The organism is Paenibacillus agaridevorans, assembly GCF_018604145.1.
GTDB classification, from domain to species: Bacteria; Bacillota; Bacilli; order Paenibacillales; family Paenibacillaceae; genus Pristimantibacillus; species Pristimantibacillus agaridevorans.
In genome coordinates, this window is record NZ_CP075889.1 from 726,714 (window position 1) to 784,384 (window position 57,671).

Below are 57,671 nucleotides of genomic sequence, written 5' to 3' on the forward strand. Positions count from 1 at the left end.
AAGCTCATTACCAGCTTCAAGATCGCATTCAGCATTCGCGTAGATACGGGAGCAACGGACGAAGCTTACGTCATCGACGATCTGGCCATCTACGAAGCGGGGGGCGGCGTCCCTGGCGACGACGAAGCGCCAAGCGCGCCATCCGGTCTGACCGCTACGGACGTCACCGATACGAGCGTTAAGCTGTCCTGGACGGCGGCGACGGACAATACGGGCGTAACCAAATACGACATTTATCGCAACGGCGCGTTGTTGGCATCCGTAAGCGGTTCTACACTGACGCATACGGTTGCCGGACTGTCGCCCAACACGACTTACCGGTTCACCGTGAAAGCCGGCGACGGCGGAGGCAACGTCTCTCCTGCGAGCAACGAAGCGACGGCGACGACGGAGCCGTCTCCGGGCGCACTGCCGGAGCCGTTTGGCAACGGCGACATCGGCGACGCGAGACTGGCGGGCGACGCCGTATACGACGAAGAGACGGATACCTTCACGGTTCGAGGCTCCGGAGCGGATATTTGGGGCAATGCGGATGCATTCCATTATGTCTACCGGCCGTGGAAGGGGGATGGCCAGATCGTGGCGCGCATCTCCGGCATGTCGAATACGGTGGCGTGGACCAAAGCGGGCGTCATGATCCGCGGCGGCATCGCAGCCGGTTCGCCGAACGCGTTGATGATGCTGACCGGATCGTACGGCACGAGCTACCAGAGCCGACTCCAAACGGGCGGCGCGACGACGCAGCAAGCCGGAGCGGCCGGCGTGATGGCGCCTTATTGGCTTAAGCTGACGCGGGAAGGCTCCATGATCAGCTCCTATCATTCCATCGACGGAGAGAACTGGACGTTGGTCAAGCGGGAGGGGATCGCCCTTGGCGAAACGGCCTACTTCGGGCTTGCGGTTACGAGCCACGACAACAACAAGCTGAGCAGCGTTGTGTTCGACAACGTCAGCGTAGAGCCGGTGCCGGCGGAAGAAAGCTCTTACGCGCCGCAGCCGGGGACGCTCGAGACCCGCCGCGAATGGTTGTGGAACAAAACAAAATCGATGTCGGAAGTCGGCGGGCAGCTCAATATTTCGCAGATTGTAGCCCAACTGCTGGACGGACAGAACGAAACCGTCAATCTGCAGAAGCTGAACACGATGTTCCAGTCGTACGACTGGGAGCAATACAAGACGGTCGCCAAGATGTATGCCTATCTGCTCGTGGGCGACAAATTCGACAGCGCCTTGACGGAGCATGTGCGGGATTATTTCGCAAGCTACGCCTATGCGAAGCTGCCTCAGACGGAGAACCTGCGGATGAGCAATTATGCAGCCGGTTATCTGGTCGGCCAATATTTCCCCGATCTTGAGGATTTAAACGGCGTATCGGGCGCGGCGCTCAAGAGCTCGAACCGCGCCAACGTCGAGGAGATGCTGGATGCGGGCGTCCGCTTCGGCTGGGCGGAATACGAAAGCCCTGAGTATACGTTTATGACGTACCTCTGCCTCAACGCCCTGTACCAGTTCGCGGATGAGCCGGATTTCAAGCAGAAGGTGAAGATGGCGATGGACGTCATGTGGTTCGAATGGGCGAACGACTGGATCGATGGTATTTTTATCTCGACCTCGAACCGCGCGAAAGGCGACGCCGTCTCGGCCAACGATCCGTCCTGGAGAGGGGCCGACCATACGGCGCTGTCGTGGATGTATTTCGGCTCGCACCGCGCCCAGCAGAAGATCGGCGAATCGGATGCAGGCGTTCCCGCTTCCTACCGTCCGTTCCTGGAATATTTGGGCATGGCCGTTTACGAGGGAATGGAATACGAGCCGCCGGCGATGGCCGTCGAGCTTGGACAACTGAAGAATAAGGACTACATGTCGCGCAAAACGAATATGCAAAATTCCAGCGGCCGACTGCTCAATACCTATCGTCAGGCTTATGTGAAGCCGACCTGGGGCTTATCGACGGAGGTCACTTACAATCGCCAAGACAACTGGATCGAAGAAATCCCGGTCGCGCTGCGCTGGCAATCCGACGCGCCTAATCCGCTCTTCCGCGTCAACGCGGACCAGCCGGACGCGGCGATTGGCAACTATAATCAGCCGGAGAACCATCGCATCATGCAGGACGCCAAAGCGGCGCTCGGCGTGTACAAGTCGCTTAAGGAGCCCGGAGCCGCCGATAGCTATTTGACCGCCATGTTCCCCGACACGGGCTCCATTCTTGAATGGGAAGAGCAGGACGGCTGGGTATTTAACCGGACGGAGCAGATGTATTTCGCCTTCAAGATGATCAAGCCGTATACCTGGCATTACCAGACGCCGACGGATCCTGCCGACAAGGTGAAGCCGATGACGCCTCACCCGACGAAGCAACTGCATTATAACTACAACATTCTGCGCAGCAAGGCGGATACGAACGGCTGGGTGCTGGATAGTGCGGAGATTGGCGACTACGACGATCTTGACGCCTTCATAAACGCGATTCTCACCGAGACGGAGCTAAACGCCGACGGGATTAATGCGGCCAGTCCGCGTCTTGTGTACACCAATCTGAGCGGCAACGAGATGGACATTACGTTCGACAGAGCTTCCGGCTCTTACGCAGACACTCATCGAATCAACGGCGAGCCGATCGATTACGACAGCTTCAAGCTGTTCGACACGCCGTGGCTGCAGCAGGAGAGAGGGGCGGAGCTGTTCGCGGCGACCTACGGAGAAGAGTCGCTGACCTACAATTTCGGCAACTGGACGGTGACGAGCCGCAATCCGAACGAGACGGTAGCCGTGACCGGCGTCGCGGTCAGCGAGAACGAGCTGACGCTGGGTGCGGGCAAGTCGTTCCGGCTGCATGCCGAGTTCGAGCCGGCCGACGCGACAAACCGGAACGTCGTCTGGAGCTCGAGCCGTCCGTCCGTCGCCGCAGTGAGCGGTAACGGCACGGTGACGGGCGTCGCGCCGGGAACCGCCGTTATTACGGTAACGACAGAGGACGGCTCCTTTACGGCGGAGACGGACGTGACGGTTGTGATCGAGCCGTTGTTCGAGGACGGCTTCGAGAACGGCATCGCGGCATGGGATCTGTTTGGAAGCGCGGACTGGCGCATCGAGGGCAGCGGAGCCGAAGCGAAGCTGACCGGCTCGACGCTGCAGACGGGACCTCAGCGGGCCATCGTAAAATCGTCGCTGTTCCCTTACGCCTCGACGGATTACAGCATGAGCTTTACGGGAGCGGGCAACCGGTTCCGGGCGATGTTCCGCTATTCGTCCGGAACGAGCTATTATTTCCTGGAATTCAAGGACGGCATCGCGGCAGAGTTGTGGAAATATCCCGGTACGTCCACGCCGGAGCAAGTCGGATCGATCGTCCAGATCGGGGATGTTATACCGGGTTTTGCGCTCACGGATTCCCATGATTACGTCATTGAAGCCGAAGGCGGCGAGTTCCGCGTGTTCATCGACGGTACGCGGGTGGCGACCTTCGAAGACGACTCGCTGGCGGAAGGTGGCGTCGGCTTCTCGGTGAAGAGCGTCGGATCCGAAGCGAAGCTGGCCGTCGATCGGATCAGGGTGATGCCGCTGATCGAAGAGTCTGTTCCCGGAGGTGGCGACGACGATGACAATCCGCCTGCGGGGGGCGGCAACGAAGGTCCTCCTGCCGGAAACGGCACCGGCAACGAAAGCGGCACCGGCAACGGAAGCGCAACGGAAACCGACAACACGCTCATCGTGGAAGCCGACAATCTGCAGGGAAATGCGGACGGCACCATCGTCATCGAGGCTCCTGCAGGCGTAACGGAAGTCCGGCTTCCGGCAGGAACGAGCGAGCTGCTGGGCGACAACGCCATCGAAATACGTTCGGAGGAGCTGTCGATCGTGATTCCATCCTCCGTGATCCGCGAGTTGACGGCCCTGCTGCCGGAAGCGGAACGGGCAAAAGGAACCGTTAAGCTCACGCTTGCGCCGTTGCCTTTCGCCGAAGCGCAGAAGGTCCGCGCCGCTGGAGAACGTGCGACCGGAGCGGTTATCCGGCTCGGCAGCGCCATCTATGAGCTTAGTCTGTCCATCGCCGGAACGGCTTCCGCTTCGTTGACTCAATTCCCGGATCCGGTCACGATCCGTTTAAAGGCTGATTCGGCGATTCGCAGCGAGCTTGCCGGCGTCTATTATTTGCCAGAAGAAGGGCAGCCGGAATATGTCGGAGGCGACTATGCAAACGGCTGGTGGACGGCGGAAGTGCGTCGCTTCAGCAGATATGCCGTGTTAGAATTAGCGAAATCGTTCGAAGATCTGCCGGCCGCGCATTGGGCGTACAACGTAGTTCGCGGGTTATATGCCAAGGGAATCGTCCAAGGCACCGGAGCTTCGACATTTGCGCCGGAGCGGACCGTAACGCGCGCCGAATTCGCGGCGATGCTGGTAAACGCGCTGGGGCTGACGGAACGGGGCGATCTGCTGTTCGCCGACGTGCCTGCGAACGCCTGGTTCGCGGAGCCCGTGGCAATCGCATACCAAGCGGGCATCGTTGCCGGGAAAGGCGCCGCGATCTTTGATCCGAACGGTCTTGTGACCCGCGAGGAGATGGCGGTTATGGCGATGAGGGCGGTCCGCCTGCGCGGAGAAACCGCATCTGTCGGTGCGGCTGCCGCCTATAACGACGAATCGGAACTGTCTCCATGGGCTGTCGCTTATGTAAAGGAGGCGTCCGAGCTTGGACTGTTGCTAGGCAGAGGCGAGGGCCGGTTCGCGCCTAAAAACGGAACGACCCGAGCCGAAGCGGCGCAGGTGCTGCACAGGCTGCTTGCGTTGACTTAGGAGCCGATCGGACAAGCCTCCTTAGCCGTTTGCCGCGGTGCTGGAGGCTTGTGTCTGCCGGGAAAAAGAAATCGGACTTTTCCCCCGTTTTTTCGTCCTTCGCTCCGGTTTTCCAAGGCGCCGATTGCCGCTAAGCTTAATCATGTAAGCATTTTCTTCGGGGGATGCGGTCAGAGAGAGGATGGGAGGAAAGCCGGATGGGAGAGGCGGCTGTCAAGGTTGCCGGTCGGAGAGAAACGCCGCCTGAGCGGCGGACAACAGGGTTAAGGAGGTTATGGAAATACAAGCTGCTGTACGTGCTGCTGATTCCCGCGTTCGTCTGGGTATTTTTGTTCGATTATTTGCCGCTGTACGGAATCAGCATCGCGTTCGTCGATTACAACGCGATTCAGGGATTATCAGCAAGCCCGTGGGCCGGGCTGAACTACTTCCGGATGCTGTTCGAATCGGAGATGTTCATGAACGCCTTCGTGAACACGCTGATCATCAGCTTATACAAAATGATAAGCGGTTTTATATGCCCCATCCTGTTAGCGCTTGCACTTAACGAAATCCGTTCGGCGTGGTTCAAAAAAACGTTGCAGACGGCGGTCTATTTGCCGAGATTCGTATCGTGGGTCGTGTACGGGGGCATCATTACGCTGCTCTTGTCGCCGGAGACCGGCATCATTAACAAGGTGATCGAATTTTTCGGCGGCGATCCGGTCTACTTGCTCGTCGACCCCGCCTACTTTCGGACGATTCTGGTCGTTACGGATGCGATGAAGGAGATGGGCTGGGCGGCGATCATCTATATCGCGGCAATTGCCGGCTTGAACCCGGAAGTGTACGAAGCCGCCATTATGGACGGCGCGACGCGGTTCAAACGAATCGTACACATTACGCTGCCGGGCATTGCGAGCACGATCGTCGTTATTTTTATCCTGCGGGTCGGTTACGTCATGAGCGCGGGACTGGATCAGGTCATCAATCTGTACAACCCGATGGTTTTCGAGGTCGGGGATATTCTGGATACGTACATTTACCGGGTCGGCATCGAGCAGTTCAGCCTCAGCCTTGCGGCCGCGGCCGATGTCATCAAAGGCGCGATCGGACTTGTGCTGGTGCTGATCGCCAATCATATCGCCAAACGAATCAACGACTCCGGTATTTTTTGAGGAAAGGGAAGAGAACGCATGAAGCTTACGCGAGGCGAGACGACCTTCGTCGTCTCCAACTATGTCGTCCTGACGCTTGTTACGATCATCATCGTCCTTCCGTTCTGGTACGTGATCTCCGTATCCCTGACGCCATACTCCATTTTCAGCGAACGGAATGGCATGATTCTGATGCCGACGTCGATCAGCTTCGATTATTACGAATATTTGCTGAAAAAAGGATCGATGATCTACGCCTCCTATGGAAACACGATCCGCAATACGGCGGGAGGCGTCGCGCTGGCGTTGTTCCTGACCGTAACAGCGGCTTACGCGCTGGCGGATAAACGGCTGCCGGGACGCAAAATCATCATTTTGTATTTCGTATTCACGATGTTGTTCCGGGGCGGCATGATCCCGACCTACATTACAATCAAAGGGCTCGGGCTGCTCAATACCGATTACGTCCTGATTCTCGTCATGGCGTTCAGCGCCTTCAACATGATTATTATGAAATCGTTTTTCGAAGGCATTCCGGAAAGTCTGAAGGAATCGGCGGCCATAGACGGGGCATCGGAATTTAGAATATTGTGGCAAATTGTGTTGCCTCTTTCGCTGCCGGTCATCGCCACGGTTGGACTGCTTTACCTGGTCGTTTATTGGAACGATTTCTTTAACGCCATGCTGTACGTCACCGATTGGGACAAAGCGCCGGTCCAGCTCGTCCTTCGCTCGATTATCGCGAGCTCCAGCCTGCCTCCGGAGCTGCTTGAGCAGGCGGGAACCGCGCCGCCGCCCACAATCGGGATACAGATGGCCGCCATCGTCATTGTCGCATTGCCCATGTTGATTATTTATCCGTTCGTTCAGCGTTATTTTGAGCAAGGCATGCTGATCGGCTCGGTCAAAGGGTAAAGCGCCGTCAACCCGGTTTATCCCCTGCGGGGTAAATATAGCTTTATAAGGTAGGACATTTGAGGAGGTCTATTAACCATGTCGAAGAAAAAGAAAGTTTGGCCAGGCGGAGTACTGACCGCCGTATTGGCAGGCACCGTGCTGGTGGCGGGCTGCAGCACGCCCGACAACACTCCGGAGGCGTCCCCGTCGTCGGCCCCGACCGAAGGAACGGTCGCCACGGCATCGCCGGCTCCCGCCGAGCCGTACGAGCTGAAGTGGCTGAAGGCGCAGGACATCTCGAAGCCTTACGACCCGGCCAAGGACGTTGTCAAACAAGCCGTTGAAGAGAAACTCAATATCCGCATCGTGCCGGAGATGGTCGATGTCCAGCAGTACAAAACGAAGCTGAATCTAAAGATGTCGAGCGGAGACTTTCCGGATGTGGTCCGGATCGATTTCGTCGACGACTTCCAGAAGTATGCGCAGCAAGGCGCGTTCGTCGACCTGACGGATCTGATCAACGAGCAGAACACGCCTAACATTATGAGAGAAGTTCCGGCCGAAGTGTTGGAGCAAGCGAAGGTAGGCGGCAAAATATACGGCATCCCGTACCAAGGAGGGCCGGGCGCGGGTTATCGCTGGAATCTGGTCATGCGCAAAGATTATCTGGAATCGATCGGAGCGCAAACGCCGACGACGCTGGATGAATATTACAACGCGCTGAAACAAATCAAGGCGGAGAATCCGAAGGTTATTCCGCTAGGCGGTTACACGGCCCAGATCGGCGAGCCGAAATTCGCCAACAACTCGTTTGACCATATTTTCGGCGCGTTTGGCGTTACTCCTGGTTTCTTTACACAAGAGAACGGCAAGTTCGGCAACTACGACATCGATCCGCGAATGAAGGATGCGCTGTTGTTCCTGCAGCAGATGTACAAGGAAGGGCTTATCGACAAAGAGTTCGCGACGATCAAGGAAGAGCAGCTGCGCACAAAGCTGTATAACGGCCAAATGTTCTCGTGGATGGGCTGGTGGTCGACGGCCAACGGCTACGACACGATGGTGGAGACGGGCGAACGGATCAAAAAAGGCGAGCTTGCGGCCGACGGCAGCCTGCCCGACCAGAATGACCAGCCGTATAAATATTTGACGCTGACCGCTTCGCTCACCGGAGCGGACGGCAAGGCGGTAGCTCCTGCGGGAGCGCCTTTCTCCCAAATGCACGCGATTAGCGTCAAAACAAAAGACCCGAAACAAGTATTAGCCATTATCGAGGAGTCGCTGTCTCCGGAAAATCAAATGTTGACCGTCTGGGGCATCGAAGGCAAAGACTACAAATTCGAGAACGACAAGATGAAAGCCATAACGGATCTTGTCGATCCGCAAACCCAGCAGGATCCGGACGGCAACTACCGCGGCATTCAGAGCTATCTGTTCGCGCCGGGTCTTAACGGCTGGCCGCGTTATCTGGAGTCGCTGCCGCTCCGCGCGTCGGAAGCGCTGGACGTGGCGATCAACAACCCTTATCAAATTTCGGACGCCTCCAACTACCTGGACTCTCCGACGAAGATTGCCAAGCTTGTCGAGTTGAACACGATGCGCGATTCTGTCTTTACCCAGATTATTATGGGCGCGGACATCGCCAAGTTCGACGAATTCGTAGAGAAGTGGAAATCGCAGGGCGGAACCAAAATTTTGGAAGAGCTTGAAGCTTCGTTCAAAACAAAAACGGGCCAATAAGCCGTCACCCCTCCCGCTTCGCCGCGCAATCGGCGGAGCGGGAGCGGGCGTCTTTGGCTCCGCAAAAAGAAGGAGGAAAGCAAGTGAAAACAACAAGTCGGGGCATCGCGATGCTGCTGATCGTTGCATTGTTGCTGCCGTTTCTGCCTGCACCTGCAGAAGCGGCGGAGCAGGAGCCCATCATCGAAGAAAGCTTCGCGGGCGGACTCGCCAATTGGGATTTGTTCGGGAGTACGGCCTGGCAGGTGCAGGGCAGCGGAGCAGACGCTTTGCTGACCGGGACGACGACGGCGACGTCGCCGCAGCGCGCCGTAGTAAAACAATCGGCTTTTCCTTACAGCACCAAAGATTACAGCGTCGAATTCAAGGCGCAAGCGGACCGGTACCGGTTGATGTTCCGCTATACGTCGGGAACCAGCTATTATTTTCTGGAATTCAAAAATGCGAGCATGGTTGAATTGTGGAAATACCCCAATTCTTCGGCCAGCGTCATCGTCGGCGCGCCGGTAGACATCGCTTCCGTCGCTCCCGGCTTCAACATGGCGGCCTGGCATGACTACAAGCTGGAAGTTGCCGGATCGGAGTTTAAGCTGTATATCGACGGCAGCCTGATCTCGGTATTCGCCGATTCCGACTTGTCCGCAGGCGGCGCGGGTTTCTCGCTGCGCGCATTGAACGCGAGCACGCCCGCGAATCTGAGCGTGGAGCATGTCGCGATCAAACCGCCTGCAGCGGCGCCATCTACCTTTACGATTTCGCATAACCCGCTCTCCGAGCTGCCTTATAATGCGGATCTCCCGTTGATGTTCGCGGTGGCGGACGGCAGCGCCGAAACGGCTGCATCGGTTCATTACCGTTATGGCGAAGACGGGACCGTTGTCGAAGCTCCGGCGCAGTCCATCGGTGGCGGCGCGTATTCGCTTGCGATACCGGGATCGGGTAAGGCGGCGGACATTCGTTACTTCATCACGGCCGAGGATGAGGGCCGGTCGGCCCGTTATCCGGAGTCCGGGGAGAATGTGGTGCCGATAGGGGAGATCGTGCCGTATCTGAACGACTTCGAGAACGATCTCGCGGGCAGCATCCCGACCGGCTGGACAACGGGCGGCAATACGAGAGTCATCGAGCTGCCGGACGGCAACCAGGTGCTGAACCTGAACGGATCGAGCAGCGCGAAGCTGAATCTGCCGATGTACCAGAACGCGGACAACTTCGTGATCAAGTTCCGCGCCAAATACGAGCGGACCAGTACGGCGGTGCAGAATACATGGCGCATCCGCTATCGCGCGCTGGACGACGCCAACAACAACGCGATGGAGTGGGCGACGCACAACTCCAAATATTTTATTATGCGCAAAACGACGGTCGGCGGCAACTACTACACCGCGAACTACGTGCAATCGTTGCTGGACGAATGGCATTCGTACGAATTGCATGTAAGCGGTATCACGCATCGGCTTGTCATCGACGGCCAAGAAGTGGCGCGCGGCGAGGATTCCGACGTTCTCGCGCCGACGAAAGGTTATTTCCAATGGAACGTCGTCGGCGGCATCAACCTGATGGTGGACGACTTCTCCATCGAGCCGATCTCGGCCCCATACGTCGTCGATCTGCAGCCGGCGGGCAACTTCGCGGGCATCTACGCGATCGGCGAAACGGCGGGGCTGTCCGCGGCGTTCGAAGCCGGGGCGGAAGCGCGCGAGATCGGGCTTGGCTACAAGGTGCGCCGGGCGGACGGCGATCAGGCGTTAGTCGCCGATGGGACGAAGACGTACAGTCTGGGCCGCTACGAGCAACTAAACGATACGATATGGTTCGACGCCGGACTCGGCGGCATCGGGACGTACGAAACGTCCGTCGAGCTGACGATTGACGGTCGGCCCGCGCCGGAGCTGACCAAGCGCATGCGACTGGCGGTTGTCGGCGAAGCGGCTCCCGTGCGGGAGCTTGATCTGGACAACGAAAGCAAATTCGGACTCAATACGCATTACAAGCTGAACTGGCGCGACGACATCATAGACGGAGCGCGCAAGCTGGGCGCCCGCCATCACCGCTCCGGCATTACGTGGGAGGAAGCGGACCGCAATGCCAAGGACGGCGAAGGTGATCCCGTCTACGACTACAGCGACGTCGACGTCAGAATGAACAAGCTTGCCGGACTGGGTTTCAACCAGATTACGGTGCTCGGCATCGACAAAAACCCGTATTACCAGGAAGGAACCGTCAATACGACCTCCGGACTCAAGTCGATGGGCGATTTTGTCTATGAGACGGTGGACCGCTACAAGGATATCGTTCGTCAATGGGAGATGCCGAACGAGCCGGAGCTGTTCGCCAAACCATATATTCCGGCGGAATTTGTACAAATCCAAAAAATCGCTTATTTAAATATGAAAAAAGCGGATCCGAACGCGATGCTGCTGGCGGGCGACCATACCTCCAGCGTGCTGAGCGTCCTGCCGGGCGAACTGGAGCTGGGCTCTTACGATTACGCGGACGCCTATTCCTACCATCCGTACGTCTATAATTCGATGCCGGACGGCAATCTCCAGCGGCTGATGAACGGCGTAAAGGATCTGGTCAACGCATACGGCGGCTGGAAGGACTATTATTTGACGGAAGGCGGCTGGCCGACGGCCAATGCCGGTTATCCCTCCGTCTCCGAAGCGGTGCAGCGCGATTACATCGTACGGGCGTTCCTGAATTACATGATTACGGATCAGATCAAAGCTTACGAATATTACAATTACAAAAACGACGGCACGGACGATCGTTACTACGATATTTTCTGGGGCATCACGGACAACGACGGCAGGCCGAAGCTGGCTTACGCAGCTGTCAACCAGCTCATGACGACGCTCGACCAGGCGCGTTACCTCGGCACTTGGGACAGCGGCAATCCGGATGTTGCCGTACACGTGTTTCTCAACGACGGGGAACCGATCGTAATGGCTTGGAAAAAAACGGATCACAAAGACAATCCGGCCGTGAAGCCGCCGGTCAGCACCATTGCGCTGCCTTTCGGAGCGGCGGGCTTGCAACTGCAAGACATTAACGGCAAGACGCTGTCGGCGACAGAAGCAGGCGGACAAACCCAGCTCGAAGTGTCGAGTTCGCCGCTCTACATCGAGGGCGCGCCGGATTCGTTCGTAAGACTTGCCGCCGGTCAGCTGCTCGCCGCCAAGAGGAACGAGGTCGCGGCCCGTCTGGAAGCGCTGCGGACAGCGGGCAATTCGGCGGCGCTGGATGCCGATCTGGCCGAACTCGCAGCCATTGCGGCTTCCATCGAAGACGCGGCGGGCGCTTCCGGCGAAGCGTCCGACTGGGAGGCGGTCATCGGGGACGTTTATGATCTGATGACGGTTGTCGCAGGCCGGATCAAGCAGGAAGAAGTGGCGTCCGCACCGGGATACGTCGCGCTTGAGGCGCTGTACAATATGGCGGAGAGCGCGTCTGTGCCGCTCGCTTATATGAGCGCGGGCAGCGGCGCAATCGCGACGGATTACGTTGAGGCCGCCGAATCCGCGAATGAGCTGTACGCGGAGAAAAAAGGCGAGTTCAGCGTCATGCCCGTCTCGACGTCGGCCGTGTACCGGTTGAACCGCTACGGCCGCATCGCGGATGCCGCCTACGAGCGGGGCAGCTATGCCGACAGCTATGCGTACAACGTACTGGCGCGCGAATTCGCGGGGGCGGCTGCAGCCATCGCCGACTCCGAGCCGCCTAAATTCATCGGCGTTATCGGCAATGTCGTGCCGACGCAAACAAACGGCGAAGCGGGATATCCGAATACGATCCGGGTGTCGCTCGTTAACGACACCTCCTCTCCGCAGGATGTAAAGCTCGGCTTAAAGGTGCCGGCAGGCTGGGAAGCGGTGCAATCCGATGCGCTGACAGAAACGGTGTCTATCTCCGCCCTGGGATCGGAAGAACGTTCCTTTAAGATCCAGGTGCCGGAGCGCGCGCTCAAGGGAAGATACGAAATCGAGGTCGAGATGGAACACGACGGCTTTGTGTTCGATACGAAGAAGATCCAGCTGACCGTCGAGGACGGCATCGACGCCCGGATCGTTCCCGCGAGGGAGACGATCGAGGAGCTGGACATTTTGACGGTCGAGCTGACCGGCACATCCTCGTACGAGAAGACGGGCGCCGTGACGGTGAAGGGCCCGGACGGCGAGCCCCTTGTTCCGGTCGAATCCGGCGGGTTTTCCGGGCTTCGCAAGGGAGACACGCTGCGGCTCGACTTCCGTTGGACGTATCACGAACCTAAGCCTTACAACGTCTACGAGGTCGATCTGTCGGTCGAGGATACCGTTAACGGCAAAACGATTTTCCGCGACGCGGCCATGCCGCTGGATTTCAACCTGGTCAATGCCGTGGGGGATATCGTCATCGACGGAAAGCTCGACGAATGGGCGGACGCCTTCCCGATTCATCTGCGGCGAAAGTCGCAAAACGCGAATGAATTCCACGATCCGGCCAATCTCGAAGCGACGGCATACGCCAAATGGAGCAATCAAGGGTTGTATGTTGCCGTAGCCGTGATGGATAATATTCACAAACAATCGGAGAATGCGGCGAACCTGTGGAAAAACGATTCCTTGCAAATTACGCTCGATCCGCTCGGCAACCGGCAGTCGCCGTATGGCTCCGACGATGTGGAATGGGGCTTCGCGCTGACGGATACCGGCGGGCTGCTCGTCAATGTGTTCAGCTCGAGCTTGCCTAACCCGAACGGAGATATCAGCGGCCAGACGCCGTTCGCGGCCGTTCGTGACGAAGCGGCGAAGAAAACTTATTACGAGCTGCTCATTCCGACCGAATACGTCAAGGATCTGCGACCGGCGTCCGGCGGCTCGCTGGGTTTCAACGTCGCGGTTAACGACGCGGACTTCCAGAACGGACGCGACAACTTTATTCAATGGACGAAGGGAACGGCGGATTCCAAAAACACGTCGTATTACGATTCGTTCGTATACGTGAATTACGAGCAGCCGCTTCCGGAAGAGGAGGAGGAAGAACCGCAAGGTCCTTCGAATCCCGGTCCGCAGCCGAGCGTCCCTCTAACCGCTCCTCCGGCTGGCGAGCTTGTTGTCACAGCCGAACAGTTGGGCAGCGGTGACGGCGGCAGAAGCGTGGTCGAATGGCCGAGCGAAGCCGACACGATCATTATTCCTGCAAACGCCGGCGAGCTGCTGGCAGGGAATACGCTTGTGCTGGCAGGTGAGAGCTTGTCGCTCGAGCTGCCTGCGGACTTGCTGGCGGCCTTGACCAAGGAGCTGACGCCGGAGCAGTTGAAAGACGCCCGGATCACGCTTCGGATCGATGAGTTGGCGCCTTCCGCGGCAGCCGGTCTGGTTGGCAAAAGCAAAAAATTGACCGAAGCCGACATCAAACAATGGGGCGGCGCGTTCGAGCTGTCGCTGTCGCTGACGGCCAAGGATGGCGACGCCCGGGAACTGACGGCGTACGAGCCGCCGATTGCCGTAAGGATGAAGCCGGACTTGCTGCCGGATGCGAAACGTTCGGGCATCTATCGCATAGACGCCGACGGCAAGCTAAATTATGCCGGCGGAGAGCAAGGATCGTTTGGCTTCGCCGCCGAACTGCATCGCGCCGGCACCTACGCGCTGCTGACCGTCGACAAGACGTTTGCCGATCTCGGCATCGGTCACTGGGCTTACGAGACGGTCGGGGAGCTGTATGCGAAACAAATCATTCAGGGAACAGGCGTGTCGACATTCGCTCCCAGCCGATCCGTCACGCGAGCCGAGTTCGCGGAGCTGCTGGTGAAGGCGCTGCGTCTGACAAAGGCGGGCGATACGCCGTTTGCGGACGTGTCTTCGGACCGTTGGTACGCGCAATCGATCGCCATCGCTTACCAGGCGGGGCTCGTTAGCGGCAAAAGCATGTCCGAATTTGATCCGGACGGCGTCATTACAAGGCAAGAGATGGCGGCCATGCTGCTTAAGGGAGCAAGACTGCTTGGCGCAAAGGCTCCGACGGGGCAGGCAGTATCCTTCCGCGACGAAGCGGATATCGCCGAATGGGCGCGCCTTCTCGTGGGCGAAGCTGCGCAGCTCGGGCTAATGCGCGGCCGCGGAGACGGCATGTTCGCGCCGAAGGGCGTTGCCAGCCGCGCGGAAGCTGCGCAAGCGATCTATAATTTATTGTTCTGATAAACGAAGGGCGGGAATGGGCGTGCGACTATGGAAGCGAAGGAAAGGTTCGGGACTGCTGTCCCGGCTGAACTTGCCGATATTTGTGCTGATCGTGGCTATTATCGCTTTTTTCGCAACGGCGGCAAGTTACATCCTGATCCGCGTCCAGAACGCCCATACCCGCGAAATCGCGGAGCAATCGATGAAATTTGTGTATCGCAATCTCTGGTATCAATTCGATACGATGAACAACGTATCGGCTTTCCTGATCAGCAACCAGTCGATCGACAATTTGCTTGAAGGAGCGTATCAACAGCCGTTCGAGGCGGTGGACGACTACTTCGCGCTGCAGAGCAATCTGGAAAATTTATCGCTGCTGTCGCTGCTCAACGATTTTGGCTCGCCCGCGGTAACCCGGCAGTCTTATGTGGTATCGCTGGCGCTGGAGCCGGAGAGCGGCCTGTACGGCATGGCGACGGAACATTTCGAGCCGATAACGGGCATTTTCAAGTCCGAGGATTTGCATGGCGAAGAATGGTTCCGGGTTCTTGGCGAAGGCCGGCAAATGACGGTATGGTGGGGACAGCGGACGGGCAGGCCCGATACCGCGATGATCTACTCCGCCAGGCGGAAGTCGAGCATCAAGGACGGGCGAAGCATCGGCACGATCATGATCGGCGCCAATATCGGCAGCGTCCGGAGCGTGTTCGAGAACGCGCCGCTTGCGAACGGTTTCCATCTGCTGCTGGACGAACGGGGGCGGGTCATCTTTAGCGAACGATATTCGTTTCTCGAGGAGGTGGGGGAGCTGCCTTATGTGAAAGCTGCTGCCTCCGCTCCGCAAGGGACGATCGTCGCCCGTCTCGACGGCGAGCAGCATCGGATTATGTTCGACACGCTTGCGAACGGGTGGAAGCTGCTGACGGTGGTGCCGGAGAGCCACTTTGGCCAATATACGTTCGCGATATCGGCCATTGGGGCAGCTACCGCGGTCGCGGCTTTGCTCGTCGCGGCGTTCTGGCTGCGCCGGATCGTCGTACGCGTTACCGTGCCGATTACAAGGCTCGTCGCCGCCATCCAGCGGCCGGAGGTCGCGGAGTTCAAGGAACCGCTGCCGCATCCGAACAGCGGCATCTACGAGGTTGATGAGCTAAATCAGAAGTTTGCCTCCATGCTCGTCACCTTGCACGGCCTCATCGAAAATTCGTTTAGGGAAGAGATGGAACGGCAGGCGCTGCAGCTTGAGCTGCTGCATGCCCAGATCAATCCGCATTTCCTGTACAATACGCTGGACCTCATCAATTGCAGGGCGATTATGGCAGGCGACAGAGAGACAAGCAACATCGTCCGGTCGCTTGCGAACGTCTTCCGGTACGGCCTGAACCGCGGGCAGACCTGGATTTCGCTTGAGAAGGAACTTGCGCAGGTAGAAGCGTATCTTCATATTCAGCAAATGATGCGCGAGAGGCTGCACGTCGATATCGAGGCGCCGGAAGCGCTTCTGTCCGCGCGCATCGTCCATTTGGTGCTGCAGCCGCTGGCGGAGAACGCCATCGTGCACGGCTTCGCCGATTACGATCAGCATACGGATTGCCGTATTGCCGTTGCCGCCTATCTCGAAGGAAGCAGGCTCGTGCTGCGCGTGTCGGACAACGGATGCGGCAGCGATTCCGATGCGATGAACGCGAGACTCGGAGAGCAGCCGGGCGGCTATTCGGCCGAGCGGGCGGGCGACGGGGGAGACGGCTACGGTACAATGAACGTGCATCGCAGAATCCAATTGCATTGCGGCAAGGCGTACGGTCTGCGTTACGTAAAGGTTGCCGAAGGCACCTGCGTCGAAGCGGTGCTGCCTTATTCGCCGGAGTGACGGGATAAAGAGAGGAGAGCGGAAGGATGTTCAAGCTGTTGATTGCGGAGGATGTCAAAATGGTGCGCGATACGCTGTGCCGCTCGATCGAATGGGAGAAGCTTGGCATCGAGCTGCTTGGAGCGGCGGAGAACGGCGAGGAAGCGCTGGCGTGGCTTGCGCGGGAGCCGGCCGATCTGCTGCTGACCGACATTGGCATGCCGAAAATGAACGGGCTGGAACTGATCGAGGCCGCTCAATCCCGATACCCGGACATTCGATGCCTGATTCTGTCCGGTCTGAGCGAATTCGAGCATGCGAGGCAAGCGCTCAAGCTGCAGGTAATGGATTACGTGCTAAAGCCGATCGATCCGTCCGAAATTGAGAGGGTATGCCTGCGGGCGATCGAGCAGCTGCGTCAGGAGAGGGCCCGTAAGGAAGAAGCTGAGTTCGCCATTCAAGCCGCCAAGGAGAAGCTGCCTACGCTGCTGGAAGAATTGCCGCCCGATGGATGGGCCGGCAATTTAAAGAAAAAGAAGCTGGTGGAGCGGGCGCTTCAATATGTGGGAGAACATTTTGGACACAGAGAGCTGTCTCTGGCGGACACGGCGGCGGCGGTGGGCTTAAGCGACAAATATTTAAATGCGATCGTTAAGGAAGTAACCGGCTTTACGATTAATCATTGGATGATTCGTCTGCGCATGGAGGAAGCGGCCCGGCTGCTCGAAGACCCGATGATCAAAATTTACGAGATATGCGACCGGATCGGTTATGCCGACCAGGATCACTTCCGCGAAAGCTTCAAAAAACAGTACGGCGTGACGCCGACGGAATTCCGCAACCGCCGTCTGTAAAGGATCCGCTAGTGATCGCAAGCGCCGGGACAGGTTCGTCGAAAAAAAAAGCGCAAGCTTGAGGGGCCAATTCGGCCCCTGAGCCTGCGCTTTCTTTGCTTCTATCGAAAGCGAGAATGATGAAAATGCGATTTAGTGCGCGGCGACTTCCGTGACCGCCTTGTAAATGATGTCGAACAGCTCTTCAAGATGTTCTTCCTCGATGCAGGAGAAGGCGACGCGAAGGTCGGTCTCCCCAAGCGCGATGGCGCCGATGCCGTATTCGTTAAGCAGATGCGAGCGAACGGCTTCGGCCGTAACGCCGGCAAGCTTAAGGCACATAAAGTAGCCGGAGTTGAACGGATAGTACTGGAGCGTATCGCCATAGCGGCCGCTGTCGAGCAACGACTTGACGCGGTTGGCGCGGCGTTTCATAATTTCGAACTTCTCGGATTTTTGCGTCTCGTATTCAGGCGATTGCAGCGCGCGGAGCACGAACGTCTGGGAAGGATGCGGGCCGCTGGAAATAGTCGCGCGAATGATTCCGAGTGTCTTCTGCTCCAGGGCGGCAAGCGCGGCCGCGGATTCCGAAGCGAACGTAATGAAACCGACCCGGAATCCCCACACAAATTCTTCTTTCGTTGCGCCGTCGACCTTGACGGCCAGCACGCGTTCATGCAGTCCGGCGAGCTTAGGGAACAGCGACTCTTGAAGCGAATCCTCGAAGAACAGGCCGAAATACGCATCGTCTGTAACGGCAACTACGTTGATGCCTGCTTCCGCGGCATCAAGGATTGCGGCCACGATCGCATCGCCTTCTTTTGGCCCGGGCGTATAACCGGTTGGGTTATTAGGGAAGTTAAGCAGCACGATGGCTTTGCCTTTATCCTTCTGCGCGAGAAGCGCCTCCCGGAGTCCTTCGCTGTTAAATTGCATATCCTCATTGTACAAAGGGTATTCCACGATTGCCGCTCCGCGGCGGACGCCGAACGTCAGCTCGTAATTTTCCCAATTTTTATTCGGGATGATGACGGCATCGTCGGGATCGGCAAATAAATCGGCTATGATGCTGAGGCCGTGCGTGAGCGCGTTCGTCACGACGGGATTGCCGAAGCTCTTCGATTCCAGCGACGGATTGTCCTTAATCATTTTGGCGCGCCAGGCGGTTCGCAGCTCGGGCTTGCCGGCAGGAGGCGCATATTCATATATATCTTTCGGATTGTAGGCGCTAAGCGTGTCTTGAATGAGCTTGAGATGCATGGGCTGTCCGCCTTCGGTTGCAATGCCGATCGTGGCGTTGAACTTGGTTGCCTTCGACTTGGCTTCGGCGGATTGGCTCAAAATGCCTTCTTTGGGAAAGTAGATGTTTTTGCCTAGATTGGACAACATCGCATAAACGTTCGGAATTTCTCTCTGCAAGGTCTCATTTAACTGCTGGGCCAGTGGGTTCATGGCTTGATTTCCATCCTTCCGAAAAAATATTTAAGTTATGTTACATTCTAATGTTCGTGATATTATACCATCTTTACGATTGCTAAACCATGAGATACTGCTTTTTTTTCGTTGCTTGCCGGCGAACTTGTTTTATAATGAAAATAATTGCTGTCCGCTTTAGGGAAGGAGAATCATTATGCTTGAAATTTCGCCGGATTCGATCAAGCTGCTGCCGGCCTTTGCAAAGATCGTATGCGAACCTGGCTGGCGCTGGGCGAGGCGCGAGAAGCCGATGGCCAACTTCGATCTGTTTTATGTGTGGAGCGGCGAAGGCGAAGTGGAGGTAAACGGAGTCCATTATCAGGTTGGCAAGGGAAGCTGCTTCCTGTTCCGTCCCGGCGACTATACGAGCGCCACGCATCATCCGCAGCGGCCGTTGGTGCTCACCTATATCCACTTTGCGGTGGAGGACGAAATCCGTCAAACTCCCAAACGGTATCGCATGCTGTATGATACGGTCGACTTCGAATATATGTTATCCCGTTATGTCCGCCTCTTTCTCGTAAGCACGTACGCCGCCGAGACGGAAGCGCGGCTGGTGCTGAAGTCGCTGCTGATCCAGCTGCTTCGCGCAGATACCCAGGTGCCAGTGGAGAAAAAGGCGAGCAATCAGCTGACGGAGGCCATTCACGAGATTGCCAACTACATCCGGCAAAATCCCGGCATCGCGCACCGCGTGGAGGATCTGTCGACAAGAGCCCAGCTGTCGCCGAGATACTTCTCCATGAAGTTCAAGGAGATGATCGGCATGTCGGTGCAGTCCTACATGATTCGTATGCGCATCGAGCGGGCAAAGCATCTGCTTATGCACGCCGGGATGAACGTAACCGAGGTGGCGGACGCGTTGGGTTATCGCGATATTTTTTTCTTCAGCCGGCAATTCAAACAATATACGGGCAAAAGTCCTTCGGAGATTCGATAAGTGTTTTGGATGTCTTCTGTTTAAGGCGGGGCTTCTCTTGTTTACTTCTAAATAAGAGGAGTGAGGCCAATGAAACAGGATTCAAAGCTGCTTAAATTTTTCGAAGATTTGTACTGCCGATTCCGTGATGATGATGTGCCTGCGATAGGCGCGCAGCTTACGTATTATTTTATTTTGTCATTTTTTCCGTTTCTTATTTTTGTGGTGAGCCTGATGAGTTTTGTCCAGTTGTCCGGCGACAGTGTCGTCGCTGAGCTGATTCGCCTGCTGCCGGAGCAGACGGGCGAAGCGGTTGAAAGCATTCTGCAGGAGGTAACGGGCAATAGCAGGGGGACTCTTCTATCGATCGGTATGATCGCGACGCTCTGGTCGGCCTCCAATGGCGTGAATGCGCTCATAAAAGGTGTTAATAAAGCCTATGATGTCGAAGAAAGCCGGCCGTTCTGGAAGTTGAGAGCGATTTCGCTTGCGGCGACGCTTGTGCTAGCCCTTGTCATAATGCTGGCGATTGTATTGCTTATTTTCGGAGAGGTAATCGGTGAATTTCTGTTTGATTGGTTCGCTTCCCCGATCGGCTTCGGACTCATCTGGGGCATATTGAAATACGTCGTTCCCATCTCGTTCATGGTTGTTATATTCTCGCTGATCTACTGGATTGTGCCCAACCGCGAAATTCGGTTCAAAGCTGCCGTTCCGGGGGCTCTATTCGCGACCTTTGGCTGGATTGCAACCTCGTTGCTGTTCCAATTCTACATTAACAATTTCGGCAACTATTCCAAAACGTATGGAAGCATCGGCGGCATTATCGTCCTGCTGGTCTGGCTGTACATCAGCTCCAACATTATCATTCTGGGCGGGGAGGTCAATGCTACGCTTGCTGGCGGGCGAACGCGGCCCGCTGCCGATATCGCGCGGCCCAATGGCAGCCGCAAGCAAGAAGCGCGCTCTACTGAACTGAAGTCGGGATGCTAGCAAGCTGTATGACCTTGGAGCAGCAAAAAAGCGATAGCATGGCAAGGGGATCGTCCTTGACTGCTCTCGCTTTTATTTTTTTTATCCACAAGTGTTTACTTTTCGGCCAGATCCCCTAATCGCTGCCCCATCCTGACTTTGGCGCCCACGCCAATCGCGCCGTCAGGAGAGTAGGTGCCGTCCTCCATCAGGAGTACAACGGTGGAGCCGAATTCGAAGTAAGCCAGCTCGTCGCCCTTGGCCAGACGATTACGCTGAGGTTCGACGTATCGAATGCTGCTTACGTTCATGGCGCCTACCTTTACGACGGCAACTTCTCCGCCGCCGTGCTTGATATATGTAACCAGCCTTTCGTTGCGGCTAAGCACGCGCGTCATGACCGTTAGTCCGAAATCGTTGACGGGATAAACCTTGCCTTTCAGGTGCTCGCGCTCCATGACGTCCCCTTCGATCGGGGTATGAATGCGATGGTAATCGGTAGGGCTCAAATATAGGACGTAATAATATCCGTTCATATAACTAGCCGCGCGAGGGGTGCGGCCCAGCAATTCTTCGATGGTGTAATCTTGTCCCTTGACGCTTAGCATGGTTCCTTGATTAATGGAGCCTGCTCCGGTAATTAAAGCATCAACCGGACTGACGAGGCTGCGATCGCCATGATGAATGGCGCGGGAGCCTGGCTTCAGCCGGCGGGTGAAAAACTCATTGAGCGTCCGGTATTGCCCGAGTTCCTTCTCGGCTTCGTGCACGGCTATGCCATACAGCTTGGCGAAGCGGGGGATAAAGACTCGGCTGGCGGACGATTGCGCGAACGTGCCCGTCATGCGGGAAATCCACTTGCGCGAATAGAGCTCGGTCATGGCCTTAAAGAGCCACTTGGTCATAACAGTCACGTCACGTCCTTTCCTTCTATGGCGGCAAGGCCCCGGGCCTTCCGTCCACCAAACAGTGTGACATAAACAGGCTATTTTATCAATAGCGGGAGACCTTCAGGGCAACTTCGAAAGCGACAGGTTTAACCTCGGAACGCCTTAAGCGTTCTTGCGGTTTGATCGGAGTATCCGGTATGATAGGCTGATAAATAGACAAAGGAGTGTGGAAAGCTTGACGGAAAATAATTCCGGCAACCCCGTTGCCGTCATCTTCGATATGGATGGAACGCTGTTCGAGACGGATACGCTGCTCGTCTCCGTACATCGCCGCGTGTTCCAAACGCTTCGGGAGGAAGGACTGTACGAGGGAGAAGCGCCGCCGGTGGAAGAGTTGCTCGCCTGCCTCGGCATGCTGCTTGAGGATATATGGCGAAGGCTGATGCCGGATTCAAGCGAGGAGGCGCGCGCCAGGGCCGACGTACTTCTGCTTCAGTACGAGCTTGAGGGGCTTGCGGCGGGTGAAGGCCGGCTGTACGCCGGTGTCAAAGAGACGCTGGAGGCGCTCAAAGCAGGCGGCAGCAGGCTGTTCGTCGCCAGCAACGGGTTGGAAGCGTACGTGAAGGAAATTGCCAAACATAAAGGAATCGCGCATTTGTTCGACGGCTTGTACAGCGCGGGCGAATACGGTACGGCAAGCAAAGTGGATTTGGTAGCGAAACTGCTCCGGGATCATGGGCTTGCTTCCTCGAGGGATGTCTGGATGGTAGGGGATCGCTCTTCCGACGTAGAAGCGGGAAGCAAGAACGGCTTAACCACCGTTGGATGCGCCTATGCCATCTACGGCAAGGCCGCCGAGCTATCGGGCGCCGACAAACGCATCGGCAGCTTCCCGGAACTGCTTGCCATCAAACCGTAATAATAGCCGGACCATGGAACAGCCCGCCACCCCCGATTATCGGGATTGGCGGGCTTCGTATGCTAAAGGCGACGGCGTTTTTTTTTCGCGGATTTGCCCGGCTTTTCCGGAAGCAACGGCAATTCGTCTACATGCGGGGGATCCGGGGTGACGGGAGAGGAATCCGCCGCATCGCCGGCTTCGCGAGCCGCAGCGGCGGAGGCCGTTTTGCGTTTCTTTTGCTTGAACCGCCAGAGGGCGTATTCCAGCGGCTTGACGATGGCTTGCCGATAGACTTCGGTCTCGCCTGCACGGAAGAACACCTCCCGCGCTGGCTTCGGGTTCACCTCGATCAGCCAGATACGCCCGTTCTTGTCGATGGCCAGATCGATCGCCAGCTCGCACAAGGCACCGCAAACCAGTTCCAGATAAGCGGCGATTCCGACACCGAATTCCGCGACCTCCCGCTTTACGGCCTCTCGCTTGGCAGCGTCCGTGATCCATTGCTCCAGCAGTCCATCCATCTTAACCGCGCGTCCCCCGCCATGGAGATTGGCCGTAATGCTGCCTGGCGCGCCTATGCGACCTGCGCAGCCGGTCACGGTCCACTTGCCTTCGCCGTCCTTCTGGACGAGCAGCCGGTAATCATGCACGCAGCCGTTGGCCAGTTTAAGCTGGAGGCCTTGCTGCGCGATGTACCGAACCTCCTTCAGATTCCACTTGGAGAGATAGCTCCCCAGCTTGTCGCCGCTCATGCGCCGGGGAGACACGATTCTACGATTTTGATCGCGGCCTTGCACGGTCAGCGAACCGTCTTTCAGCCTTTCGACCCTGAGAATGCCTCGTCCGCCGGTTCCGTTAATCGGCTTTAAGTAGAGCAGCGGATGCGACCGCAGCATTTCCCGGACATCGTTCACGGAGTTGATATAACGGGTCTTGGGCAAGTAGGCGCCGAAGCGGCTGTCCTTCGACAGCAGGTTATGAATTTGCCACTTGTTGCGGAGCGGCTTGTTCAAGTAGGTCAGGCCGTCGTAGCGCGATCGGAATTTCAACAGTTGGTCGTACCGATGCGAATGCTGAATGCGGCAGCGATCGAAGACGAGAGTCGGGAAGCCGGTCCAGCGCCTCGTCCACCGTCCCGTTCCGGGGTGATAAAATAAACCTCGAATTCGGTCGCCGGAGAGGCTTACGTCCTGAGGCGTGAAGACAAATACATGCAAGCCAAGTTTCCGTCCTTCCGTCGTCATCCGTTCGTAATAGCGCCGTTCTTCGAGCGAGCCCGCATCATTGAGGTAGAGTGTCAATATGCCCAGTACGGGCTGCGTCATGCAGCATTCCCCTTTCGAACCTGAGCGTCGATTTGCCTGTCGGTCCCTTGTGAATGGACACGGCTTTCATGCCGATCCGGAAGCAGAGCGCCATGCTGGGCACATTATCGGCGGCCACATGGCAGGCCAGCCTCCCCAGTCTGCCGATCATCGCCTTCATCAGCACGGTCCCCGCGCCAAGCCTTCTCGCCCTCGGATGGACAACGAGCAGGCAGCCGGCATCGCCGCCGTCCGCCGCGAAGCCGAGGCCGGTTAACCGGCCTTCATGCTTCGTTATGGCAATGACAGCCTGGCCGTGACCGCTGCCGTCCGTCTCCAGCCAATCGGGCTCCATATCTCTTAGCGCGCGAATAGAAGCGGCCGTAATCCGTTTCTCTCCATGGCGCAGAACGAAGCCAAGCAGCCTCCTCCTTTCCGCACGCCATATTTCCGGTGTCAGAAGCTGCAGTTCCATGCTAAGCGCCTCCCGCTTTGTTCGATTTTTTGCGAGCCAGATAAGCGCTGTATTGGAAGATACGCTCCAGCGACTTCTGGCGGATATGCGGCTCGTCGAATTTCATCGGCTTGGAATTCGCCTCGAAAAACCAGAGGTGGCCGTCGCCGTCCACTCCCAGATCCATGGACATCTCCCCGAGCCGCAGACCCGAAGCCCGCTCGATCTGACGTGCGATCAGAACCGTCGTGCGCTTTACCTTCTGTAAAAGCATATGAGCCCGCTCTGCATCGAATGAATAGGTCAGCAGCTTCTCCGGATCCTCGATTTGACCGCCGCGGGGGACATGGGTCGTAATACTGGAGACTCCTGCAAGCCGTGCGCCAATTCCTGTCATCTCCCATACGCCAAGCCGGTTTTTCTGCACGAGCGCGCGCAGATCGAAGCGGCGGTCCTTAAAGGAAGCGAGCGCAATGCCTTGCTGGGCGATGTAGGCCTCGCCGCCGCTTTGTTTCTGGATGCGGGTCCACAGCTTTCCTAAGGTGGAGCAGTTATAGGTGGTGCTTCGTTTGTTTTCCTGTATTTTGAGCCGGTACGGCAGCGGTTTCTCATGATGGACCCGGACGGTCATAATGCCTTTGCCTGCCTTGCCGCTCTCGGGCTTCAGATAGAGATAGCCGTGCTTGCGCAGCAGTCTGCCCAGTCCGCCGACTTGAACGAGGCGTCTGGTCGTCGGGATGAAGGGTCTTGTTCGGCTGGATTTGCGAAGCCATTCGAACAATTGCCATTTGTTAAAGAAGGAAGGGTTGAACAGCGTCACCCGCGAATGTCGGCGGCAGTCCAGAATTTTCTGCCGGACGGCAGGCTGCATCTCGTCCTCGCGCTGCGGAATCCGGTTGTAGATAATGTCGGGAAACGGGAGCAGCGCCTTCTGCCACTGCCCGATCTCCTTGTGAAATACGAATCCTCTCAGTTTATTGCGATGGAGCAGAAGCTCCTTGACCGTTAAAACATAAACAACAAATCCCATCGCTTGACCGGTACGAATGAGATCGGCAAAGTTGCTCCGGTTGCCCCGAAAGCCGCCGCCCGGCTCGTCGACGGTCAGGATCGCGAGCACCGGCACGGGCCTGCCCAGTACGGCGGCCTTGTGCTCATTCTCCTCTTGCGGCAGCATATTCATTGGCCTGTTCCCCCCTGGAAGCGGCTCAAGTATAGACAGTGGTCAACGATGTAGGAAACAGAGGCTTTCCCTTCGGAGCGCAGCGCGGGCAGTTTAAAGATGGAGCGTCCCGGCTTTGCGTTTGCCTCGAACATCCATACCTCTCCCGACTTGTCGATGCCGATATCGAGTCCCAGCTCTCCCAGCCGATGCGGATAGTTGCGTTCGATCGCTTCGGACAGCTTGACGGCGACCCGTCTGGCCTTGTCGAGAATAATGTCGGCATTGTCGCCAAACGTCCGTCCCAGCGCCTGGCTCGGCGTCATGAGCGAGCCGCCGTTCTTCACGTGGGTCGTGACGCTGCCTCGGCCCGCCTTCTTGGCGCCTATGCCTGCCGCGATCCAGCGGTTGCTCCCGTTCTTGTGCATGTGGAAGCGGAAGTCGATCGGGCAGCGGTCCAGCTCGATGAGCTGAATGCCTTGCTGGGCGACATAGCTGCTCATTCGGCTGCCGAGCCGGGCCTGCAGCATCCGCATCATCGTCTGGAAGCTGCTGTAGCGGACAAGCACATTCTCGCTGCCGCGGCGATAACGGACGAAGTAGCCTCTGCGCGGATGGTACGTCAATCTGTAGATGCCGATGCCCAGACTGCCGCCGGTCGGTTTGTAATACAAAAATTTATGTTTGTCGAGCAGCTCCTTTATCTTGGCGGAAGAGGGATTAGGGACGGACTCCGGCAGATGGGCAAGCGCCTCGGGATCGTTGTCGAGCAGCTTGTAGACATCGGCTTTATTAAGAAAGCTCCAGTTAAAGATCGGAATCTGGCGCTTTACGAACCGCTCCCGGACAGCGCTGATATAAGCGGAAGTCTCCGCCTTGCGATTGGGCAGCCGGTTATAGATGACGTCGGGCAGCGGCACGATGCGGCGGTACCAGCCCCCCTGGGCGTTCAGGAAGTAGCCGTTGACCGTCTCCTGCTGCCAGTTGATGTCGCCGGGCGTAAAGCCGAACATGAATGCCTTGCGGTCGCCGGAGCGAATAACCTGTTTGATGAAGCCGGAGCGGGTGCCGAATGGATAACCCTCCGAAGAGTGGATCATATCCGTCAGAATGCCGACCAGCGGCCCCAGCTGGATTTCGTTGTCGCCGTTTGCTTGCACGAAGACATTGCCGGGCTTCGGAATCCGAATCGATTGACGTACCCCCGCGGATAGATACAAGTGGTTGCCGGCTCGCTTCAGCGGCTTGATCGCGGCGGCGATTGTCTCGCCTCCCAGCCGGAGAAGAATCGACTTCTTGCCGGACAGCCTGAGCTGCCCCATGAGCGGTCTGGAGACGTAAACGATCTTATCGGATGCTTGAGAGAAGTGGACGTTGCAAGTTGTCAAACTCATGGATGAACCTCCTGAACTTTTCAAGACCATTGCCTCATGGCCGAGATTTCGATTGCGGGCGGGAAAGGCGGTCCTTGGCGGATCCGCCGGCTGTCGTCAAGGCAGGGGCGTTGCGGCTTGTCAAGTAACGCGCATATTGCAGCAGTCTGGTCACTGCAAGCCTGGCGGCTTGCTTGTCGCCGGCTTGCCGGAAGGCTTCTCTGCCCGGCTTGGCGTTCGTCTCCAGCAGCCAAAGCTTGCCGCTCGGCTCGAGTCCGAAGTCGAAGGCAAGCTCTCCGAACCGGCCGAAGCTCTCTTCCAGCCGGAGCGCGACTTGCCCGCTCAAGGCATGGATTTTGCGAAGCAGATGCTCCGCCTTGGAAGGCGTGAAGTTGGTTCCAAGCGTATCGGCTGCCGTTACCGCGATGCCGCCTCCGTGCAGGTTGGAGGTCATGGAGTCGCGACGGCCCAGCCTGGCTGCGGAACCGGATACTTGCCATTCTCCGGAGGCATCCTTCTGCAGCAAAACGCGAATATCGTAAGGACGATCGTCGAACGTTCGGAGCGGGAGATAGGGCTGGAGCAGGAAAGGAGAGCTTCCCATAAAGGATTGGAGCCAGGCGCCCAGTTTCTGGAAGTCCTTGAAGCTTTCCTTGAACGGCATGTTGTTCCGTGTCCTGCCCCGCACGATCAGCGCATCCGGCTTCAGCGGCGGGGCTTCGATATGCAGGAAACCTCTGCCCTGCATGCCCGCGGCCGGCTTCAGCACGACGCCGCGCGGAAGATCCGGTAGAAGACGTTCGAGCTGGGCGATCGATCGATAAGGTGCCGTTGCCGGCAAATAAGGAGCGATCGCGGAGTTATCGCGAAGACTTTCGTAAACGCGCAGCTTCGAGGGTAGCGATCCGTTCAAGCGTTCATGGTGTTTCCGCTCGCTCATGGCGCTGAGTACGGCCGAGCAGCGTCTCCGGCTCTCCGCCGTTTTGGGGAAGCTTCGGTCATAGACGACATCAGGCAGCGGGACGTGTTCCAGCTTCCAGGCTCCGTTTGCATACCGGCAGCCGAAGAGCGATCCCGAGGCGGGATCGAAACCTTCGGGAGAGAATACGTATACGTCGATGTCGAGCGTTTGCGAGGCGACGCTTAAGCTGCGGCTAAGCCGGGGCTCCGGAGGGAGCAAGGTGCCAGGCGAATCCGGCCTCGCCCCATTGAGCGAGGCTGCCATAATGCCCAATACGATCTTGCTGTGCGGCATGGCTGCTGCCTCCTTTGTCTAGAATCCCGACAGATGCCGGGCATATTGAATCATCATTCGGACGGAAGGCCGAATCTTGCCTTCGTTTAGCGGGGTGTTGTCGTTTTTGGACGGCTTGGAATTGACTTCCAGCAGCCATACTTTGCCGCTGGTGTCCAGCGCCAGGTCGATACCCAGCTCTCCGAAGTGGGCGGGAATATGGGTGTCGATTCCTTGCGCGATATGCAGAGCCGCGAGTCGGAGCCGCTTGGCGGATTCCAGCCGGCTGACGCTGGTGCTCAGGTTGCTTTTGGTCACGGCCGCGCTGACGGTGCTGAGCGAGCCGCCGCGCGCAAGATTGGAGACGAATTGCTGGTTTCCTGCCGTACGGGCGACGATGGAGGTAATGATCCACTTGCCGGCGGCGTTTTTTTGGACGAGCGCGCGGAAGTCGACGGGGCGCTTCTGGAACTCGATCAATTGCAGGCCTTGCTGAATCTGGTAGCGGGCTGTCTTCATCTTGGCGGAGATGGAGGCATACAGCTTAGGCAAGGAGGGATAGACCGCCCGCTTGGAGCCGGCGCTCATCGCATGGAGGGCTTGGTAGCTCTCGCCTTCCAGATGGGAGACGCGGATAATGCCCTTTCCCAGGCTGCCGCGGGCGGGCTTCAGGAAGACGTGGCTGTACCGCTCGCACATTTTTTTGAAAGTGGCGTAATTGCGCAGCAGATAGGATTCCGGCAAGTAGCGGTGAAGATCGGCATCCTTCTGGAGCGCGTCGAACACTTCGGGTTTGTCGAGAAACTTTTCATTGAATACCGCGGTTCCGTACAGCCGTTTCGCCTCGCTTAGAAAATGCTGCACGTTGGCGGCGTTCTCCAGCTTCCTTGAGGTAAGCCGGTTGTTCACGATATCCGGCGCGGGCATGCGGGTCTGTCTCCAACCCCCGGCATACGTCCAGCCCTCGACAGAGCTTGCCGAGCCGCCGGACAGCGCGCCTGGCGTGAAGAAGTAGACGTGGGCGCCTTGCGCCTTGCACGCTTCGACGAGCTCTCGGCAGAACATGGTTATCGTGCCGAACGGCTTATCCGGCGTACTTGGGAAGTCGCGGCTGATAAGCACGCCGATCAGAGGTCCGATGGAGATCGTGCCGGAGCGGTAGTTGAACCTGAGCTGCGTTCGTCCGGCAGGGGGGAGTCCCATTCGTTCGGCAAGCGCTGGACTGATGCGTATTCCGTCCGTTTTCGCGGACGGGATGATTTTGAGCGATTGGCGGAACGCGCCGAATTTCAGCGGCACATGCTGCCCGACCGGTATTTTCCATAGCTTCACATAGGCATCGCCTAACATGATCGTATCCTCCGGAAGCGTGCCGGAGCTCGTCACCTGTATGGCAACTTTCGTTTTAATCATTTCGATTCTCCTTCCAAACCAGGAGCAATTGCGATTAGAGGCGTGGGCCTATGGGTGAATGCACGAACTAATTCATCATATGAACCGTGCGTCTTGTGTGTGATTGCCCCAGTCATAAGGAACGAGATGCCGGCATATACTGCTTACTGCAAGGAAACGCGGACAAGGTACGTGAAAGACGGAAGCGCTGGGGTGTTGTTGGACGAGCCTACGGCTTGAAGAACTTTCATGCGAGGGGGAATGGGCAAGGTGAAGAAAAAGGGCAAAGGGAAGCTGAAGCACTTCATGTATATTCTCATTGCGGCGGGAATGCTGTTCTATGCTTTCGCGGCAGTCGATTCTGCGGAATGGGGAGGGGCGGGCGGCGTATTCTGGTTCATGTGGCTGGCGTTCGCGATCGTCATTATCGCGGCTAACGCGAATATGCTGCTGCTGACGGAGGAGAAGCGGGAGGCGCTGTCCCACGTCAAGCGAGCCAAGGTGCTGCGCAGAGAGCAGGCCGCCATAAACTTCGTGAATCGCCAGGTCGAGAAGAAGGCGCGCAAAATACGCGGCCATTGACGCGGCTTACAAGCGGGGAAGAAGGCTGCAAAGTGCAGTGCGATATAAATTGCGGGCAAATGTCCGGTAAGAAATGAACGGGAGCAAGTGTAACGGAACTGAAAGGCGTTATTTCGGCAAAAAGCAGCACTTCGCAAATCTAATGGAACTGACAGCCCTTATGATAGGCAAAAGTCCATGGTTTGCCTGGATTTCTCACGAATAACGTCGCAGTGTTCCGTTAGATTTTAAAATCACGCCAAACGATACATATATGGGCCCTCACTTCCGTTAACACGTTGGCGATGATGGATTGCAGCTTCATTTTCAGTTTTGCACACAATGAATCGACGGCCTCTCAGATGACGCTATTTGGTGCATTTTCGCCCATTCTATGCGGTTTTGACGGAAGTAAGGTCGTCTGTGTCCGTTACCATTTGAACAGGCCCCATTTTTGCGAAATAGCGACTGCGGTGTCCGTTACGATCAGTCTTTACTTAACTGCGCTGCCGTCCGCACAATGAATCGACAGCCTCGTTATGTCCGTTACACATAGCGGGAGACTGAATGTTCAGGGTTTTTGAATCATCTTTAAGCTCCGCGAAGAATGCCATGATGCTGTGAATTTTAGATGAAACTGTTGGCTCGGCTGTCGGCTTAGGAAATTATGCGAATATGTACAAATTTCATTGTCCGGCTTTCTAAAATAAATTAAATTATACAATTATACTCAAATGATGATATTCCTGTGAAGACGGAATGGGCCTGATTCAGACAAAAATTGTGTATATTTGAACGAAATTGTATGATTCAGTCACTTTTGGCCCGGGAAATGTGTATAATTGCACAATTGATTAGCGGATTCCTCGACTCGCGAAAGTGAGCGTGCTTTTGGGGATGTGTGTTTATTTCATTACGGACACCTTGCATTGACTACCGACAAATTGCATTTCCTTCTTGGAATGGAAAGCGCCGCTCCGTTTTTGACGGATCGGCGCTTTTTTAAATTATAAGAAAGTATAAGTTTTCTCCATACTTGACCTATAATTCTCGGAATAAAACGCGCTGCGCCGCCAAATGACAGCGACAGCCGTTTCACCTTGATTGTCGTGGATCGCATGCCTTGGATGCAGCTGTTTTTACGGATTTCACCTAAGTTCGTTCGTTTCCGGCAACGTGGCATAGCCAATGACGCCGGTGCGGCGTTCGCTACTCCATCTCCCGGAACTGGACGAGCTGCTTGACGAAGCGATAGACGACTTCTTGCTCTTTGACACTCAGTCCTGTCATCTGACTGATGATTTTGTCTGAATAGCTTTCGGCTTCGCCGCCGTCGATGCGGTTTGAGTTTCCAACCTGCACGAGCTGCTCCAACGGCGTCTGCAGCGCGGCAGCAATTTTGCCCAGTACATCGATGGTCGGATTTTTTTCGCCCCGTTCGACTTGTCCCATATAAGATGCGTTGATCTCGGCGCGCAAAGCCAGCTGCTCCTGGCTTAATCCCTTGGATTTGCGCACGAGCCGAATGTTTTCGCCAATCTGGCGCCCAATGTCGCTCATCCGTGTCACCTCAGCCTAACGATAGGGTTTTGGCAGGTTTTCGATCAACGTTCTATAGTATTTGATTTAAATACCGTCTATAGTCATTGACTTTTAAGTGGATGATTTATTATAATTATCATAAAAATACCAAAAGTGATAGACTGGTGGCGAAAATGGGTGAAACCGGGTGAGTCAGCAATGATGGTAGAAGAGTTCGAGTTTTATCGCAAGGTGAGAGCAAATTATTGCAATGTGGCTTTCAAGGTTTTGTTCACTTACAGGTTGTCGCATCGGCATAACAAGACGGCCGTTGCCCATGGTTCATTCAGCTGCGGGGTTAACGCCCATACACAGACGTTGGAATATACTCTTAACTTGAAGACGGAGCCGATTCAGAGACCCTATAGCGAGAGCGGGACCTTCTTGTTCTCCAGCGTATACAAGGAAATTCCTTCTCAAGTGATAGAATACGAGAATTATCCCATTCATAAGCAGCGTTACCGCGTTCCCATTACATACGATTGGCATGATTGCGTGCGGAGCGGAGCCAAGTCTGGCATTAATGCGATCTCGATCCAGGCTTTGTTGCGCAAGTGGACATTGCACGGGACCGACGATGAGCCTATCGACGCCATTCTCAAGGTGACAAAGCTGCAATTCGACTGGTAGTCGATATTTCCATTGCAATCTCCTATAATGGTAGCAGACGAGGAGTGATCGATGGATGGCTTCCACCCCAAGCAATGTGACGAGCACGAAGCACGAGCAGATTATGCAGCATATCCAAGGGCTTAAGGTAGGCACCAAAATATCGGTGCGGGCCGTCGCCAAACATCTTGGTGTCAGCGAAGGCACCGTTTATAAGGCGTTCAAGGAGGCGGAGTCTTCCGGACTTGTCAGCACGAAGGAACGGATTGGTACCGTCCGCATCGATCGCAAGCGGCGCGAAGCGCTGGATCAGCTGACTTTCGGAGAAGTGGCGGAGATCGTCGAGGCCCGTTTATTCGGCGGAGGAGACGGACTGGACAAGTCGCTTCACAAGTTTGTGATCGGTGCAATGGAGCTGGAAGCGATGATGAGCTATATCGATAGCGGCAGCCTGCTGATCGTCGGCAATCGCGTCAGCGCGCATCGCTGCGCCTTGGAGCAGGGAGCCGGCGTACTGATTACCGGCGGATTCGAGCCAAGCGCGGAGATCGTTCGGTTAGCGAACGAGCAGGGGCTTCCCGTTTTGTCGTCGAGACATGACACGTTCACCGTCGCGTCCATGATTAACAGGGCGATGTTCGACCGGCTCATCAAGCGCAAAATCATGCTTCTCGAAGACATCGTGACGTTCAGCAAACCGGCCGATGTTATCAAATCCGGCAGCAATCTGTCGGATTTTCACCGTTTGTCGCGCGAGACAGGCAACTTCCGCTTCCCGGTTTTAGACGACAGAGGCAGAGTTATCGGCATGATTACGGCGATGGATGCGATGGGCTCAGCCGATGATGCGGCCGTTGACCGCGTGATGACTCGGCATCCCATTACGGCGGCGCCGAATATTACAGTGACGTCCGCAGCCCATACGATGGCGGCGGAGGGGATCGATCTTTTGCCTATCGTCGATCGCAACCGCAAGCTTTTGGGCGTCGTGACGCGGCGCGAGGTGCTGGACGCGATGCGGTTCGCGGGCAAGCAGCCGGAATCCGGCGAGACCTTCGAGGATTTGATGTGGTCCGGCTTCATTCAATCGGAGTCGAATGGCACGGAGGAAGCTAGCATCAGCTATCGCGGCGCCATTACCCCGCAGATGTCAGGCGCGCTCGGGATGGCTTCGGAAGGACTCGTCTCGACGCTTATGATGCAAGCCGCGAGGCAAATGATTCGGGAGACGGGCAAGCGGGACTTCCTGCTGGAAAGCATGACCTCCTATTATGTAAGGCCGGTGCAGATCGACAGCGAGGTGACGATCAAGCCCAAGGCGATGGAGCTGTCGAGGAAGTTCTCCAAGCTGGAGATCGAGGTGCTGGACGCGAAGGGGCTTGCGGCGAAGGCGATGCTTACCGCGCAGATGATCGATCCTTATTGAGTCAAAAAAAGAGCGGGGATTATCCCCGCTCCGTCGCCCGGTAGGCGCTTAAATTGCGCAATCCGGCGAAGAGGTTGAACAGGCCGACCACCAGGAAGATGGCGCCGATGACGACCTTAAGCGTCGATTCATTTGACATGAACAGCTGAATGAAGGAGATGAACATCATCATGATGCCCATGCTGATGTTCATTCGTGCGGCATTGATGCCGCGTTTCCTCCCGTCAGAGGAACGTCTCGACTTGTAACTGAACACGACGGACAGTACTAGCGAGATCATTATTACAGGGAACAGCACCCATTGCAGCATTTCCAATTGTCCCATATGTTGTGACGACTCCTTTGTAGAGGTTGTTCAAAAAGTACGCTTTTGATCACGAAGTATGCCAAGAAGCTTACTCGACATCGAATATTGAATTCAGGCGAAACTAAGCAAATGCTTACGAAGTATGTTTCCTTCGGAAACATTGCAGGTGCTCACGTAGCTTTCACTACGCTCCGCTCCTCAGTTTCTACCTTCTTTCAATCTTCTCGGTGCTGAAAACCGAACTTTTTGAACACGCACTTGTATGCCTAATGAAACTTATCGTCGTCTATTGTACCATGTTCCGGCGAAGTTTGCCTTATCACGCTGGAGGTTTCGCCTTGACGCGGACCGTCATCCACACCTGCAGCACGTTGTCTGCCAGCAGCACTGTTTTGAGCTCGATTGCATAATCTTTGCCGCTTACGTCCTCGTATGTTTTGGATTCCAGCAGCTTTCGAACAAGATTGGCATCGGCGTCGATATCATAGATGCTGCGCCCGAGCAGGATGGATAGATCCTCCTTGACCCGCTTCACCAGCTCCATCTCCGTCATCCGGTCCAGGCGGGCGGAACGCGTGGACTCTTCCAGTACGCGGATCTGAATGCTCTTGATCACCGTGTGCTGATTCTTGTATTGCTTGAGCTTCGCGATATCCGCTTCGTACTGCCCCAGCTTTGCCTCCAGTCCGTACACCGTGTTGTACATCGCCTCGAACTTCGCCACGAACAGGGAGTGCAGCACCACGCCCCCGACGATGCAACCTACAAGGAATACACCCAGCAATCGCAGCGCATCTGCGTATCGGTAGAAGGAAGGCACCCTCATGCGTTAAGACGCCCCTTTGCAAACCAGCTTTACAAGCTCCGTTGCCATATGCGCCCCCAGGAAAGCGAAAATAATAAACGCAATCTGTTGGGCCACCGGCGACAGTTGGCCGGCCGTAAAGTTGCTTTCGATGACTCTGACGGGATCGACCGAGCCGCCGATCGCGGCAACGATCGCCCATATTTTCAGCCGGAGCGCGGTATCCAGCATGACAGTGGCCGGCGGCAACGCCATAAAGACGGAGCCGACCCCCGCAAGCATGGAGCCTCCTAGCACGATGCCGAACGCAATAAAAAAATCGAGTCCCGCTTTGGACAAAAAATAGGACAAATGTTTCCCCTCCTCTGCATGCAACAACCTCTTCTATCATTCTATGGGCGTGTCCCGCACAATTATGATAAAATAGAAGAATACGAATCCATGTTCGGATTGCGAGAGGAGAGATCGGGATGACGGCAACAAGAGAGGCAGCATTCGTTCACTTGCATGCGCATAGCGAATTCAGCTTGTTGGACGGGGCGGCGCGCATTCGCGATCTCACCGCCAGAGCGGCGGAGCTCGGGATGAAGGCGCTCGCTCTGACTGACCATGGCGTCATGTATGGAGCGATTCCGTTTTATCGGGCTTGTCTGGCGCAGGGGATTAAGCCCATTATCGGCTGCGAGCTTTATTTGACGGCGGGCTCGCGCTTCGAGAAGGGGGCGCGCAAGGACAATCCAACCTATCATCTAATCGTTCTGGCGAAAAACGAGACCGGTTACCGGAATTTAATGAGACTTAGCTCGATCGCTCACCTGGAAGGATTTCATTATAAACCTCGGGTCGACATGGAATCCCTCGCGGCCCACTCCGAGGGAGTGGTCTGTCTCAGCTCGTGCTTGAAGGGGGAGGTGTCCCAGCATCTGCTCCATGATCGCCGCGAAGAAGCGAAGGCGGCCGCGCTGCGCTATAGGGACATATTCGGCGATGACTTCTATCTGGAGCTGCAGGATCATGGCATGCTGGAGCAAAAGAAGGTGGCGGGCGAGATGATCGGATTGGCGCAGGAGCTCGGAATCCCGCTCGCCGCTACCAACGATGTGCATTATTTGCAGCCGGAAGATGCCGATGTGCAGGATGTGCTTATCTGCATCGGCACCGGCAAGACGGTGGAGGATAGCGATCGGCTGCGCATTGGCACAAATCAGCTTTATATGAAGAGCGCCTCCGAGATGGAATCGCTGTTCCGCCATGTGCCGGAGGCGATCGCGAATACGGTGGAGATCGCGGATAAGTGCAATCTGGAGCTTACGCTTGGCCGTGCCGCGCTGCCGGTGTTCCGACCCGTGCCGGAGGGCAGGGATTCCTCGTCGTATCTGGCGGAGCTGTGCCGGGACGGCTTGGAGAGCCGGTATGCGGCGCTTCCGGCCTGGACGGAAAATGAGGATTTCCGCAGGGAAGCCGAGGATCGTCTCGCTTACGAACTGTCCGTGATCGAGAAGATGGGGTTCAGCGATTATTTTCTCATCGTGTGGGACTTCATTCGGTTCTCGCACGAACGGGGAATCCGAACCGGACCTGGCAGAGGATCGTCGGCGGGAAGTCTTGTCGCTTACACGCTGCGGATTACGGATGTCGATCCGCTAAAGTACAAGCTGCTCTTCGAGAGATTCCTTAATCCGGAGCGGATATCGATGCCGGATATCGATATCGACTTCAACGACGAGCGCCGGGACGAAGTGATCGCCTATGTCGCGGCCAAGTATGGCGACGAGCATGTCGCGCAGATCATCACGTTCGGCACGATGGCGGCAAGAGCCGCCGTTCGCGACGTCGGACGCGCGCTTAACGTGCCGTTCCAGGAGGTGGACCGCGCGGCGAAGCTCATTCCGGGCCAGCTGGGCATTACGCTTGCCGAAGCGGTCCGTACGAGCGCCGAACTGCGGGAAGCCGCTGAGCGGCAACCGAAGACCGGATTGTTGCTGAACATGGCGATGAAGGTGGAAGGGATGCCGCGGCATGTTTCCACGCATGCCGCCGGCGTCGTCATCTCCCGCGAACCGCTGACGGATTACGTGCCGTTGCAGCAAGGCGGAGAGTCGATTCCGCTGACGCAATATTCCATGGAGCATCTGGAAGCGGTGGGACTGCTCAAAATGGACTTCCTGGGTCTGCGTACACTGTCCATTTTGGAGCGGTCGCTGGTCTGGATCAAGGAGCTGGAAGGCAAAGATATCGACTTCAGACTGGTTAACGATGCCGACCCCGAGACATACGCCATGCTTGGGCGAGGCGACACGACGGGCATCTTTCAGCTGGAGTCTTCCGGCATGAGGCGGGTGCTGCGCGAGATGAAGCCGACGGATTTCGAGGACATTATCTCGGTGCTGGCGCTGTATCGTCCGGGTCCGATGGAGTTCATCCCGCAATATATTGCGGGCAAACACGGCAAGGAGGCCGTGCACTACCCCCATCCTTCGCTTCGGCCGATTCTTGCCGATACTTACGGCATTATCGTGTATCAGGAGCAGATTATGCAGATCGCTTCCGCAATGGCAGGTTTCTCGCTGGGGGAAGCCGACTTGCTGCGCCGCGCGGTATCCAAGAAGAAACGCGAGGTGCTGGATGAGGAGCGGAGCCACTTCGTCAAGGGAAGCCTGGGACAAGGTTATTCCGGGGAGGACGCTAACCGCGTCTATGATATGATCGTTCGCTTCGCGGACTATGGATTTCCGCGCGCGCATGCAGCGGCTTACGGAGTGCTGGCGTTTCAGACGGCATGGCTGAAGGCGCATTATCCCGTGCCGTTTATGGCCTCGATGCTGGCGTCCGTCACGGGCAACATGCGCAAGACGGCGGAATACGTGGACGAGTGCAGGCGCATGGGCATTCCCGTGCTGCCGCCGGATGTGAACGAAAGCGGAGCTTCGTTCACGCCGGTTGGCGGCTCCGTCCGCTTCGGCCTGGCTTCTGTCAAAAACGTAGGCACGCAGGCGATTGAAGCGATTGCCAGAGAGCGGGAAAGCGGCCCTTACGACAGCCTGCTCGACCTGTGCAAGCGGGTCGATTTGCGCGTCGTGAACAAGCGCGTGCTCGAGTCGCTTATCCAGGCGGGCGCTTGCGACGCGTTCCCGGGGCATCGCGCCCAGTTGCTGGCGGCTCTCGACGAGACGGTAGAGACCGCGCAAAAGTGGCGCAAGGAGAGGGAAGAGCTGCAGATCGAGCTGTTCGGCTTCGAGGAAGTGCAGAACTGGGATGTGGAGCTGCCGGAAGTACGGCCGTTTACGACGTCGCAGCAGCTTGATTTTGAGCGGGAGCTGCTGGGATTGTATCTGTCGGGGCATCCGCTGGACCATGCTGCCGAGCAGTTGGAGGGAGTGGAGCTGGACCGTCTCGTTGAGCTTTCGGACGTGCCTGACGGTTATGTCGCCTGCGTAGGCGTGATGGTGGCGGGGCTGAAGCCGTTTACGAACAAGAAGGGCAACGCGATGGGCTTTCTGGAGCTTGAGGACCGCATCATGCGCGTCGAAGCCGTCGTGTTCCCGAACGTGTGGAAGCGAAGCGGGGACAAGCTGGAGCGGGAAGGACTGTATATCGTGCAGGCTACCGTCCAGCAGCAGGACGAGGACTACAAGCTGCTCGTCGAGGAAGTCGTGCCGATCGGTCCAGAGCTGACGACAGAGTCGCTCGCGGCTCAAGTGGGTCGTCTTCGCCAGCAGGCCCGCAACCGAGCTGCGCGGAGCTCCGGCTACGGAAACGGATCTGGCCGACCCGCGGTGCCCCAATCGTCAAGCAAAGATTCGTCACCTCTGCCCGCCAACGCTAAGCCGCCTAAGAAGCAGCGTATGTACATTAAGATCACGGTGGAGAAAGAACGACCGGATGTGCTGAATAAGCTTCAACGGTTGCTTGTCTCGCATCCCGGCCAGCTTGATACGGCGTTGTTTTACGAAGGCGAAGGCAAGGTTATCGCCTTAAACGACAGTCACCGTGTCTCCCCGTCACAGGAGTTGAAGGCGTCGATCGAGAGGCTGCTGGGACCGGACACTGTCGTTATTAAGTAGAAGCAGCAAATGCCGGTTTCCGATACGTCCTGCGTCCATTACTTGCAATTCTCATGCACATTATGGCCTGTACGAGCATATGCATAGAGATACAAGCCAAGAGGATGCGAGGAGATGAAGCCAATGAACGGTATCGAGAAGTGGCTGGCAAAACGCGGAGTAAGTGTCGACGACATCGCAGAGATCGTTTACACGCTGCAGCGACCCTATAATCCGGATTTGACGATGGAAGAATGTCAGGTCAGCGTTCGTGTGGTGCTGGAGAAGCGCGAAGTGCAATATGTGCTGTACACAGGCATAGCTCTCGACGAGTTAGCGGAGCGAAGGCTGCTGCCGGAGCCGCTGCAGGCCATCATGGAGCGGGACGAATCTCTGTACGGCGTCGACGAAACGCTGGCGCTGGGCATTACGAACGTTTATGGAATGATCGGCCTCACCAGCTTTGGTTATCTGGACAAGGTGAAGCCGGGCATCATACGCCAATTGAATATCAAGGGCGAAAAAATCCATGTGTTTCTGGACGATTTGGTGGCTGGCCTTGCCGCTGCCGCATCAGCGAGGATCGCGCATGGAGACCCCAATGCGAACCAATATCATTTGCCCGAATCGCAGTGACTATGTTATCATTATGACATCATATGGCCTTTGGTGGGGCTAAAGAAAAGACAATGACTCGAAGCGCGATGCTGGCTAGGAGAGGTTTCCTGCCATGCGAATCGGTGCTATACGGCCTGTCATTCGTTCGCGAAACGTTAGGCTTGAGATGCCAGGTGGCGGCAACTGCCGCTCGACATTGGCGTCAAGCTTCAGGAGGTACCATGATGTGGACGGTTATTTACATTGCACCAACAGCAAAAATGGCAGAAAACATCAGAAAACGGCTTACGGAAGAAAGTTTTTTGGTCAAAATCCGGCCCGTCAATCTGTCCAAACAGCAATATGAGATTCTGGTACCGTCCGGTGAGCTGGAGGAAGTACAGGAAGTATTCAATTCCATCATCCGCCCATAACGTGCAGAATTATTAATATTGCGCCTTGAGAGGTGTCGCATACGTGCAAATTAAGGACTTATTCTCGAAAAAAAAATACGCAACCATTCCTTCGGCGACCACGGAGCGTCCCAAACGCGATATTCCGGAAGGTCTGATGAACAAGTGCGCCAAGTGCGGCACGATTCATTACAGCAAGGAATTGGAGAAAAACTTGAAGGTGTGCTCGTCATGTGGGCATCATTACCGGCTTAGCGCGTGGGAGCGGATCGGAATGACGCTCGATGACGGGCGTTTGTTTGAGTACGACGCCGAGATGGAGTCCGTCGATCCGCTTCATTTCCCGGGTTACAAGGTTAAGCTGGAGCAGCAGAAGGCAAAGTCCAATCTGCGCGACTCCGTTGTTACGGGCGAAGGCAGCATTAGCGGATTCCCTGTTGTCGTAGCGGTTATGAGTTTCGACTTCTTTACGGGCAGCATGGGCTCCGTGGCTGGGGAGAAGATTACTAGAGCGATAGAAGCTGCTCATGAGAAGCGCCTTCCGCTTATTATCTTCTCCACCTCCAGCGGAGCTCGCATGCAGGAGAGTATCTTGAGTCTCATGCAGATGGCGAAGACCAGCGCGGCGCTCTCGAAGTTTCAGGGAGACGGCGGTTTGTACATCTCCGTATTCACGGATCCTACGACAGGCGGCGTATCCGCCAGCTTCGCGAGCCTTGGCGATTACAATTTGGCCGAGCCCGGCGCGTTGATCGGCTTCGCCGGACGGATCGTTATCGAACAGACGATTCGCCAGAAGCTGCCGGAGAACTTCCAGACTGCGGAATTTAATCTGCAGCATGGCCAGCTCGACAAGGTCGTTCATCGCAAGGACATGAAACAAACATTAACGCAATTGCTGGACATGCATACCGTGAAGGAGGTGTCGTTCGATGGCGAATGAGCTGCCTTTCGAGAAGCCGATCGTCGAGTTGCGTCAAAAGATTACGGAACTCAAGAGCCTTAGCGTTGATAAGGGGATCGACTTCACCGAAGAAATTCTCCGTCTGGAGGAGCGCTGCAGGCAGCTCGAAGAAGAGCTGTACAACGAGCTGTCTCCCGCGCAGAAGATGCATCTGGCGCGCCATCACGGACGTCCGACGTCGCTGGATTTCATCGGAGCAATTTTTACCGACTTCATGGAGCTTCACGGCGACCGCCTGTTCGCGGACGATCTTGCGATCGTGGGCGGCCTTGCCAAGCTTGGCGGCTTGCCCGTGACCGTGATCGGCCATCAGCGCGGCAAAGACACAAGAGACAATATCGCCCGTTTCTTCGGCAGTCCTCATCCCGAAGGTTTCCGCAAGGCGTTGCGTCTGATGCAGCAAGCGAATAAATTTGGTCGCCCGATTATTACATTCATTGATACAAAGGGCGCTTATCCTGGCAACACTGCCGAAGAACGGGGTCAGTCGGAGGCGATTGCCCGCAATTTGAGGGAGATGGCCGGATTCGGCGTCCCTATTATTTGCGTGGTTATCGGTGAGGGGGGCAGCGGCGGCGCGTTGGCGCTTGGCGTTGGCAACCGTGTACTGATGCTCGAAAACGCGATCTATTCCGCCATATCGCCAAACGGAGCGGCTTCCATCCTGTGGAAGGATGCCTCAAGAGCCGACGAGGCAGCCGCAGCGATGAGGATTACCGCCAAGGATCTGCTGGAATTCGGTATTATCGAAGGCATCATCGAGGAGCCGCAAGGCGGCGCGCATCGCGACCTCGAATGCCAGTCCGCTGCGATCAAGCGCGAGCTGATTGTTCATCTAAAGGAACTCCTCGACTTATCGCGGGAGGAACTTATCGAGGATCGGTACCAAAAATTCCGCAAGATCGGGTACTTCCAGATGGCGCAGGTAAAGCAGGCAGAGGAGCCGGTTAATGACGAATCATCCGATGCGCCTACGGCAGCCGCAGCCGAGCTAAACCAGGAAGCGGCTCCTGCGACGAACTAACAATCCGCACAATCGTTACAACCGCCCGCGCGAAGGACAAGCCTGGACCGGGCGTGCATGTATATTGGAACAAAAACAAAGACAAAGACATTCAGGCAATAAACGGAGGAACTTAACAATGCGTAAAACAAAGATCGTTTGTACAATCGGGCCTTCCAGCGAATCGTTGGAAAACACAAAAAAACTGATTCAGTCGGGCATGAACGTCGGCCGTCTCAACTTCTCCCACGGAGACTTCGAGGAGCATGGCAACCGAATCAAGAACATTCGCAAGGCGAACGCCGAGCTTGGCACTTCCGTTGCGATTCTGCTGGATACCAAAGGACCTGAGATTCGTCTCGGCAAGCTGAAGGAAGAGCCGATCGAGCTGATTCAAGGGGATGCCATCACGCTGACTACCGAGGAAATTTTGGGTGATCGCACTCGTATTCCGGTAACGTACACCAATCTTCCCAACGATATTTCAGTTGGTTCCACCGTTCTCATCGACGATGGTCTGATCGGTCTGACGGTCGAGTCTGTCGAAGGCACTGAAATTCATTGCCGCATCGTTAACAGCGGTCCTATCAAAGGCAAAAAGGGCGTTAACGTACCAGGCGTCAAAATTTCGTTACCTGGCATTACGGAGAAAGACGCAGGCGATATCGTCTTCGGTATCGAGCAAGGCGTCGACTTCATCGCGGCTTCCTTCGTGCGCAAAGCGAGCGACGTTCTGGAAATCCGGGAATTGCTGGAGAAACATGATGCAAGCCATATCCAGATCATCTCCAAAATCGAGAACCAGGAAGGCGTCGACAATCTCGACGAAATTCTTGAAGTGTCCGACGGCCTTATGGTTGCGCGCGGCGATCTCGGCGTAGAGATTCCTGCAGAGGAAGTGCCGCTTGTACAGAAGATGATGATCAAAAAATGCAATCGCGCAGGCAAGCCGGTTATTACGGCAACCCAGATGCTGGATTCCATGCAACGCAATCCACGTCCGACTCGCGCCGAAGCAAGCGACGTGGCGAACGCGATCTTCGACGGCACGGATGCGATCATGTTGTCCGGCGAGACGGCTGCGGGCAAATATCCGGTAGAATCCGTACAGACGATGTCCCGTATCGCCGAGCGCGCCGAGAGCGCTCTGGAATACCGCGAAATCTTCCTCAAGCAAGCCAACGCACAGCAAGTATCGGTAACGGAAGCGGTGAGCCAATCCGTTGCAAACTCTGCGCTTGACCTTAACGCCAAAGCGATCGTGACGTCGACCCAAAGCGGCTTTACAGCGCGTATGGTATCGAAATACCGTCCGAAATCGCCGATCATCGCGGTAACGACGGACGAGCGCATTATGCGCCGCCTGGCACTTGGCTGGGGCGTTTTTCCGGTAAAAGGCGCAGAAGCGTCTACAACGGACGAAATGTTCGAGACTGCCGTTAAAGGCGCAATGAGCACGGGTCTGCTTAGTCTGGGAGACACGATCGTCATTACGGCAGGCGTACCTGTAGGTCGCGCCGGCACGACGAACTTGATCAAAATCCATCATATTGGCGAGCTGCTGGCTCATGGCCAAGGCATCGGCAGCCAAACGGTAACCGGCAAACTTGTCGTTGCTCGCACGGCTGAAGAAGCTATCTCCAAGATGAACGTTGGCGACATCCTGGTAGCTGTCTCCACTGACAAAGAATATATGCCTGCATTCGAGAAAGCCGGCGCTGTCATAACTGAGCAAGGCGGCATTACGAGTCATGCGGCAGTATGCGGACTTAATCTTAGCATCCCTGTCATCCTTGGCGTTGCGAACGCAACGGACAATCTGCATGATGGCATGGAAGTAACCGTTTATGCGGAGACGGGCGTCGTCTACTCCGGTCAATCCAAAGTACTGTAACCTTGAAGCAATAACATATTGAAGTAATGGAGAAGCGATGGTGAACTCACCGTCGCTTCTTTCTCCAATTCTAAGGAATTATATCGATGAAAGGAGCGAGGCTTGATGTCGGAACAATCTTGGCATCTGCACCCGCTTCGCGTTCGTTACCAAGAGACGGATCAGATGAGCGTCGTATTCCATGGCAATTATGTAACCTGGTTCGAGATCGGACGTACTGAATGGATACGAAGTGCAGGCTACGATTATAAAACGATCGAAAGCAGAGGTCTGTTATTGCCTGTTGTGGATCTGCAATGCAGATATGTCGCGCCTGCCCGATATGACGACCGCGTGTTAGTATGCACCCGGGTTGAGGAGAGTACGGCGCTTCGAGTGACTTTTGCGTCGGAAGTTAGGCGAGTGGAGTCGGATGAGCAATGGCGCGTCATGACGATACCTCAGGGCGAAGCATTGCCTGGCGAGCTGCTTGCGGAAGGCGGGACCAAACATGTATGGGTTGATTCCGACTGGAAACCCGTGCGCATGAACAGAATCATGCCGGAGCTGTATAAGTTACTTGCACATTCAGGCAAATAATAGGCGGATGGAATCAATTTTTGGCGAAGGGGTGGAATAGGATGTATAAATGGCTGCTCATGCTCCTCTTGCTTGTGCCTATCATTGAGCTTTGGGGGATTCTTCAGATTGGCGAATGGCTTGGCGGGTGGACGACGTTCCTTGTCCTTGTAGGGATGGGGATTGCCGGAGCGTATTTCGCGAAGCTGGAAGGCCGCAAAGTGTGGCTCGATGCTCAGCGTCAGTTAGAGAGCGGCATTATGCCCGGACGTTCGTTGATTGACGGCATTTGCGTGCTGCTTGGCGGCTTGCTGCTGCTTCTGCCCGGTTTTATCTCCGATCTGTTTGGTATCGTCCTGCTGCTCCCCGTCACGAGACCCATCTTCCGCCGAATCATTTTGCAGTGGCTGGAGAAACGGATGAGGAACGGTCAGTTCACGATCCGAAGATTTTAGCGGGATTGGAGAAATCCATGGAGTTAACGGATATTTTACAAAACGTTAATCTGCCAATAATAGTCGTCCGCCACAATGGATAAGATCGTCATTAGCATGAATCCTGTAGGAGGAAGAAGATGACCAAGCAGGTATCGCATTATGTCAACCGGGATTTAAGCTGGATTGAATTTAACCGCAGGGTGCTGGAGGAAGCGCAGGATTTGCGCAATCCGCTTTTGGAGAGAGCGAAGTTCCTATCCATCGTATCCAGCAATTTGGACGAATTCATGAGCGTCCGTGTGGCGGGCATTCAGGATCAGATGAGAGCCGGCTTGACGAAAATGGACTTCACGGGTTATACGCCGGCTGGACTATGGAAGCGGCTAATTAAACGTACAACCGCAATGGTCTTCGAGCAATACAAAACGTACCGCGAGATCTTCCGTTCACTAGGCAAGGAAGGCATCTGCATAAGAAGTATCGATGAACTGAACATCGCCCAGACAAAAGCGGTATCCGACTATTTCCATGAAATTGTATTCCCTGTCTTGACGCCAATGGCGGTGGATCAGAGCCGGCCATTCCCGCTTGTTCATTCCAAAGAGCTGTATTTGGCCGTGCTGCTGCAGCGCGACGGTGCGGCGCCAGAGGAAGAGCCGTTATTCGCTATCGTACAGGTTCCGTCCATCCTGACGCGATTCGTTCCCGTGCCAGGCAGGATTAACAGCAAAAAGCTGGAGTTCGTGCTGCTGGAGGAATTGATCGAGCGGTTCATCAATACGCTGTTCAACGGTTATACGCCCTATTCCGTTAATCCGTTCCGTATTACGCGCAATGCCGATCTGACGCTGAACGAGGAAGGGGCGGAGGATCTCCTCGAGGAGATCGAGAAGGAGCTTCGGAGACGCCGCTGGGGCATACCGGTTCGCCTGGAAGTCGTGAAGGGGATGGATCCCTATGCCTTGGAGATGCTTCGTGACGAATTAGAGATCGAAGATAATTTGTTCGAGATAGACGGGCCGCTTGATCTAAGCTTCCTTATGCGATTCGCAGGCAGCTTGCCGGGTTACGACAATCTGCGCTATGAGAAACTGGAGCCCGTTTATCCAAGAGAATTCGACGACACGGACGATATGTTTGAGGTTATCCGCCAGCGCGACGTGCTGATGTACCATCCCTACGAGTCGTTCGAGGCCGTCAATGACTTCGTTGAGCAGGCGGCGTATGATCCCAACGTGCTTGCGATCAAGATGACGCTGTACCGGGTGAGCGGTCAATCCGCACTTGTTCAGGCGCTTGCGAAGGCAGCGGAATCCGGCAAACAAGTGACCGTCGTCGTGGAGTTGAAGGCGCGCTTCGACGAAGAACGCAACATCGCGTGGGCGCGGCAACTGGAGAAGGCGGGCTGCCATGTGGTTTACGGACTCGTCGGACTCAAGACGCATGCCAAAATCCTGCTTGTCGTACGCAGAGAACAAGGCACGCTGCGTCGTTACGTCCATGTAGGTACAGGAAACTATAATGACAGCACGGCTACGCTATATACGGATATCGGACTGTTTTCCTCCCATCCTGTTATCGGCGGCGACGCGTCGGCGCTATTTAACGAAGTGACGGGTTATTCTTCGCCATACGAGTGGAAGGCGTTTGGTGTTGCGCCATCCGATCTTAAAGAGAAGTTATATCGCCTCATCGACCGGGAAAAGGCGAATGCGCTGGCCGGAAAACGTGCCCACATCATTGCGAAGATGAACTCTCTGTCCAATCAGGAGGTCATCGACAAGCTGTACGAGGCGTCTCAAGCGGGAGTCAAGATCGAGCTGATCATTCGCGGCGTATGCTGCTTGCGGCCAGGCGTCCCGGGAAGAAGCGAGAATATTAAAGTGATCAGTATTGTCGACCGATTCCTGGAACACTCCAGAGTTATGTATTTCCATAACGGGGGTTCGGAAGAAGTTTATTTGTCCAGCGCGGACTGGATGACCCGCAATCTGACGAAGCGAATCGAGCTGATGTGTCCGGTGTACCAGCCTGAGCTGCGCGCCATTATGATCAAGATGCTGAAGATGAATCTGGAGGATAACGTCAAGGCGAGGGAATTAAAGCAGAACGGTCTATATGAATCTCTCGCCGGCAACCCGGACGTCAAGCCTTTCCGCAGCCAGTTCGAGGCGAAACGGATTTCGATGTGGAAGGGTCACGGTTGAGCGGAATTCCCATCCCGATTCATCCTTTCATAATCTTTAAGCCTATTCCGTTACATGGAGTAGGCTTTTTGGCGTTGGAGGCGATCGTTTTGGGGACATTTACAGCAAATCCTGGCTTTGCTCGCCTTCCGTATAGATGGAAATCAGCACGATGGCCGTATCTTCCCCGACGTTCTTGACCCAGTGCGGGGTACATGCATGCCAACTGAAAGAATCGCCTTCCGCGAACTCCTCGGCGTCTTCTCCTTGCTGGGCGAAAATCTTGCCCCGAATGACCAGATGCACCTCCTCGCCTTCATGCGCATGCGGCATTTCGCCTGTAGAGGCGCCCGGAGGGAATTCGACCAGCATCATCCTCATGTTTTTGGTGCTGCTTAGATGCTCAACCTTCAAGCGGTCGGTGCCGCTCGTCGTCGTTCTGCGCTCGTGAGCGCGAACCTGGCCCATGCGATCTTCTTTTTTGAGCAGCAAGTAAGCCAAAGGCACTTTCAAGGCCGTGGCGATATTTTCGAGCGTAGAGATGGAAGGAGACGTTTTATTGGTTTCGACCTGGCTCATGAACCCTTGCGACAGGCCGGTTTCTTCGCATATTTGGGCGATCGTCATGTTTTTGCGTTTGCGAATGGATCTGATCGCTGATCCGATATCCATGAGAAGCTACCTTCTTTCGGAATAATATTAGTAATAGCAACTTTAAATACATACTAACAAAAAAGAGGTTGACTTTCTAGTCTTCCCAAGTTAAATTACTCATACATAATATTTATTTGTATTTATAATATTTTAGAAAAAAGGAGAACTTCCCATGAATTCGTTGTATCATTACGATATACATCTCCCGGCCAATATGGAGCAAGGCAGGAAATATCCGGTGGTGTTCACGCTGCACGGCAAAGGCTCCAACGAAAAAAACATGTTCGAGCTGGTGTCCCCCTTATCCGAGCAAGCCATCATTATCGGCATACGCGGCAATCTGCCGCTGGGGGCCGGGTATCAATATTACGAGCTGGTGAGCTTGGGCAACCCGGTACGGAGCGTATTCGACGATTCGGTTAAGGAGCTTCGGGCGTTTATCGATGACGCCACCGAACAATATCCCATCGATCCGGAGAAACGTTATGTACTCGGGTTTAGCCAAGGCGCCATACTGGCGATGACGCTGGCGCTGACGATGGGAGACGCGCTCAAAGGGATCGTGGCCTTGAACGGGTACGTACCCGGCTTTGTGAAGGAAGAATATCCGTTGCGGAATCTGGATAAGGTGTCCGTATTCGCCTCGCACGGAGAGTTCGATTCCGTCTTCCCGATCCGGATCGGCCATGAGACGAAGGCTTATCTCGAAGAGCGTGCTCCGCTGCTCACGTTTAAGGTCTATCCCGCCGACCACGGCGTCACGGAGGAGAATGCGAGGGACGTGTTGAATTGGATAAGACGGGATGCCAGTCTGGATCTCGGCGAGGAGGGCGAAGCACGATGATGCCGAGTTGCTTTTTTGCGCATGGCGCCCCTTCCATCGTATTGGAAAACAATGCATACACGGAGCTTCTGCGAGATTTCGCGCGCGGTCATGCCCGACCGAAGGGCATCGTCTTGTTCTCGGCCCATTGGGAGGAGTCGGTTCAGAGCGTCGGCGTTGCGGATACCTTCGAGACCATTTACGACTTCGGAGGTTTTCAAGAGGAGCTCTACAGCATGACGTATCCAGCCCATGGCGACCGCGCGCTTGGCGACGAAGTTCTGCGGTTGTTCGCGGAAAACGGCATCAAAAGCGTGTCCAACGACAAGCGGGGCCTCGACCATGGAGCCTGAGCTGCTGGCAATTTAATTAACAATTTTTTTGAACAACCTCTATAAGAGTGGAAGGGAAAGGCGTCCATGTCGCAAGCTACGAAAACCGCAATGGAGAGGACCGTGGTCCTCTCCATTGCCGCTGTTTATATGATGCAGCAATTAACGGGGCTCAAGGGGCTTCAGGCGCTGCTTGGCGTTCTTGTTTTTGCAGCGATCGGGCTGCTGTTGCCTAAGCTGAAAGGCATGACTTTGTGGTTGTCGTCATCTTTTCTACTCATAGGCGCTATTCTGATGTTCGTTCGAGGCGCGGACGCCACGGAATGGTTCCAAGCCGCAGGCATCAACGTCACGATCGTGACATTGTTCCTGTTTGCGCCGTTGTTCGGCATACCCGTGCGGCTGCCGGAATACGTGGCGGGGCTGAAACGATTGATCGACGCCAGCGCGAGAAGCCGGACGGCCTTGTTGACGGGCACGCAGCTGTTGACGCAGGTGCTCGGCGTCTTCCTCAACGTCGGCGCCATTCCCGTCGTTTACGGGATGGTGTTCGTCAGGCCGCAGCCGGTTCTATCCCGGCTGCTTGCCGGAGCGCTTAACCGAGGCTTCGCGGGGGCGATCTTTTGGTCGCCGTATTTCGCGGCCATGACGATTATTACGACGATGCTGGGGTTGTCATGGTCGTCGATATTGCCGTACGCGCTGGGACTCGCGGTGCTAAGTCTGTTAGTGAGCATGTTGGCGAATCGTCGGGAATTGAAGGAATTGGCAGGCAGCGCTTCGATGGAGGCGGAGGAGCAAGGAGGCGAGACTGTTTCGTTCGCCGGGCAAGATGGCAGGGAAACGGATGAAGCGAGCGCGGCGGCGTTCCCGAAGGGGCTCGTGCTTTATTTGGCGCTGACCATGGCGGCGATTCTGCTCCTGGAGCGGATGGTTCCGCTTCCCATGGTGATGCTGATTTGTTTCTCCGCCGTTGTACTGCCCTTGCTATGGTGCGTGTTCAGACGTTCGGCCGGCGTATATGCGGATGGACTTAAGCATCATCTAAGCGTTACTTTTCCCGCGCTGCAGAAGGAGATTACGCTGTTTTTGGCCGCGGGATTTTTTAGCGGCGCGATCGGGGCGACGGGGTTCGGCGCGGAGCTGCCCGCATGGCTCGGACATATTCCGCTCCCTGTCTCGCTGACGTTCTCGGCGTTCACCGTGCTGCTTATCGCGGGGACTTCCCTGATCGGGCTGCATCCCATCGTGCCCGTGACGATTCTGGCGGGCGGCATCGTGCCGGAGAGCGTAGACATCAGCAGCGTTTATTTCGCGGTGCTTCTGCTAGGCAGCTGGGGTTTGTCCAATCCGATCTCGCCGGCTACGGCGGTCAACAATCTGCTGGCCGGCCTGACGGGGCGGACGCCGTTCCAGATGGCTTCCGACAATTACAGGTTCGCAAGCTGGATGGCGCTCCTGATGCTGCTGTATTTGGCGATGGTAGGATGGTTGGTCCCTGGGTGATTGGCAGGGCGCGAACTGGTGGGTTTGGGGCTCGCGTGTATGAGAAATCATACACAATGGCGCCGTAACAGTAGATTCGAGGCTCACGTGTATGAAAAATCATACACAATGGCACCGGAACAGTAGATTCGAGGCTCACGTGTATGAAAAATCATACACAATGGCGTCGGAACAGTAGCTTCGAGGCACATGAGTATGAAAAATCATGCACAATGAGCGCAAACGTTGGGGGAAGCTGGGGGAAGCACCGGCAAAGACGGAATGAAGGAAAGACGGGCAAAGAAGGAAAGACAGCAAAGAAGGAAAGAAGGAACGACGGAAACACGGAAGGGGCTGTCCCAAGCGGGACGGCCCCTTCCGTGTTTGCATGACGCACGTTGATGTAGAAATCGCGGTTGCTAGCCCTCCAGAACCGGCTCCAGTAACCAATGTTTCCTGAATTCGGCGGCAAGTTCTCCCACCTCGCGCCGCTCGACGGCAAGCGAGCCGAGGGGAGCCAGCGGAGCCAACAGGAGACGTGTGCCGTCTATCGTAATCAGCAGGTCGCCGATTCTCTGCGTCTCGCTGCGATCCAGGGCCGCGGCCAGCTGCAACAGCAAGCCTAGCTTGCCTACCAGATCCAGGTCGGCTTCGGAGACGAGTACGCGGTATGGAGCCGTCTGCGTCCTGGCCTTGCCTTTGCCTCGGAACGAGGCGATGGCGGCCGTCATTACGATCTCGCGGTGCGTCAATCCGTTCAACTGAGAGTGCACGATGAGATAGAAGGAATGGGGAGCGTAATCATAATAATCGATCGATGCACCTATTCGATGAAGCAGCGACGCGACATGCAGAATGGTTCGCGCCTCGGGAGGCAGCTCGATCGTCGCTTCCAGCGTTTCCAGCAGATTCAGCGCCAGCCGGTTCACTTGCATGACATGCTGAGTGGGCGCTTCGGTGTGCAGAGAACTGATGTTTTTTAAGCTGAACGCAAGCGGATCGGCAAGCTTGGGCTGATTAGGAAATCGCGTCGAGTGGAACAAGCCGTCTCGAAGCCCGGCACCGCATATGTGGTAATGTTTCGCACGCGCAGCGCGGAAAACGGCTCTAAGAATCGCGACGCCGGGTATGATGACGTCGGCACGATCCTTGGACAGCCCGGGCAGCTTGCGCCGGCGATCCAGCGGCATGGCGCGCATGGCATGATACAACTCGTCGACGCCGTTCTTCTCGATGATGTAGTTGTGCGTCTGGCGGAACGGATAATCGACAGCCGCCTGATGCACCTTGCCGAGGGCGCGCACCGTGCCCCCGACTCCCACGAGCGGCAGTCCGGGAAGCTCGCCGATCCAGAGATTCTCCTTCACGGCCGCCATCACGATGCTCTCGATCGATTTCAGCGCGTCGTCCGTCAAACCATCCTTGGAATCGAATTTTTTGTTCAAGCTGACGCATCCGAACGGAAAGGAGACGGAGTGTACCAGCTCGCGATCCATAAAAAGCGATACCTCCGTACTTCCGCCGCCTATGTCGATGAGATATCCGTTGTCGGCTTGCAGGGAGTTGATCATGCCGAGAAAGCCGTATGCGGCTTCGTCCTCACCGGACAGCAGCTCGATGAACAGGCCGGTCTCGCGGTGGATCTCATCCAGTATTTGATCCCGGTTCGCGGCGTTGCGGATGGCCGCCGTAGCGACCGTGCGTATTTGGGTAATTCCGTGGTGGGAACAGATCAGCTTGAAGTGCTGAAGCGTGTCTATAAGTTCGGCGATATCGCCAAGGGGCAAAGCCCCGCTCTCATCCATTCTCCCGCTTAATCGCGTGGAACGCTTGCTGCCGTCGACGACGCGATGCCCGCCGTTATCCGTTCTCTCGTACACGACAAGGCGCACGGAGCCCGAGCCAATGTCGATAATGCCGATACATTGTCCTATCAAAGGCGAATCCTCCGTTTCATTCCGGCATGTTATTGTGGTATGCTGTAAGTCTTCTGGACATTTTATCACACAATGGGCGGCAATTCGAAGTATAATCCATATGCGGCCGTGGAATAATTACTTGTCGAGGCTGGGGATGCCTTCCTTAGCCAAGATGTTGTCCGGCTTGCCGATTTATTTTATGAATGATGCCGATAAAGCATTTTTATGTCCCATTTTGTTGGCTTCATCCCAAAAATCATTTATGATTGATTACGATGAGCAAAAATGGAATCCCATTAATCATTTGATTAATATTTTTGAGTATAAAGGAGAGAGAACGATGACAGCAACTAAAGGTCTTGAGGGCATCGTCGCTGCGGCTTCGTCCATCAGTTCGATCATTGATGGCGTTCTGACTTACCGCGGCATTAACATCGACGATCTCGCAGAGAACGCCTCTTTCGAAGAAGTCGCTTACCTGCTATGGTACGGCAAGCTCCCGAATCGTTCCGAGATTGAAACGCTTCAGAAGCAATTGGACGAGTACGCGGTTGTACCGAATGAAGTGCTTGAGGGCATGAAGCTGTATCCGAAGAATACGAATTCCATGGCGGCTCTTCGCACGGCTATCTCCAGTCTTGCTTTGTACGATCAAGCTGCTAACGACATGTCGCCTGAAGCCAATCAGCTGAAAGCGATTAAATTGCAAGCTCAGTTGCCTGCGGTCGTAGCGGCATTCTCCCGCATTCGCGAGGGCAAAGAACCAGTCGCTCCCCAAAAAGGCGTATCCATCGCCCATAACTTCCTGTACATGCTGTCGGGCAACGAGCCATCCGACGTGGCTGTAAAAGCGCTGGATCAAGCGCTGGTCCTTCATGCCGACCATGAGCTTAACGCATCAACGTTCGCCGCTCGCGTAACGGTAGCTACCCTTTCCGACATCTATTCCGGCATTACTTCCGCTATCGGCGCTCTCAAAGGCCCGCTGCACGGCGGCGCAAACGAAGCCGTTATGGTCATGCTGGAGGAGATTGGTTCGTTCGCGAACGTTGAAGGCTACATAAACAATGCGCTTGCGAACAAACAGAAAATCATGGGCTTCGGTCACCGCGTCTACAAAAACGGCGACCCGCGCGCGAAGCATCTGCAAAAGATGTCCCGCGAGCTAGGCAAGCTGAGAGGCAACATGGAGCTTTACGAGATGTCGGTTAAGATCGAGGAACTGGTAACGGGCCAAAAGGGTCTGAAGCCAAACGTCGACTTCTACTCCGCATCCGTCTACACGGCGCTCGAAATTCCGCGCGATCTGTTTACGCCGATTTTTGCCATCAGCCGTCTGTCCGGCTGGAGCGCACACATTCTGGAGCAGTACCAGGACAATCGCTTGATCCGTCCGCGTGCCGACTATGTCGGTCCGGTAAACGCCAAGTACGTCCCGATCGAGCAACGTTAATTTACAACAGCCAGAGAAGAGAGAGCAAGCGGAAGCTTGTTCTCCTGTTACAAGATCATAAGATACAACCCATTTTAGGAGGAATTCATTCATGGCACAGTTCGAGAAATACGCGCTTCCAACCGAAGGCGAGCAAATTACAATTGATAACGGTACACTGCAAGTTCCTAACCAGCCGATCATCCCGTTTATCGAAGGCGACGGCACGGGCCGCGACATCTGGCGCGCATCCAAGCGCGTTCTTGACGCAGCTGTAGAGAAAGCATACAACGGCGAGAAAAAGATCGCTTGGTATGAAGTATTCGCCGGCGAGAAAGCATTTAACGAATACGGCGAGTGGCTTCCTGCCGACACGTTGACGGCTATCCGCGAGTACATCGTTGCTATTAAAGGTCCTTTGACTACGCCAATCGGCGGCGGTATCCGCTCCCTTAACGTAGCACTTCGTCAAGAGCTGGATCTGTACACTTGCCTTCGTCCTGTCCGTTACTTTAACGGCGTACCTTCCCCGGTAAAACGCCCTGAGCTGGTAGACATGGTTATTTTCCGCGAGAATACGGAGGATATCTATGCAGGCATCGAGTATGCGGAAGGTTCTGCGGAAGTTAAAAAAGTGATCGAGTTCCTGCAGAAGGAAATGGGCGCTAAAAATATCCGCTTCCCCGAAACTTCCGGCATCGGCATCAAGCCGGTATCCGCAGAAGGTTCGAAGCGTCTGGCTCGCGCCGCGATCGAATACGCGATCAAACACGGCCGCAAGTCCGTTACGCTGGTACACAAAGGCAACATCATGAAGTTCACTGAGGGCGCGTTCAAGAACTGGGGCTACGAAGTGGCCGAGCAAGAGTTCGCTGAACAAACCTTCACTTGGGGACAATATGACCGCATTAAGGACGCTGACGGCGTTGACGCGGCTAACAAAGCACAAGCCGATGCTGAAGCAGCCGGCAAAATCATCGTGAAGGACGCTATTGCGGACATCGCGCTGCAGCAAGTACTTACTCGTCCGACAGACTTCGACGTGATCGCTACGTTGAACCTGAACGGCGACTACCTGTCCGACGCCCTGGCTGCTCAAGTCGGCGGCATCGGCATCGCGCCGGGCGCGAACATCAACTACCTGACTGGCCATGCGATCTTCGAAGCTACGCACGGCACGGCTCCGAAATACGCGGACAAAGACGTCGTGAACCCTGGCTCCGTCATTCTGTCCGGCGTTATGATGCTTGAGCATCTGGGCTGGCAGGAAGCTGCCGACCTGATCTACAAAGGCATGGAAACATCCATCAACAACAAAACGGTTACTTACGACTTTGCACGTCTGATGGAAGGCGCATCGGAAGTTAAATGCTCCGCGTTCGCCGATCAAATCATCGAAAACATGTAATCAAAGTCGCAGCATACCCTCGGTCGCATAAATAGCGTGTTCAAAAAGTTCGGTTTTCAGCACCAAGAAGATTGGAGGCAGGTAGAAACTGAGTAGCGGAGCGTAGTGGAAGCTACGTGAGCAACGGAAGTTTCGCCTGCATTCAAGATTCGATGTCGAGTAAGCTTCTTGGCATACATCGTGGTGGGAAGCGGACTTTTTGAACTACCTTTAAAAGGCCGGGGGCTTCGGCGTCTTTATAATGGAAGGGGATCACTCTCATGGCAATCAAACGCAAAAAGATTACGGTAGTCGGAGCGGGCTTTACAGGCGCAACAACGGCGCTTATGCTGGCGCAAAAGGAACTTGGAGACGTCGTATTGCTTGATATCGCGCCGCTGGAGAACCCGACCAAAGGGAAGGCGCTCGATATGCTGGAGGCAACTCCGGTTCTTGGCGTGGACGCGAATATCGTCGGCACGGCGAGTTACGAAGACGCCAAAGATTCCGATGTCGTAATTATTACGGCAGGCATCGCGCGCAAGCCCGGCATGAGCCGGGACGACCTTGTAAACACGAATGCGGGCATCGTCCGTTCCGTTTGCGAGAGCGTAAAGGAAACAAGCCCGAACGCCTACGTCATTATATTGAGCAACCCGGTTGACGCGATGACGTACGTGGCTTTCCAGAGCCTCGGTTTCCCGAAAAACAGAGTTATCGGTCAATCCGGCGTCCTCGACACGGCTCGTTATTGCACGTTTATCGCGCAAGAGCTGAACGTATCCGTAGAAGACGTGCGAGGCTTCGTGCTGGGCGGCCATGGCGACGACATGGTACCGCTCGTGCGCTACTCCAACGTTGCAGGCATCCCGATCGAGAAGCTGATTCCGGCTGACCGCATCGAAGCCATTGTGCAACGGGCACGCGTCGGCGGCGGCGAAATCGTAGGTTTGCTGGGCAACGGCAGCGCGTATTACGCACCGGCGGCTTCGCTCGTGCAGATGACGGAAGCGGTGCTGAAGGACAAGAAGCGGATTATCCCGGTTATCGCTTATCTGCAAGGCGAGTACGGCTACAATAACTTGTTTATGGGCGTGCCTGCGGTGCTTGGCGGCGACGGCATCGAAAAGGTGATCGAGCTGGAGCTGACGGACGAAGAGAAGGCGGCGCTGGACCGTTCGGCGCAATCCGTACGGAACGTTATTAATGTCGTCGAGGCAGGTTAGCAGCCGGTCGGCAATTCATATTATGTGTTGACGGCCGTATAACGCGGCCGGTACGGGAGGACCCTGACAGATGCTGCCAGGGTCCTTTTGTTTTTCGGGAGCCATTGAAGGAGGGGGAGAGGAATGGAGCAAGCATTATCGTTATTAAAGCAAGTGTATGGCTATGACAGCTTCCGCAAAGGGCAGGAGGACATTATCGCCGGAATCGTGGACGGGCATGACACGCTGGCCATTCTGCCGACGGGCGGGGGCAAATCGATCTGTTACCAGCTGCCAGCCCTGCTGCTGCCTGGCACGACGCTCGTCATCTCGCCGCTGATCTCGCTGATGAAGGATCAAGTAGACAGCTTGCGGCGACTCGGCGTGTCGGCGGCATTCTTGAACAGCTCGCTAGGCGCAGCCGAATACAGGGAGGTGCTGCGAGGAGCGATGCAAGGCGACTATAAGCTGCTCTACGTCGCGCCGGAGCGTCTGGACTCCGCTATGTTCCAGTCGTTGTCGGAGCAGCTTCAAATCCCGCTAATCGCCATTGACGAGGCGCATTGCGTCTCGCAGTGGGGGCATGACTTCCGGCCGAGCTACCGGCAGCTGGCCGGCTGGATCGGCCGCATGCAGAATCGTCCGCTTGTAGCGGCCTTTACCGCGACAGCGACGCCGGAGGTGGCCGAGGATATCGAAGGTATGCTCCGCCTGAACGAACCGCGCCGTTACGTGACGGGGTTCGCCCGCCCGAACCTGTCGCTCTCCGTTGTGACGGGCGTCGACAAGAAGCGGTTCCTCGCGAAGTTTATAAAGGAGAGGGAGGGCGAATCCGGCATTATTTACGCGGCGACCCGCAAAGAGACGGAAGAGGTATGCGCCATGCTGCAGAAGAACGGGATTGCGGCGGACAAATATCATGGCGGCCTCGGCGATGCCGAGCGCGCGGAGGCGCAAGAGTCGTTCCGCTTCGATCGCAGCCGTGTAATGGTTGCGACAAACGCTTTTGGCATGGGCATCGACAAACCCAACGTTCGTTTCGTACTGCACTGGCAAATGCCCGGCGATCTGGAGTCTTATTACCAGGAAGCGGGCAGGGCTGGCCGGGATGGCGAGGAAAGCGACTGTGTCCTGTTGTTCGAGCCCGCCGACATGCAGGTACAGAGATTTCTCATCGAGCAAGGCTCCGGCGACACGGATCGCAAGTCGATCCAGCTGTCCAAACTCCATCAGATGATGAACTACAGCCGGACGCAGCGCTGTCTGCAGCAGTTCATCGTCGATTACTTCGGCGAATCGGACGTGCAGCCGTGCGGCAAGTGCAGCAGCTGTCTCGACAAGAGCGAAGCGGTCGACCGGACGGAGGAAGCGAAGATGGCGCTGTCCTGCGTCGGCCGGATGAAAGGCCGCTTCGGCGTGACGATGGCCGCCAAAGTGCTTAAGGGCTCCCGCGACAAACGTCTGCTGGAGTTCGGGCTGGACAGGCTTTCCACCTACGGTCTCATGAGTCGCTTGCCCGAGAAGGAAATCGCGGACTGGCTGTACTGGCTCGTG

Annotated in this window: 43 protein-coding genes (2 of these 43 cut by a window edge); 29 read left to right on the top strand and 14 right to left on the bottom strand. The window is 56.0% G+C overall.

The window, feature by feature from the left end; all coding sequences use genetic code 11:
* The 7 genes from KJW29_RS02930 to KJW29_RS02960 form a co-directional block, all read left to right on the top strand.
* Positions 1 to 4,800, top strand: partial view of an S-layer homology domain-containing protein gene (locus KJW29_RS02930; protein ID WP_214628698.1) — the 3' portion only. 600 nt of this gene lie to the left of the window's left edge; only the last 4,800 of its 5,400 coding nucleotides appear in the window; its start codon lies off the left edge, out of view; the stop codon is at positions 4,798 to 4,800.
* A 197-nt stretch (positions 4,801 to 4,997) separates the two neighbouring features.
* A complete protein-coding gene (locus KJW29_RS02935) occupies positions 4,998 to 5,957 on the top strand; it encodes an ABC transporter permease (protein WP_214628699.1) in 960 nt (319 codons plus the stop codon).
* Between the two features lie 18 nt (positions 5,958 to 5,975).
* A complete protein-coding gene (locus KJW29_RS02940; protein WP_087566645.1) occupies positions 5,976 to 6,851 on the top strand; it encodes a carbohydrate ABC transporter permease in 876 nt (291 codons plus the stop codon).
* 78 nt (positions 6,852 to 6,929) lie between these two features.
* Positions 6,930 to 8,573, top strand: a complete 1,644-nt coding sequence (locus KJW29_RS02945; protein WP_214628700.1) for an extracellular solute-binding protein — start codon at positions 6,930 to 6,932, stop codon at positions 8,571 to 8,573.
* An 83-nt stretch (positions 8,574 to 8,656) separates the two neighbouring features.
* Positions 8,657 to 14,755, top strand: a complete 6,099-nt coding sequence (locus tag KJW29_RS02950; RefSeq protein WP_214628701.1) for an S-layer homology domain-containing protein — start codon at positions 8,657 to 8,659, stop codon at positions 14,753 to 14,755.
* Positions 14,756 to 14,777: 22 nt separating this feature from the next.
* The gene (locus KJW29_RS02955) at positions 14,778 to 16,607 is read left to right on the top strand and encodes a cache domain-containing sensor histidine kinase (protein WP_214628702.1); all 1,830 of its coding nucleotides are present in this window, start codon (positions 14,778 to 14,780) and stop codon (positions 16,605 to 16,607) included.
* Between the two features lie 26 nt (positions 16,608 to 16,633).
* Entirely contained in the window at positions 16,634 to 17,440 is an 807-nt protein-coding gene (locus KJW29_RS02960; RefSeq protein ID WP_214628703.1) for a response regulator transcription factor, read from the top strand.
* Positions 17,441 to 17,572: 132 nt separating this feature from the next.
* Here the strand turns inward: KJW29_RS02960 and KJW29_RS02965 are convergent, their stop codons facing one another.
* A complete protein-coding gene (locus KJW29_RS02965; protein WP_214628704.1) occupies positions 17,573 to 18,871 on the bottom strand; it encodes an aminotransferase class I/II-fold pyridoxal phosphate-dependent enzyme in 1,299 nt (432 codons plus the stop codon).
* Positions 18,872 to 19,049: 178 nt separating this feature from the next.
* Between KJW29_RS02965 and KJW29_RS02970 the strand changes: the two genes are divergently transcribed.
* Entirely contained in the window at positions 19,050 to 19,835 is a 786-nt protein-coding gene (locus tag KJW29_RS02970; protein WP_087566639.1) for a helix-turn-helix domain-containing protein, read from the top strand.
* Positions 19,836 to 19,904: 69 nt separating this feature from the next.
* Positions 19,905 to 20,807, top strand: a complete 903-nt coding sequence (locus tag KJW29_RS02975; RefSeq protein WP_214628705.1) for a YihY/virulence factor BrkB family protein — start codon at positions 19,905 to 19,907, stop codon at positions 20,805 to 20,807.
* Between the two features lie 95 nt (positions 20,808 to 20,902).
* On the opposite strand, the gene asd is transcribed toward KJW29_RS02975, so the two are convergent.
* Positions 20,903 to 21,691 (bottom strand): archaetidylserine decarboxylase, encoded by a 789-nt coding sequence (gene asd, locus KJW29_RS02980; RefSeq protein WP_214630964.1) that lies wholly within the window; start codon positions 21,689 to 21,691, stop codon positions 20,903 to 20,905.
* Between the two features lie 220 nt (positions 21,692 to 21,911).
* Here asd and KJW29_RS02985 point away from each other — a divergent pair, with 220 nt between their 5' ends.
* Complete coding sequence (locus KJW29_RS02985; RefSeq protein ID WP_281426326.1) at positions 21,912 to 22,595, top strand: HAD family hydrolase; 684 nt, start codon at positions 21,912 to 21,914, stop codon at positions 22,593 to 22,595.
* A gap of 62 nt (positions 22,596 to 22,657) precedes the next feature.
* On the opposite strand, the gene KJW29_RS02990 is transcribed toward KJW29_RS02985, so the two are convergent.
* From KJW29_RS02990 to KJW29_RS03015, 6 genes are read right to left on the bottom strand one after another with little or no spacing between them, the layout of a single operon-like run.
* Positions 22,658 to 23,902, bottom strand: coding sequence for a YheC/YheD family endospore coat-associated protein (locus KJW29_RS02990; protein WP_214628706.1), 1,245 nt, complete (start codon positions 23,900 to 23,902; stop codon positions 22,658 to 22,660).
* The gene (locus KJW29_RS02995) at positions 23,859 to 24,356 is read right to left on the bottom strand and encodes a GNAT family N-acetyltransferase (RefSeq protein WP_214628707.1); all 498 of its coding nucleotides are present in this window, start codon (positions 24,354 to 24,356) and stop codon (positions 23,859 to 23,861) included. The genes KJW29_RS02990 and KJW29_RS02995 overlap by 44 nt, the downstream gene beginning before the upstream one ends.
* Position 24,357: 1 nt before the next feature.
* Positions 24,358 to 25,518, bottom strand: coding sequence for a YheC/YheD family endospore coat-associated protein (locus KJW29_RS03000; protein ID WP_425517482.1), 1,161 nt, complete (start codon positions 25,516 to 25,518; stop codon positions 24,358 to 24,360).
* Positions 25,515 to 26,891 carry a YheC/YheD family endospore coat-associated protein gene (locus tag KJW29_RS03005; RefSeq protein ID WP_214628708.1) on the bottom strand — a complete coding sequence of 459 codons (1,377 nt, stop codon included), beginning with the start codon at positions 26,889 to 26,891 and terminating at the stop codon, positions 25,515 to 25,517. The genes KJW29_RS03000 and KJW29_RS03005 overlap by 4 nt, the downstream gene beginning before the upstream one ends.
* A 34-nt stretch (positions 26,892 to 26,925) precedes the next feature.
* Positions 26,926 to 28,125, bottom strand: coding sequence for a YheC/YheD family endospore coat-associated protein (locus KJW29_RS03010; protein ID WP_214628709.1), 1,200 nt, complete (start codon positions 28,123 to 28,125; stop codon positions 26,926 to 26,928).
* 18 nt (positions 28,126 to 28,143) lie between these two features.
* Complete coding sequence (locus KJW29_RS03015) at positions 28,144 to 29,517, bottom strand: YheC/YheD family endospore coat-associated protein (RefSeq protein WP_087566632.1); 1,374 nt, start codon at positions 29,515 to 29,517, stop codon at positions 28,144 to 28,146.
* Positions 29,518 to 29,766: 249 nt separating this feature from the next.
* On the opposite strand from KJW29_RS03015, the gene KJW29_RS03020 reads away from it, so the two are divergent.
* A complete protein-coding gene (locus KJW29_RS03020; protein WP_146200444.1) occupies positions 29,767 to 30,078 on the top strand; it encodes a hypothetical protein in 312 nt (103 codons plus the stop codon).
* Between the two features lie 1,188 nt (positions 30,079 to 31,266).
* Here KJW29_RS03020 and KJW29_RS03025 read toward each other — a convergent pair.
* On the bottom strand, positions 31,267 to 31,617 hold the full coding sequence (locus tag KJW29_RS03025) for a helix-turn-helix domain-containing protein (RefSeq protein ID WP_087566630.1): 351 nt from the start codon (positions 31,615 to 31,617) through the stop codon (positions 31,267 to 31,269).
* Positions 31,618 to 31,797: 180 nt separating this feature from the next.
* Between KJW29_RS03025 and KJW29_RS03030 the strand changes: the two genes are divergently transcribed.
* Together KJW29_RS03030 and KJW29_RS03035 are read left to right on the top strand one after the other, a co-directional pair.
* Positions 31,798 to 32,268 (top strand): hypothetical protein, encoded by a 471-nt coding sequence (locus KJW29_RS03030; RefSeq protein WP_087566629.1) that lies wholly within the window; start codon positions 31,798 to 31,800, stop codon positions 32,266 to 32,268.
* A 55-nt stretch (positions 32,269 to 32,323) separates the two neighbouring features.
* Entirely contained in the window at positions 32,324 to 33,673 is a 1,350-nt protein-coding gene (locus tag KJW29_RS03035; RefSeq protein ID WP_214628710.1) for a DRTGG domain-containing protein, read from the top strand.
* Between the two features lie 19 nt (positions 33,674 to 33,692).
* On the opposite strand, the gene KJW29_RS03040 is transcribed toward KJW29_RS03035, so the two are convergent.
* The 3 genes from KJW29_RS03040 to KJW29_RS03050 form a co-directional block, all read right to left on the bottom strand.
* On the bottom strand, positions 33,693 to 33,998 hold the full coding sequence (locus KJW29_RS03040) for a YtpI family protein (RefSeq protein ID WP_214628711.1): 306 nt from the start codon (positions 33,996 to 33,998) through the stop codon (positions 33,693 to 33,695).
* A gap of 301 nt (positions 33,999 to 34,299) precedes the next feature.
* Entirely contained in the window at positions 34,300 to 34,806 is a 507-nt protein-coding gene (locus KJW29_RS03045; RefSeq protein WP_214628712.1) for a sporulation membrane protein YtrI, read from the bottom strand.
* Between the two features lie 3 nt (positions 34,807 to 34,809).
* On the bottom strand, positions 34,810 to 35,136 hold the full coding sequence (locus KJW29_RS03050; RefSeq protein ID WP_087566625.1) for a YtrH family sporulation protein: 327 nt from the start codon (positions 35,134 to 35,136) through the stop codon (positions 34,810 to 34,812).
* A gap of 119 nt (positions 35,137 to 35,255) precedes the next feature.
* On the opposite strand from KJW29_RS03050, the gene KJW29_RS03055 reads away from it, so the two are divergent.
* The 9 genes from KJW29_RS03055 (at position 35,256) to ppk1 (ending at position 46,901) form a co-directional block, all read left to right on the top strand.
* The gene (locus tag KJW29_RS03055; protein WP_214628713.1) at positions 35,256 to 38,849 is read left to right on the top strand and encodes a DNA polymerase III subunit alpha; all 3,594 of its coding nucleotides are present in this window, start codon (positions 35,256 to 35,258) and stop codon (positions 38,847 to 38,849) included.
* 114 nt (positions 38,850 to 38,963) lie between these two features.
* A complete protein-coding gene (locus KJW29_RS03060) occupies positions 38,964 to 39,464 on the top strand; it encodes a phosphatidylglycerophosphatase A family protein (protein WP_246608555.1) in 501 nt (166 codons plus the stop codon).
* 206 nt (positions 39,465 to 39,670) lie between these two features.
* Positions 39,671 to 39,859 carry a glutamate decarboxylase gene (locus KJW29_RS03065; RefSeq protein ID WP_087566622.1) on the top strand — a complete coding sequence of 63 codons (189 nt, stop codon included), beginning with the start codon at positions 39,671 to 39,673 and terminating at the stop codon, positions 39,857 to 39,859.
* Positions 39,860 to 39,902: 43 nt separating this feature from the next.
* On the top strand, positions 39,903 to 40,781 hold the full coding sequence (accD, locus tag KJW29_RS03070; protein WP_214628714.1) for an acetyl-CoA carboxylase, carboxyltransferase subunit beta: 879 nt from the start codon (positions 39,903 to 39,905) through the stop codon (positions 40,779 to 40,781).
* Positions 40,771 to 41,826: an acetyl-CoA carboxylase carboxyltransferase subunit alpha gene (locus KJW29_RS03075; protein ID WP_214628715.1), complete on the top strand. Its 1,056-nt coding sequence runs from the start codon at positions 40,771 to 40,773 to the stop codon at positions 41,824 to 41,826. The genes accD and KJW29_RS03075 overlap by 11 nt, the downstream gene beginning before the upstream one ends.
* A gap of 118 nt (positions 41,827 to 41,944) precedes the next feature.
* Positions 41,945 to 43,699, top strand: coding sequence for a pyruvate kinase (gene pyk / locus KJW29_RS03080; RefSeq protein WP_108993683.1), 1,755 nt, complete (start codon positions 41,945 to 41,947; stop codon positions 43,697 to 43,699).
* Between the two features lie 105 nt (positions 43,700 to 43,804).
* Entirely contained in the window at positions 43,805 to 44,278 is a 474-nt protein-coding gene (locus tag KJW29_RS03085; protein WP_214628716.1) for an acyl-CoA thioesterase, read from the top strand.
* Between the two features lie 41 nt (positions 44,279 to 44,319).
* Positions 44,320 to 44,712: an FxsA family protein gene (locus KJW29_RS03090; protein ID WP_214628717.1), complete on the top strand. Its 393-nt coding sequence runs from the start codon at positions 44,320 to 44,322 to the stop codon at positions 44,710 to 44,712.
* A 119-nt stretch (positions 44,713 to 44,831) separates the two neighbouring features.
* On the top strand, positions 44,832 to 46,901 hold the full coding sequence (gene ppk1, locus KJW29_RS03095) for a polyphosphate kinase 1 (RefSeq protein ID WP_214628718.1): 2,070 nt from the start codon (positions 44,832 to 44,834) through the stop codon (positions 46,899 to 46,901).
* Between the two features lie 99 nt (positions 46,902 to 47,000).
* Here ppk1 and KJW29_RS03100 read toward each other — a convergent pair whose 3' ends face one another.
* Positions 47,001 to 47,552, bottom strand: coding sequence for a helix-turn-helix domain-containing protein (locus KJW29_RS03100; protein ID WP_214628719.1), 552 nt, complete (start codon positions 47,550 to 47,552; stop codon positions 47,001 to 47,003).
* Between the two features lie 154 nt (positions 47,553 to 47,706).
* Here KJW29_RS03100 and KJW29_RS03105 point away from each other — a divergent pair, with 154 nt between their 5' ends.
* The 3 genes from KJW29_RS03105 to KJW29_RS03115 all read left to right on the top strand — a co-directional run bounded on the left by KJW29_RS03105 (position 47,707) and on the right by KJW29_RS03115 (position 50,195).
* Positions 47,707 to 48,378, top strand: a complete 672-nt coding sequence (locus KJW29_RS03105; protein WP_214628720.1) for an alpha/beta hydrolase — start codon at positions 47,707 to 47,709, stop codon at positions 48,376 to 48,378.
* Complete coding sequence (locus KJW29_RS03110; protein ID WP_214628721.1) at positions 48,375 to 48,710, top strand: dioxygenase family protein; 336 nt, start codon at positions 48,375 to 48,377, stop codon at positions 48,708 to 48,710. The genes KJW29_RS03105 and KJW29_RS03110 overlap by 4 nt, the downstream gene beginning before the upstream one ends.
* A gap of 66 nt (positions 48,711 to 48,776) precedes the next feature.
* Positions 48,777 to 50,195, top strand: a complete 1,419-nt coding sequence (locus KJW29_RS03115) for a hypothetical protein (RefSeq protein ID WP_214628722.1) — start codon at positions 48,777 to 48,779, stop codon at positions 50,193 to 50,195.
* 398 nt (positions 50,196 to 50,593) lie between these two features.
* Here KJW29_RS03115 and KJW29_RS03120 read toward each other — a convergent pair whose 3' ends face one another.
* Entirely contained in the window at positions 50,594 to 52,111 is a 1,518-nt protein-coding gene (locus KJW29_RS03120) for a Ppx/GppA phosphatase family protein (protein ID WP_214628723.1), read from the bottom strand.
* A gap of 322 nt (positions 52,112 to 52,433) precedes the next feature.
* Between KJW29_RS03120 and citZ the strand changes: the two genes are divergently transcribed.
* The 4 genes from citZ to recQ form a co-directional block, all read left to right on the top strand.
* Complete coding sequence (gene citZ, locus KJW29_RS03125) at positions 52,434 to 53,546, top strand: citrate synthase (protein ID WP_214628724.1); 1,113 nt, start codon at positions 52,434 to 52,436, stop codon at positions 53,544 to 53,546.
* A 91-nt stretch (positions 53,547 to 53,637) separates the two neighbouring features.
* Positions 53,638 to 54,933, top strand: a complete 1,296-nt coding sequence (gene icd, locus KJW29_RS03130; RefSeq protein WP_214628725.1) for an NADP-dependent isocitrate dehydrogenase — start codon at positions 53,638 to 53,640, stop codon at positions 54,931 to 54,933.
* 260 nt (positions 54,934 to 55,193) lie between these two features.
* Positions 55,194 to 56,138, top strand: a complete 945-nt coding sequence (gene mdh / locus KJW29_RS03135) for a malate dehydrogenase (protein WP_087566608.1) — start codon at positions 55,194 to 55,196, stop codon at positions 56,136 to 56,138.
* A 123-nt stretch (positions 56,139 to 56,261) separates the two neighbouring features.
* Positions 56,262 to 57,671, top strand: partial view of a DNA helicase RecQ gene (recQ, locus tag KJW29_RS03140; protein ID WP_214628726.1) — the 5' portion only. It continues 801 nt past the right edge of the window; only the first 1,410 of its 2,211 coding nucleotides appear in the window; its start codon is at positions 56,262 to 56,264; its stop codon lies beyond the right edge, outside the window.

Bases quoted from the DNA above. Each gene is read 5' to 3' on its own strand.
- KJW29_RS02935 (WP_214628699.1), top strand. From the start codon at position 4,998: ATGGGAGAGGCGGCTGTCAAGGTTGCCGGTCGGAGAGAAACGCCGCCT.
- KJW29_RS02940 (WP_087566645.1), top strand. From the start codon at position 5,976: ATGAAGCTTACGCGAGGCGAGACGACCTTCGTCGTCTCCAACTATGTC.
- KJW29_RS02945 (WP_214628700.1), top strand. From the start codon at position 6,930: ATGTCGAAGAAAAAGAAAGTTTGGCCAGGCGGAGTACTGACCGCCGTA.
- KJW29_RS02960 (WP_214628703.1), top strand. From the start codon at position 16,634: ATGTTCAAGCTGTTGATTGCGGAGGATGTCAAAATGGTGCGCGATACG.
- KJW29_RS02965 (WP_214628704.1), bottom strand. From the start codon at position 18,871: ATGAACCCACTGGCCCAGCAGTTAAATGAGACCTTGCAGAGAGAAATT.
- KJW29_RS02970 (WP_087566639.1), top strand. From the start codon at position 19,050: ATGCTTGAAATTTCGCCGGATTCGATCAAGCTGCTGCCGGCCTTTGCA.
- KJW29_RS02975 (WP_214628705.1), top strand. From the start codon at position 19,905: ATGAAACAGGATTCAAAGCTGCTTAAATTTTTCGAAGATTTGTACTGC.
- asd (WP_214630964.1), bottom strand. From the start codon at position 21,691: ATGACCAAGTGGCTCTTTAAGGCCATGACCGAGCTCTATTCGCGCAAG.
- KJW29_RS02990 (WP_214628706.1), bottom strand. From the start codon at position 23,902: ATGACGCAGCCCGTACTGGGCATATTGACACTCTACCTCAATGATGCG.
- KJW29_RS02995 (WP_214628707.1), bottom strand. From the start codon at position 24,356: ATGGAACTGCAGCTTCTGACACCGGAAATATGGCGTGCGGAAAGGAGG.
- KJW29_RS03000 (WP_425517482.1), bottom strand. From the start codon at position 25,518: ATGAATATGCTGCCGCAAGAGGAGAATGAGCACAAGGCCGCCGTACTG.
- KJW29_RS03005 (WP_214628708.1), bottom strand. From the start codon at position 26,891: ATGAGTTTGACAACTTGCAACGTCCACTTCTCTCAAGCATCCGATAAG.
- KJW29_RS03010 (WP_214628709.1), bottom strand. From the start codon at position 28,125: ATGCCGCACAGCAAGATCGTATTGGGCATTATGGCAGCCTCGCTCAAT.
- KJW29_RS03015 (WP_087566632.1), bottom strand. From the start codon at position 29,517: ATGATTAAAACGAAAGTTGCCATACAGGTGACGAGCTCCGGCACGCTT.
- KJW29_RS03025 (WP_087566630.1), bottom strand. From the start codon at position 31,617: ATGAGCGACATTGGGCGCCAGATTGGCGAAAACATTCGGCTCGTGCGC.
- KJW29_RS03030 (WP_087566629.1), top strand. From the start codon at position 31,798: ATGATGGTAGAAGAGTTCGAGTTTTATCGCAAGGTGAGAGCAAATTAT.
- KJW29_RS03035 (WP_214628710.1), top strand. From the start codon at position 32,324: ATGGCTTCCACCCCAAGCAATGTGACGAGCACGAAGCACGAGCAGATT.
- KJW29_RS03040 (WP_214628711.1), bottom strand. From the start codon at position 33,998: ATGGGACAATTGGAAATGCTGCAATGGGTGCTGTTCCCTGTAATAATG.
- KJW29_RS03045 (WP_214628712.1), bottom strand. From the start codon at position 34,806: ATGAGGGTGCCTTCCTTCTACCGATACGCAGATGCGCTGCGATTGCTG.
- KJW29_RS03055 (WP_214628713.1), top strand. From the start codon at position 35,256: ATGACGGCAACAAGAGAGGCAGCATTCGTTCACTTGCATGCGCATAGC.
- KJW29_RS03060 (WP_246608555.1), top strand. From the start codon at position 38,964: ATGAAGCCAATGAACGGTATCGAGAAGTGGCTGGCAAAACGCGGAGTA.
- KJW29_RS03065 (WP_087566622.1), top strand. From the start codon at position 39,671: ATGTGGACGGTTATTTACATTGCACCAACAGCAAAAATGGCAGAAAAC.
- KJW29_RS03075 (WP_214628715.1), top strand. From the start codon at position 40,771: ATGGCGAATGAGCTGCCTTTCGAGAAGCCGATCGTCGAGTTGCGTCAA.
- pyk (WP_108993683.1), top strand. From the start codon at position 41,945: ATGCGTAAAACAAAGATCGTTTGTACAATCGGGCCTTCCAGCGAATCG.
- KJW29_RS03085 (WP_214628716.1), top strand. From the start codon at position 43,805: ATGTCGGAACAATCTTGGCATCTGCACCCGCTTCGCGTTCGTTACCAA.
- KJW29_RS03090 (WP_214628717.1), top strand. From the start codon at position 44,320: ATGTATAAATGGCTGCTCATGCTCCTCTTGCTTGTGCCTATCATTGAG.
- ppk1 (WP_214628718.1), top strand. From the start codon at position 44,832: ATGACCAAGCAGGTATCGCATTATGTCAACCGGGATTTAAGCTGGATT.
- KJW29_RS03100 (WP_214628719.1), bottom strand. From the start codon at position 47,552: ATGGATATCGGATCAGCGATCAGATCCATTCGCAAACGCAAAAACATG.
- KJW29_RS03105 (WP_214628720.1), top strand. From the start codon at position 47,707: ATGAATTCGTTGTATCATTACGATATACATCTCCCGGCCAATATGGAG.
- KJW29_RS03110 (WP_214628721.1), top strand. From the start codon at position 48,375: ATGATGCCGAGTTGCTTTTTTGCGCATGGCGCCCCTTCCATCGTATTG.
- KJW29_RS03115 (WP_214628722.1), top strand. From the start codon at position 48,777: ATGTCGCAAGCTACGAAAACCGCAATGGAGAGGACCGTGGTCCTCTCC.
- citZ (WP_214628724.1), top strand. From the start codon at position 52,434: ATGACAGCAACTAAAGGTCTTGAGGGCATCGTCGCTGCGGCTTCGTCC.
- icd (WP_214628725.1), top strand. From the start codon at position 53,638: ATGGCACAGTTCGAGAAATACGCGCTTCCAACCGAAGGCGAGCAAATT.
- mdh (WP_087566608.1), top strand. From the start codon at position 55,194: ATGGCAATCAAACGCAAAAAGATTACGGTAGTCGGAGCGGGCTTTACA.